The following is a 55,406-nucleotide window of genomic DNA, read 5'->3' on the forward strand; positions in this document are numbered from 1 at the left end:
CCCCCAAAGCCGCTCACGCAGGCGCAAGCACGCCCCGCGAGGTGCCGCGCCTTTTCCTGAGCCGCTCCAGGAGACACTTCACCCCCAGCACGTTGATGACGCGCCTCAGGTTGTAGGAGAGCGCCATCAGACTGAATTCCCCACGCACCTTCCGCAGACCCTTCAGCAGGAAGTAGCCGAAGTCCATGCCCCGCTTCATCGTCCCGAAGGGGTGCTCGACTACGCACTTCCTCTGCTGCTGCAGCTCGGGCCGGGCCTTCACCCGCCCTTCCATCGCCTCGGCCCAGGGCTCGTCCACCCGCCGCGAGAGCCGGCGGCCCTCCTTCTTGCTGCTCGTGCACCGCTCCCGCAGCGGGCACCCGCGGCAGGCCTCCGCGTTGGCGTAGTACCGCACCTCCTGCCCCTTGTCCCGACTCTGGGTGAAGAAGGCCAGCCACTGTCCGGCCGGGCAGCGGTATGCGTCACGCTGCGCGTCGTAGGTGAAGTCCAGCTTGGTGTACAGCCCCTTGTTCGCGTTCTTCGAGCTCTCCATCGCCGGCACGTACGCAGTGATCTTCGCCTCCGCGCACTCCTTCACCTTCGTAGCGTTGTGGTAGCCGCAGTCGGCCACCACCTCCAGCGCCTCGACCCCGAGCGCTTCCTTCGCCGCCCGCGCCATCACCGCCAGCTGCTCGCGGTCGTTCACCTCGTTGGTGACGTCCTGCTCCACGATCAGGTGGTGCTTCGGATCGACCGCGATCTGCCCGTTGTAGCAGACCCCGAAGCCTTCGCGCGTCTTCATCCGCCGGCTCTCGGCGTCCGTCAGCGAGAGCTGGCGCTCCCCGTTCTCCTTCAGCGCCTGCTGGTGCTGCTCGTACATCGTCTTGCGCTCCTTCAGCCGCTCCAGCTTCTGCTTCAGCGACTTCTGCGCGGGCGTCTCCTCGGCCGCCTCTGCGCCGTCCTGCCGCTCCAGCTCCGCCAGGTACTCCCCGATCCGCTCCTCGATCCGCGGCAGCAGCTTCTTCAGCCGCTCCACCGTGAAGTTGCGGTCCTTGCCGTTGACCGCCTGGATCTTCGTCCCGTCGATGAAGCTCAGCTCCCTTCCGAACAGGTCCAGCTCTCCGCACAGCAGCGTGAACTCCCGCCACACCTGCTTCAGCGCGCCCACGTTCTCCCGCCGGAACTCCGCGATCGTCTTGTGGTCCGGCGACAGCCGCCGCAACAGCCACATCACCTCCACGTTGCGGTGGCACTCGCGCTCCAGGCGCCGACTCGACCGGATCCGGTTCAGATAGCCGTACACGTAGAGCTTCAGCAGGTCGCGCGGATGATACCCCGGCGCCCCCAGGCGCGCTGGCATGGCGCGCTTGATCTCCAGCTTCACCGGGTCCAGCCCTTCAACGAACGCGTCGATCACCCGGACCTCGTTTTCTTCCGCGACGTAATCGTCCAGCCGCTCCGGAAGCAGCGCCATCTGCCCGCGGTCCGCTCCAATCCTGTATCCGCTCACCATCCCTCCAGCAACGAAGGCCTGACGTCAGCGAGGATACATATAGTATACAGAGTAAACAAGCCGCCCGCCAGAGTTCTGACACACTCTGGGCCTCAGGATGACGTCGGCGTGGGATTGGTCCGGGTGCATCAACCGAATTCCAACGGGAGCCGCCCCCGCGGCCACGACCGCGGGGGCGGCTTCGCGCGTCCGACCCGAAACGCTCGGCTCAGACGCGCGCGGCGCCGATCACGGCGGGCAGCAGCGCCCGGCCGTCACGGTGATGCACACGTCGCAGCTGTGGCAGGTCTGCACCTCGGTGAAGAATCCCTGCACCGTGCCCTCGTGCATCTCCTTCGCGTCGGTGGTGAACGAGTCCACCGCCAGCTTGTCCACGTCCAGGGTCAGCTTCTTCATGGTCACTTCTCCTGTTCCGGGTCGGCCCGCCGCGGGTGGCGTTTCCACCCTGTCCGTCCGGGCTCGCAGGCGAATCGTGGCCATAAACGCGTGGGGAGGCGACGATCGTGGGACAAACTGTAGGAACATCGGTATGAACCGCGGCCCGGCGCGCCCGCGCAGATCCTCGTCTCCGCCGCCGTTCGGGGGGACGGAAGAGCGGCGGCACGCACTTCGTCGTGCGGGTGTCACGATCGGCCGGTGCGGGCCGTTGATGGAGGCGGAACCCGCATCGGCCCACTCCAGCGAACCTCCTCCCGATGAAGACGACGCGCATTTGGATCACCGCCGCACTCGCCGCCCTCGCCCTGGCCGGCGCGGGCGGATGCAGGCTGCCCACCACCGCGTGCACGATGGAGCTGCGCGTGGACATCTCCCCCGCGCAGAAGAGCATCCACGTGGGCGACAGCTTCCAGGCGAAGGCCGAGGGCGTGTCGTGCGGCGGCCGCGACCGCTTCCCGTACGAAGGCGTCACCTGGAGCACGTCCGACACCGGCGTCATCCAGCTCGACGCCGCGACCGGGCGCATCACCGGCCTCGCCGCCGGCTCGGCGACGGTGACGGCGCACGACCCCGCCAATCCCCAGTTCCCGCTCGGGACGGTGAGCGTCACCGTGCAGCCCTGAGGATTGCCGCCGGGCGCCATCCGCGATTACGATGCGCGGCAGGTGAGGCCTGCCGCGCATCGCTTATTCATCTCCCTTTTGACGAGATCGCCGCCCGATGACCGATGGTGAGCGCCCAAAAGCCATGGAGATCCGCATCGAGCCCGTCACGGAGGCGCACGTCGAGTCGTTCCATCGCTGCTTCGAAGCGGTGGCGCGCGAGCGCCGCTGGCTGGCGCTCTTCCCCGCCCCGCCAACTGCGGACAGCTGATCTCCAGGGAGATGGGGTGACTGCGCCGACGCGTCCCGCCGCGCTCTTCGCCACCCTGCTGCCGGCCTGAGTCTCGCCCGTCCCACCGAGACACCGCCGCCGCAGACGACCGCGCGGTGGATGCGCCCGCGGCCGGACGCCCACTCCAATCCGTAAATCCCCACCACAGCAGCATTTCCCGCGACGGAGGCCGGCTCTCGCTCAACGGGCCTACGCGCGACATCGATCGTGTCCGCTCCCGGCGCGGTTGATGCAATTGAGTGATCGTGGCCGATCTCCTCCGGCCAGTCATTCGCGGCCGCGACAACCTCATCCCGCTTCTCTCGCAGCCTGATCCTCTTCAAAGCACTTCCGATCATACGCCCGTCGATACTCCCTCAAGCTCTCATCGCGCCATTATTTTACCATCACGCAAACCTCATCTGTCCACGAATGACTATTCCGCACGGCCGCAGCAGTCGGGACGGCCCCGGCGTCCAGACGCTGCGGCGTGCGTGCCGGATAAATCGAGGTCATCGAAAAATGACGATCCCCCTGATAGGAGCAGACCCATGACCCAGCCCAACCAGGAGCACGCCACCGAGCTCGACGCCATGCGCCTGGAAGCGGGCGTCACCCCCCTGGCCGCCGGGACCGTGACGCCGTGCGACGAATTCGGCGAGCGGGTGGACGAAGTGATCCGGAGAGACTGCCGCAGGAAGGTCAATCACCTCCGGCACTGTTCGGGCGAGCAGGAACGCTGTCCGTGGCAGATCCGCCCGCGCGGCCCCATCTGCTTCGGCGACATCGAGCCGTGCCGCGACAACCGGGGCTCGTGCGTCTCGCGCGAGGTGGTGCTGATCACGCGCGGCGCCAAGGGCGGCGACTACCGCGTGATCGTGGGCCCGGTGTGCTTCAGCGTGTGCTGGGGCTACGCCACGCGCGACTGCTTCGTCCTGCCGCTCTGCCCCGACTGACTGGACGCGAAGGCCGCGCCCGGGTGCGCCGCCTCGCTGGTCTGCAGGAGTGAAACCGGATGGCGACATGGGCGTAGTAATCCCCCGTTACCATCTGTTTCTCTCCGCAGGAGCCTTCCGATGTTCATCCCCCACGTGCGCACGCGCGGCCCGGTCACCCGCGAGCGCTGGCTGATGCTGACGGTTCTCGCCGTGGCCGCCGCGATCGTGGCCGGCCTGCAGTTCACCTCCGCCGCGCTGCTGCCGCCGGAGAAGACCGCCGCCATCTCCGGCGTGGCCGTCGGGCTGGTGATCGGCAGCATCGCGCTCGGCATCCAGCGCCTGCGCGGCGAGTAGAATTCGAAAACAGAAGGTCTCACGCAGAGAAGCAGAGGCAGCAGAGAACTTCATTCCGTTCTCTGCTGCCTCTGCTTCTCTGCGTGAGACCCAATCTTTTACGGATCTCTTGCAGGATCGTCAGCTCGACGCGACGGGGTTGCCGTTCTCGTCGACGACGACGATGGGGAGGTTGAGCGCGCGCAGCCCCGGCTCGATCACCCTGCGGTCGCCGACGACCACGATGGCCGACTTCTGCGGGTCGAGATACTTCGACGCCGCGGCGGCCAGCTCCGCGCCCGACAGCCCGCCGATGCGCTGCGCGTAGCTGTTGTAGAAGTCCACCGGGATCCCGTTCGCCAGCAGGTCGCCAACGGCGAACGCCACCTGCGTGACCGTCTCGAAGCGCAGCGGCAGACCGGCCGTGCGGTTGGTCTTGGCGAACACCAGCTCCTGGTCGGTGATCGGCCGCTCGCCCCGGATGCCGCGCAGCTCGCCCAGCCACTCGGTGATGGCGCTGTCGGTCTTGGCCGCCACGATGTCGCTGGAGCCGCGCACCGTGCTGACCTGCGGCACCCGGCGCCACTGCAGCCCGCTGTTGGCGCCGTAGGTGAAGGCGTGCCGCTCGCGCAGGTTGCTGTTCAGCCGCGCCGCGCTGACCCCGCCGAACACGGTGTTCATGGCCTCGAGCGCGTAGTAGTCGGGCGTGTCGCGCGACGGGCCCACCTGCCCCACCCACACCGTGCTCTGCGGCGAGTTGGGCCGGTCGAGCAGGTAGATGGTGGTGGCGCCGGCGGGGCGCGCGGCGGGGACCTCGTAGCGCGCCGTCTTCCCCCCCGCGGGCCAGGCGCCGAACACCCGCTCCAGGCTGCGCACCGCGGCGTCGGGCGTCACGTCGCCCACCACCACCAGCTTCACGTTCTGCGGCCGCACCCAGTCCGAGTGGAAGGCCATCAGGTCCGCGCGCGTCACCGAGCTTACCGTCTGCTCGGTGGCCAGGCGCGCGTACGGGTGGTCGGCGCCGTAGAGCACCGCGTTCAGCACGTGGTCGGCCAGGAACGACGGCTGCTCGCGCAGGCGCCGGAGCTGCGCCACCGTGTTGGCCTTGTTGCGCGCCAGCGCCGCCTCGGGAAAGGCGGGGTGCATGAGCATGTCGCCCATCAGCTCCAGCGCGCGGTCCAGGTTCCCCTTCACCGTGGTGAAGCCCTGCGCCGTCACGTTGGTGCCCAGGTCGGCGAACTCGGTGGCCAGCTGGTCGGCGCTGCGCGTGGCCGTTCCCTCGGCCAGCATCTGGTTGACGAGGTTGGAGAGCCCGGCCTTGTCCGCCGGCTCCAGCAGCGGCCCCGCGTCGATCACCGCGCGCACGGCCACGATGGGAAGCTGGTGGTTCTGGATCACCGCCACGGGGATGCCGTTGCTCAGCGCGCGCATCTCCACCGTGGGAAGGCGGAAGGGCGCGGCGGCGGGCGCCACCGGGCGCTGCGCGCGGTCGAGCGTCTGCGCGAGGGCGTCCGTGGCCGCGGCGGTGGAGACGAGCGCCGCGGCGGCGATGACGCGCCACGCCGCCTGGTTCGTGCGGATGGACATCAGTTCGCTCCCGGGGCGGGGGTGGCGGTGGCGGCCTGGGACGTGGTCCCGGCGGGGGTCACGTTGGTGAACGGCAGCGAGGGCTTGCTGACCTGGTCGAGCTTGCCCGCGGGCACCATCGACAGCACCACGCGGCCGGCGCCCAGGTACCGCCGGGCCACGCGCTGCACGTCGGCCGGGGCCACCGCGGCCGACTTCGCCAGGTTGGTGCGGTACGCCATCGGGTCGCCGTCGAACACCTGCCCCGTGGCCAGCTGCTCCACCCGGCTCAGGCGCGACTCCAGCCCGACGACCGTGTTCACCGCCTGGTAGTTCTTCACCCGCTGCACCTCGGCGGCCGAGAGCGGCTCCGTCTTCACCGCGGCCACGATGCTGTCCACCAGCCCCTCGATCTCGGTCAGCGACGCGTTCGGGCGCGGGGTGACGCCGATCTGGAAGTAGCCCGCATCCTCGTTGGTGCTGTTGAAGGCGAACACCCCCGTGGCCAGCTGCCGGTCGTAGACCAGCAGCTTGCGCAGCCGGCTGGTGCGGTCCAGCGTCAGCAGCGAGCCCAGCGCGGCGAGCGCGGGGCGGTCGGCCGACTGGCGGCCGACGGTGGGCCAGGTGAAGGTGATCTGCGGCAGCCGCGCACGCGTATCCTCCAGCACCAGCCGCTTCTCCGCCGCCAGCGGGTTCGTCACCACGCGCGGGCGCTCGATGGCGGGGCCGCGGGGGATGGAGCCGAACCAGCGGTCCAGCATCCCCTTCGTCCGGGCGACGTCGATGTCGCCGCTGATGACGATGGTGGCGTTGTTGGGCGAGTAGTACGTGCGGAAGAAGTCGCGCACGTCCTCGAGCGACGCGGCCGACAGGTCGGCCATCGACCCGATCACCGGCCACGAGTACGGGTGCGTCGAGGGATAGAGGGCGGCCAGCGTCACCTCGTCGCCCACGCCGAAGGGCTGGTTGTCGACGCGCAGCCGGCGCTCGTTCTTCACGATCTCGCGCTCGGCGTCGAGCCGCTCCTGGTTCACCCGCGTCAGCAGCGTGGCCATGCGGTCCGACTCCAGCCAGAGCGCCGTCTCCAGCTGGTTGCTGGGGAGCACCTCGTAGTAGTTGGTGCGGTCTTCGGTGGTGCTGCCGTTGAACACGCCGCCCAGCGACTGGATCAGGCGGCGGTGCTCGCCCTGCCCCACGTTCTGCGACCCCTCGAACATCATGTGCTCGAACAGGTGGGCGAAGCCGGTGCGGCCGGGCTTCTCGTTCTTCGAGCCCACGTGGTACCACACCGTCAGCGCCACCACGGGAGCGGAGTGGTCTTCGCTGAGCAGCGCCGTCATCCCGTTGGCCAGCGTGTGCCGGACCAGCGGAAGGGTGGGCACGTCCACCGGGGCGGACCTTGCGCCTTGCGCCTGCGCCGCGCCGCCGTACAGCAGGCATGCGGCGAGCAGCGCGCGCCGCGCGGACCGGGCCGTTCGCGTCATGGGCTCTCTCTGGGTCTGGGGGGATGGGGGATGGGGTTGGGGATGATGATGCGGGTGTCCACCGCACGCCTTCGACCCCGCCGCCGCGGAAACCGTTGCGTGGAAGACTCGCCGGGGATCGGGTCGTGGAGCAATGTAAGAACGCGCGCACGCGGACGATACATGTTTTTCCGCCAGAACGTCCCACTATGTCGCAGGGTGTTCCATTCCGGGTGCGGATCGCGCTTCTCCGGGCACGGATGGCCGGGGGGAAGGCAGCGCCCGGCGCGCTTGTCGCCGGTATCCCGTGCGACGACATTGGGCACCGAGGTGGGCAGAGGACAGGGAACAGGGGAGATGACGAGCGTGGAGCCCCGCCGGACTGCGCCCGTGAGCGTGACCGTCGCAAAGCCCGCCGAGTACGCGGAGATCGCGGCGGTGAACGTGGCCGCGTACGAGGAGTTCCGCGCGCGCATCGACGACGCGGGATGGACGCGGATGCGCGCGAACATCTCGGGAATCGCGAGGGAGGCGGAGACGTCGACGGTGCTCGTCGCGCGCGGCGGGGACGGCGTGCTCGGCGCGGTGCTCTACTACGCGCCGGGAACGACGATCCCGCCGCTCGCGCCGGAGTGGGCGTCGATCCGCACGCTCGCCGTGTCCCCCGCGGCGCGCGGGCGCGGCGTGGGCGAGGCGCTGGTGCGCGAATGCATCGCGCGGGCGCGGGCGGACGGCGCCGCGGCGCTCGGCCTCTACACCACGGCCATGATGGGCACCGCCATCGCCCTCTACGAACGGCTCGGCTTCGTCCGCGACGGCGACCTGCCGCCGCGCCACGGCCATCCGTGCTGGCGCTACCGCCTGGATCTCTGAACGGGGATGAAAATGGTGCGACGTACCTCGATCTTCGCCCTGACCGCCATCTCCCTCGCGGCCCCGATCTCCCTCGCCGCGCAGGATGACCTTGCCGCCCGCAACGAAGCCTTCCTGCGCGCGGTGCGCGACGGGGATCGCGAGCGCATCGCCGCCTTCTTCCCCACCCGCGGCGACTGGACGTGGGTGCAGGCGTGGGAGAATGCGCCCGCGAGGAAACCGTCGATCCACCGCTTCGCCGCCGCGGAGACGATGCGGGCGATCGCCAACGACGGCCCCGCCTGCATGTCGTTCGAGCAGATGTCCGGCGAGGTGGGGCCCGTCGAGACCGTGCTGTCGATGGTGGCGCAATTCAACGAAGGCCCGTGGCGCCGGACGCGCGGCACCCGCTTCGTGCCGCCCGCAAGCGCATCCCGGCGGCCGGGCGCCTCGTCCGCGTTCGTCGAGTGGCGGCGCGAGGACGGGCGCTGGGTCGTCTCCACCTTCGGCGACGCGATGTACTACCGGGGACCGCGCCTGATCGGCCGCGAGCGCTTTTACGGTGGCGTGCGCGACAGCATCCTGCCGCTGCCGCCCACGCCGGTCTACGCGGCCGCGGAGCGCTGGTACGTGAACAACGAGCCATTCTACTTCGAGGGCCGCCGCTACGTGAAGTACGGCCTGCCGCGCACCATCGACCCGGCCCTGCTCAGGCGCATCGGACGGTTCGGGCTGATGGGTATCTACGCCGAGAAACCCAGGCCCGGCGAGGACGACGCCGAGACCGTGTACATCCCCGTGGGCCCCGGCGAATACCAGCCGTACCAGGCATTCGGGTACTTCTACCACTGCGGCGTCTTCCGGCGTGGCAACGCCGCCCTTCCATCTCCCCGGGGATGAGCCGCAGGGTCTACCGCCGGCCGTATCACCTCGACGACTCCGGCGTGCCGCGGCTGCCGCCGGACGAGATCGCCGTCATCCTGCGCGGCGCCGACGACCTGATCATGCGCGGCGGCCGCACCCTGCTGGCCAAGGTGCTCAAGGGATCGCGGGAGAAGCGCGTGCTGGAGCTCGAGCTGGACCGGAGCCCCGTCTACGGCCGCTACCGGGAGATGAAGCCGGACGAGATCCTGCACCGCATCGACTGGGTGATCCGGCATGGCTACCTGCGCATCGAGTACGACTACAAGCTGCCGCTGCTGGTCTACACGCCCGCCGGGTGGGAGATCGAGAAGGAGACCTTCGCCCGCGAGAAGATCGCGCGGCTGGACGAGATGCTCGCTGTCGGGCCGCCGTATCCCACCGAGGAGTTGAAGAGCACGAACAACCAGGTGAAGCGGCGCATGCTGGAGATGCTGCTGGAGCGTGGAGATGCGGCGTATCTCCCCGTCCTCCAGGCGTGGAAGCGGACCGACTCCCAGAAGATGCGCCCGGAGATCGACCGCGCCGTCCGCCTCCTGCGTCGCGACGATGCCGATCCCCACGGTGGGGACGAATCGCCCTGAGCGCCGTCTCCACGACAACGTGTCATCCTGAGGAGGCGCCGCACCGAATCCGCGTCCGCACGCGATCCCGGCGCCGACGAAGGATCTTGCATGGCCCGCGGAGATCTTCGTGTGTCGCCTGGATCTCGCTGCGGGTACGGTAGATCCTTCGGGCGCGCAGGGTTCGGTGCACACCCCGGTTCCTCGCCCGCGCCCTCAGGATGACACCGCGTCGCGATGTCGCGGGCTCGTCGTCCTGTCCCCCGTCCCCACCCTGACGTCGCGGCCTATCCGGGGCTGAACGCGTGAACGCTGTTGCTCCGCGCGCAATCCGTTCCTATCGTGCGAAGGTTGTGCTCCGCTGGAAACCCACCACGACGGAGGGACGGCGTGCGAATCGGGATCATCGACCTGCTGGGGAAGGAACCGCCGCGCAACGGCTACTCGCGGCTGATGCGGGCGAACAACACCAGCATCATGCCCCAGGTGATCGGGGTGTGGTGCGAGGAGGAGGGGCACGAGGCCCACATCGCCTACCTCTCCGGGCCCGACCTGCTTGCCGGCGGCGTGCCCGAGGAGCTGGACCTCGTCTTCATCAACGCCTTCTCGCAGGCCGCGCTCCTGGCGTACGCGCTCTCCGCCTTCTACCGCGCCCGCGGCGTGCCGACGGTCCTCGGCGGACCGCACGCGCGCTCGTATCCCGAAGACGCGCGCAAGTACTTCGACTACGTGGTGGGCTTCTGCGACCGCGAGCTGCTGCGCGAGATCCTGGCCGACGCGCAGCGCCACGAGGGGCTGGGGACGTACGCCTCCGCGAAGGCACAGCCGTCGCACCTGCCGGGTCTGCGCCAGCGCTGGAAGTTCCTCAAGCCGTCGATGGACCGGGCGAAGGTGCTCAAGCTCGTGCCCCTGCTGGGGAGCCTGGGGTGCCCGTACAAGTGCAGCTTCTGCATCGACGCGGTGGTGCCCTACCAGCCGCTGGAGTTCGACGGGCTGAAGGACGACCTGCGCTTCTTCCAGGAACTGAAGATGCCGCGCTCGGTGGCGGTGTGGCACGACCCCAACTTCGGCATCCGCTTCGACGAGTACCTCGACGCCATCGAGGAGGTGGTGCCGCCGGGCGCGGTGACCTTCGTGGCCGAGACGTCGCTGTCGCTGCTCAAGGAGGACAACCTCAAGCGGCTGAAGAAGAACGGCTTCAAGGCCATCGCCCCCGGCATCGAGTCGTGGTTCGACATCGGCGACAAGTCGCGGATGAAGCGCACCACGGGGATGGAGAAGGTGCGGCAGGTGGCCGAGCAGGCCAACCTGGTGAACGCGTACGTCCCCTACACGCAGTGCAACCTGATCTTCGGGCTGGACGCGGACGAGGGGGCGGAGCCGTTCGAGCTGACCAAGCGCTTCATCGACCTGGCCCCCGGCGTGTATCCGCACTTCGCGCTGCTGTCGGCGTTCGGCCGCAACGCGGTGCTGAACATGGACTACCAGCGCGACGGCCGCGTCATCCCCGTGCCCTTCCACTTCCTGGACCTGGTCCAGTGCATGAACGTGCGCCCGAAGAACTACAGCTGGACGCAGTTCTACGACCTGGTGATCGACACCTTCGAGTACTCGTTCTCGGCCAGGGCGATGGCGCGCCGTCTCTGGGTGAACAAGCGCTCGTACATCTGCTGGGAGCAGCTATTCCGCGGCATCTCGTCGGAGCGCAGCAACCGGCTGGGGTACCACAAGAAGATGCGGCGGTGGATGGAGGAGCCGCGCGTGCGCCGTTTCTTCGAAGGCGAGACGCGCGAGGTGCCGCCGGAGCTGACCGACCAGATCCGCGCGCACCTGGGCCCGCTGTGGGAGTGGCTGCCGAAGGAGGCGCTGCAGCACGACCCCAACGCCTATCTCAACTCCGGCGCCCCGCACCCCCTCCCCGTGCTGGTGTGACGGGGTGAGGGGGAGATAGCTTTCCGCTCTGACATTCGCGGGCGAGGCTCGCCTCGCCCGCGGCGCTTGAAGGTGATCCCGGAGTGTTCAGTGAACGGGCACAGATCCGAGACGTTCGATTCGCGCCGCGTCACCTACACGATCGAGGTGGACGGCGAGCTGGTGGTGATCGCGCACGTTTCCGCCCGGGTGAACGTAAAGACGGGCGAGCGCTTCTTCGCGCCGGAGACACTCGAGCGGCTCCAGGAGATCGTGTGGGAGCGCCACGCGCCGTCCCGAACGATCGAGGCGCCGGTGTTCGAGTTCGCCGCGTGATGCTCTGCTTTCCGGCCTACAACACACGTCCGGCGTTCACCCTCGCCCTCGGCGCCGCGCTGGCGCTGGGGGCGTGCGGCTCGCGCCCCGGCACCGTGGTGGGCGACGCGTACATCGTCACCGAGTCGGGGCAGGAGGTGAGCCTGGGGGAGATGCCGGTGCGGCTCATCCCCGAGTCGCCGGCCATCGACACGCTTCTGGAGAAGGCCTGCCCCCGCCCGCGCTACCGCCGCGCCGAGCCGGAGACGCTCGACTCGGCCGCGTACGCACGTGCCTGGCAGCAGCGCGCGCAGATCCTCTCGCCGCAGGTAGCTCGCACCACGCGCGCGGACCGGGCCGCGCACTTCGCGTTCGACACCGTCGCACCAGGGAGGTATCGCCTCTGGGCCGACACCTCGTATGGCGGCACGCGCTGGACCTGGCTGGCCCCTGTGAAGGTCGAGTCCGGCGACAGCGTCCGCATCGCCCTCAGCAACGCCAACCCCGACGAGAACCCGTTCCGCTGCAGGAGTTGATGCGCGGGACGGGCGATCTTTGTCCTCACGCGGAGGGCGCGGAGGACGCAGAGAAATGCATTCGAATCCTCTGCGTTCTCCGCGCCCTCCGCGTGAGACTTCCTTCCGTGAATCTCCGCGCGCGGCGCTCGCGTAGAAGCGCCATCACCATCACCGCACACCACCCGCACCAGACCCGCAGATGAGCCCGGAACAGCTCGAGATGCTGGCGCCGCTGATCGGCTTCGCCATCGCCGCGTTCGTCGTCTCCATCCCCGTGATCGCGTTCAGCGCGCGCTTCGCCATCAAGCCCGTGGTGGACGCGCTCATCCGGCTGCGCGAGGCGCAGACGAAGACGGGCGCGTCCAGCGAGATGCTGGCCATGCAGGACCGCCGGCTGGCTTTGCTGGAGAGCGAGATGCAGCACATCGGCGCGTCGCTCGACCGGCTGATCGAGGCGCAGGAGTTCCACGCCCGCCTGGGCGCGCCGCAGACCGGCTCGCTCGCCGCGCCGCGCGCCGCGAAGGAGGAGACCCCGGCGCACTGACCGGCATCGCCCGGCCGCCTAACGACCGCGCGGCGGCGGGTGTCTGGTGGAGCGAAGGCGGACGGCCCGCGACGGCGCGGGCCGTCCGCACGTCCGCAAGCGGCCGCGGCGGCAGCAGAACGTCGCATCGGGGAACATCTCCCGCCGTTCGTGGTATCCGCGTGGCCCGTTCGCACCCATCCTGGAGGGACCCCAGTGCACGATCGCAGGCTTTCCTTCCGCGCCGCGCTCGCGGCCGCGGCGCTGCTCGTTCCGCTCGCGGCCGCGCCGGCGCGCGCGCAGGTGGCGCTCATCCCCGACAACAACATGAGCGCCGAGCAGATGCGCTTCCGCGCCGAGGCCATGGCGCTGGCCACGGAGACGCTGAACGCCTGGCGCACCGCCTGGGAGGCGGACGACGTGCGCGGGCTGATGCGTCTCTACCAGAAGGACGCGCTGCTGGTGCTTCCCGGCGTCGGCACGCCGTCGCAGGGCACGCGGGCCATCGAGCAGGCGCTGCAGTCCGGCCTGCCGCGGCTGGGCAAGGTGGATCTGGCGACCGTGGACGCGGCGGTGGACGACCACCTGCTCTACATCTACCAGAAGTTCGTGGTGGAGCCCGGCACCGACGCGGGCGCCGCCGGCACCGCCACGCTGGTGATGCAGCGCGAGGGAAGCCGCTGGAAGATCCGCGCGCAGATCTTCTCGCCCGAGCCGGCGCTGGCCGTGTCCGGGAACGCCGCCACCCCCGCGCAGGCCGCCGACACGCAGTAGCGCGGCCGCGATCCGCATCCCCACGACCGCCGCCCGGCACCGCGCCGGGCGGCGGTTCTGGTTTCTCGTTTCACCCATCCGCCGTATACTCCGTTCAACCTGCGAATCCATCCACCGCCTCGAACGGGGTCCCCATGCTTACGCGATACGATCCCGACCGCGCACCCGAGCCGACCCGCTGGCTGGCCACCCCGGAGGACCAGAGACTCGAGATCATCCGCCGGTTCCACAGGAAGGCGGGGATCCGGATCCCGAACATGACCGTGCACGTGGTGCTGCACTCCATCGTCGAGAACCAGGTGGCGCTGGGCGACGAAACGCCGGTGGCGGCAACGCTCGCGCGGCTGATGCGCGAGGGACTGACGCGCCACGATGCGATCCACGCCGTGGCCACCGTGCTCCTCCGGCACATGACGGCGCTCATGGAGGACGAGGTTCCCGAAGGAGAGGATCCGAACGTCCGCTACTTCGCCGAGCTGGAGGAGCTCACGGCCGATGCATGGCTCGCGAGCGCGGAATAGCCCGACCGACAAAGTGCCCCGGCCACGTCTCGCGCGTGCCGAGCCTCCGGTTATCTTCCCCCCGTCGCTGATCCGGAACCGATCACCCTCGGAGCACTCATGCCGGTCGGCTTCGACCAGGTGCGGGAGATGGCGATGGCGCTGCCGGGCGTCACCGAGGGGGTGGCGATGGGCACGCCGGCCTTCTACGTGCGCAAGCTGTTCTTCATGCGGCTGAAGGAAGACGGCGAGACGCTGGTGCTGCGCATCAACCTGTTCGAGCGCGAATACCTGCTCCAAGCCGAGCCCGACGCGTACTTCGTGACCGACCACTACCGCGAGTACCCGGTGGTGCTGGCCCGTCTCCCCGCGCTGAGCGTGGAGCGGCTGCGCCCGCGCATCGAGGACGCGTGGCGGATGCGGGCGCCCAAGCGGCTGGCCGACGAATACGACCGGCGCGCGTCCGCCTGACCGCATCGGATCTCATCCTCCCGAATCCCCCGACGGATGCCCGACGAGTCGCTCGCCCTGCTGACCGCCACGGAGATGGCCCGCCGCGTCCGCGCGCGCGAGGTGTCGCCGGTCGACGTCCTCGACGCCTGCCTGGCGCGCGTGGAGCGCCTGGACCCCGCCATCAACGCCATCGTCACGCACAACCCGCGCGCCCGCGACGAGGCGCGCGAGCTGGAGCGCCGCATCGCCGCGGGCGAGGACGCGGGCCCGCTGGCCGGCGTGCCGGTGGGGATCAAGGACGTGACGCAGGTGGGAGGCGTGCGCTGCACCTTCGGCTCGCCGCTGTTCAGCGAGCACGTGCCCGGGGAGGACGCGCTGGTGGTGCGGCGGCTGCGCGCGGCGGGCGCGGTGATCCTGGGGAAGACGAACTGCCCCGAGTTCGCCGCGGGGGGCAACACCTTCAACGAGGTGTTCGGCCGCACGCGCAACCCGTGGAACCCGGAGCGCAGCGCGGGGGGATCGACCGGCGGCGGCGCGGCCGGGCTGGCCACGGGGATGATCGCGCTGGCGGAGGGGACGGACCTGGGCGGCTCGCTGCGCATCCCCGCGTCGTTCTGCGGGGTCGTCGGCCTGCGCCCGTCCGTCGGCCTCGTCCCCACCGTGCCGAGCGACTACGCGTGGGACACGCTGCAGGTGACCGGGCCGATGGCGCGCACCGCCGAGGACGTCGCGCTGATGCTGCAGGCCGTCGCCGGCCCCTCGCCGGAAGCGCCGCTCTCGCAGCCCGTCACCGGACGCGACTTCGTCGGCGCGGTGCGCGCGGCGGACGCGAAGGGGCTGCGCATCGCCTACTGCCGCGACATCGCGGGGATCGGGATCGACGCCGAGGTGGAGCGCGTCTGCCGCGAGGCCGCGTTCGCGCTGGAGCAAGCGGGGGCGACGGTGGAGGAGATCGACCTCGACCTCTCCTACGGGCGGAAGGCGTTCCTGGCGCTGCGGGGGCTGTGGTTCGTCTCCATGCTCCATCCCCATCTCGACAAGCTGGACCGCTTCGGCGTGAACGTCGCCAACAACATCCGCTCGGGGCTGGGCACCTCGGTCGAGGAGATCGGCGCGGCGGAGCAGGCGCGCAAGCGGATGCGCGAGCAGTTCGCCGGGCTCTTCGCCCGCTTCGACCACCTGCTGACGCCCACGATGGCCGTCCCCCCCTTCCCCGTGGTCGAGAACTTCCCGCGCACGGTGGGCGGGCGGGAGATGGAGACGTACGTGGACTGGATCGCGCCGACGTTCGTGCTGAGCCTGACCGGCCTCCCCGTGGGCTCCGTGCCCGCAGGGGTGGATGGGGAAGGGATGCCGTGCGCGCTGCAGGTGGTCGGCGCGCCGTTCGGCGAGGAGCGCGTCCTCGCGCTCCAGGCGGTCATGCAGCAGCTCCGCCCGCTCCCCCTCCCCATCGAGCCGCGCGCCGCGACGCCCGCGTAGATCATCGTCCGCCCACCCGAATCCCGGAGCCGCAACGGATGCGCATCGCCCTCGCCCTCCTGCTCCTCGTCACCCCCGCCTGCGCGGGCCGGCAGCCGGCGCCGGGAACCCCGTCGGCGGCGGTCGTGGGGATCTGGCGCGTGACCCAGGTGAACGGGCGCGACCTTCCCGCCGCCTCGCCGCAGGAGGCGAACGTGACGGTGGAGCGCGCGTCGCTGATGCTGCAGGCGAACCGCAACTACACGCTCAGCATCACCGCGCGCACCGGCCAGGCGCCGGCGTCGGAGCGCTCGCAGTCCGGCACCTGGTCGGCCGGCGAGAGCACGCTGACGCTGAGCCCCGACGGCGCGCGGCCCACGCGCTTCGACTACCGGTTCTCGGCCGGCACGCTGACCCTGCGCGAGGGCAGCACCGTCTACACGCTCGTGCGGAGCTGAGGCGTGCCCGACATCCCCGCGCGCGACGCATCATCGATCCAGACCCGGCGGCACCGTGGAGTCGCGGAGACGCCCCTTGCCTCTCGCGCCGCTGTCCGATCGACGCTCGCGGCGCTGCTGATCGCCATCTCCGCCCGGACAGCTGGGGCCCAGGTCATCGTCGGCCGGGTGCTCGACGCGCAGAGCGGAGCGGCGGTCCAGGGGGCGGGCATCACCATCGCCACGGTCACCCAGCGCGCGGCCGGACGGACGGTCGCGAGAGACGACGGCCGCTTCTCCATCGTGCTGTTCGGCCCCGGCACGTACCGTGTGGCGGCTACGCGGGCGGGATATGGCACCGAGTACAGCGACGCGGTGTTCGTGGGGCCGGGCGACACCGTCCGCGTGGACCTGCGGCTGCAGCCCGGAGCGGTGGAGCTGGCCGGGGTGACGGCCACCGTCCGCCCCCGCCGGCTGGGGACGCGCGGCAAGTTCGTCCCCACGGGGATCGTGACGCCGGTGCGGGCGGAGGGGCTGGGGCGGAGGATCCTGGCGCAGGGGACGTTCGTGGCGCCGAGCGAGTGCTACCAGCTGGCGGGGGTGGCCGACCGCCTGCGCTCGGTGGTGACGCTGTACGTCGACGCGCGTCCGAACGGCCAGTACTGCATGGGCGGCCCGACCGCGTTCCGGTACACGGTCACCGTGCGCGGGCTCGCGGCGGGCAGCTACACCTTCCGCATCATGCACACCTACCGCGACGGCTCGGTGAAGCCGTCGCTGGCGCTGGACACGGCGCTCGTGGTGCCGGAGCGGGACCCGCCGCGGCGCTAGGCGCCGCGCCACCCGTCGTTTAGATTTCGCCTCTCCGCAGAGGTCACGCAGCAGGGAGCAGGACGCGATGAGCTATCGCCGCTTCACCGATTCCTCCGGCACGCCGTGGCGCGTGTGGGAGGTGGTTCCGCAGCCGGTCGACCGGCGCCGCGGGGTGCGCCGCATCAAGGTGGTCCGGATCCATCACCCCGAACGCCGCGTGGTGCCCACGCGGCGCCTGGACATGCGCCGCTCGCGTCTCTTCTTCCCGCCCAGCGAGACGCCGTGGCTGACCTTCGAGTCGGCCGACGAGCGCCGCCGCCTGCGCCCTGTGCCGGAGACGTGGTGGCTGGAGGACGCGCGCGGCCTGGAGCGCCTCTGCGCGCAGGCCGCCCCGCAGCGGGCGATGGCGACGGAGTAGCGCCTGCTCGAATCGCGGCGGGACACCGGGGTAAGCGGCTGATCCTCCTCGAATGCCACCGCGGTTCCCTGCCGTCGGCGAGGCCGTCCTTCGACATCACTTCGAGAATCCGCCCAGCTCGACTGCTCCAGCCCCCCTGCACCATTCCAGGATCGCATCCCGTTCGAGCAAGCCCAGCTCGTGCGGGATCGCGTGCCGAAATTCCTTCTTGGCGTCCCGGGAAACGTAGGACGAGGTAGCCAGCACCACCTGGCTCGCACGATTCAATGCGCGTATGCCGTACAGCGCGCGGACGACTGCCACGCCAACCTTGCGTGAAGGATCGTATCGCTTCGCCTCGATCAGGACCTTGAGTTCGTTGGGCATGCTCTTCCTGAGCGCAATGATATCGTAGCCCCCATCGCGCGTCCGGACCGACAACTCCACTTCCCAGCCGTGATCGCGGTAAACCTCGGCGACCAACTCCTCGAACTTCCGCGGATCGATCCGGTGCAGTTCGTCGGGGTGCGCCGCCAGATGCCGCCTGAGCTCGGTCCACGGTCCTGAAACCACCCGGATCAGCGGCGGCACCCGCTCTATGGTGCCGCTGCTCTCCGCCGGGTGAGCGAACGGTTCGATCAGCCATTTCAGGAGCTGCTCGAACCGTTCGGGACTGGCGTATTTCGACAGCAGGCGAGTGTTTGAATCGCCACGCGCTGTCTCCTCGGCCAGCTCTGGCACAGCGGACCGGATGATGACGCGTGCCTCGGGGGTGATCGGGCGGATGACCGCGTTCAGGAACTCGATCCCTTCCAGCGGCCCCTCGTCGCGCTCGCGATCCCGGAAGAGGTTCTGGATGTAACCCAGTATCCGGTGGTGCTCCCGGGCAACGAAGTTTATGGCTGCTTCATCCGAGGAGAACAGCTCCAGGCGCAGAGGAGCCGGCACCACGCTACGGCAGGCCAGCTCGTAGAAGTTGAGACTCTCGATGTCGTCATCCAGCGCGACGATGATGGTTCGCTCGGTCATGGTCATGCTGATGAGGACGCGAACAGATCCGTCTCGCAGAAGCAGCGACCCTACACGAACAGCTTCGCCACCTCCGGCTTCGTCACCTTGCCCATCGCGTTGCGCGGGAGCGCGTCGACGGCGCGGAGGGCGCGGGGGAGCTTGTAGGGCGCCAGCCGCTCGCGCGCCCACGGCTGCAGCTCGTCCAGCGTGAGCGGCATCCCCCCGCGCAGCTCGACCGCGGCGCACACCCGCTCGCCCCACTCCGCGTCCGCCACGCCGACGACGGCGCACTCCGCCACCGCGGGGTGGGTCCGCAGCACCTCCTCGATCTCCAGCGCGGAGACCTTGAAGCCGCCGGTCTTGATGATGTCGACGCTGCGGCGGCCCAGGATGCGGAAGTAGCCGTCCTCCACCACCGCCACGTCGCCGGTGCGGAACCAGCGGCCGGCGCGAAACGCCTCGGCGGTGGCGTCGGGGCGGCGCCAGTACTCCAGGAATACGCCGGGCCCGCGCACCTCGATCTCCCCCGGCGCGCCGGGCTCCACCTCCCCCCCGTCCTCGTCCACCAGCCGCACCTCCACGCCGGGAAGCGGCATCCCCACCGAGCCGGGGCGGCGATCACCGTGCAGCGGGTTGCTGAGCGCCATCCCGATCTCCGTCATCCCGTAGCGCTCCAGCAGCGTGTGGCCACTGATCTCGCGCCACCGCTCGAGCGTGCTCACCGGCAGCGCGGCCGAACCCGACACCATCAGCCGCATCGCCCCGCACCCCGCCGACATCCGCGCGCGCCGCTCCTCCGGCGCCGCCTCCCACGCGGCGATCAGCCGGTTGTAGACGGTCGGCACGGCCATGAAGACGGTGAGCTCGCGCGCCTCGATGCGCGCCCACACCGCGTCCGCGTCGAACTTCGCGTGCACCTCGCAGACGGCGCCGTTCCAGAGCGCGCACGACAGGATGTTGACGATGCCGTGCACGTGGTGGAGCGGCAGCACCAGCAGCGTGCGGTCGTCGGCGCGCCATCCCCACGCGCCGGTCAGCGTCTCCACCTGCGCGCGGAGGTTGGCGTGCGTCCAGACGACGCCCTTGGGCCGGCCGGTGGTGCCGCTCGTGTACAGCATCATCGCCCGCCGCTCCTCGTCGACCCGCGGGAGCGCGGATGGAGACACGGCGAGCGCCTCGTCCGTCGTCAGGAAGCGCGCGCCGTGCGCCTTCGCCAGCGGCCGCAGCGTCTCCGCGAACTGCGGGTGGGCGACGACGATGGAGGCGTCCGCGTCCCCGATCGCGTACTCCAGCTCCGCGGGGGGATGCGAGACGGCGAGCGGCACTCCGATCCCCCCCGCGCGCCACACGCCCCACTGCACCGCCGCGTACTCGAGCGACGGGGGGACGAGGAAGCACACCCGCGCCTCGCCGAGATCCTCCGCGCCGGCCAGCAGCGCCGCGGCGACACGCGCGGAGGCGTCGACGAGCTCCGCGTACGTGTGCGCCCCCGCCGCGTCGACGATGGCGGTGCGATCAGCGTGTTCGCGGGCACGGGAGACGAGGGGAAGGTCGATCGGCGGCATTCGGTCGGGACGGGAGGGGCGGCAGGGGCGGTGGGCGAGCGGCCCAATGTAAAGGCCACAGCGGCAGCGCGCACCGTCTGGGCACCCGCCCGCGCCGCGCCTCGCGGGGGCCGGATCGAGCGTGCCGGGCGACACTCCGCAGTGCTTGACACGCCGTGACCTGCTCTTCATTACTTGTCTCAAACCAACAGATCGCGTTCGTACCGCGCCCACGCACTGCCCGCGCATCGTCAGCGCAGGCGTGGGGCCTCGTGCTTTTCCAAGATCCGCCGACGCCCTCTCGTTACGGCGCCAACCGGAGCCGATCCCCCCAGCTCCCGTGCGCCCGGACCGCTTTGCAAGGAGGGGCCATGAGCGCTTCGAACCCACCCTTCCAGCCTAGTCTGCGACGGTGCCGGCGATCGCCTCGGACCGCCCGCCGGTAAATCCGCGCGCTCCGTCGCAGACTCCAGCGAAGACCCGTCCGTCTCTTTCCTGGAGGGGTTATGAGTCTCTACGGTCCCCACGTGCGCAGGCCGCTGGTCCTGCGCGTGCCCACCGCGGCGAAACTGGCCGCAGCGGGACTCGTCGCGCTTCTCATGGCCGGGTGCGCTGACGCACCCCGCCGGCTCACCGGACCCGAATCGGCGGAGCTTCCCGGGGCGCGCGGAGCCCCATCCACCAACACGGCCATCGTCGCCTGCAAGCTGGCCGTCCGCATGCCTTCGGGAAGCTACCGCACGAAGGAGCTCACGGTCCGGGCACCTCGCCACATCGCCGATCCAGCCGGGAAAACGGTGACGCACGGCTATCGCGAATGGGTCACGGGATTGCCCGATCCGGTGCGCCTGGTGATGTGCGAGGTCCCGGCCACGCCCGCCGCCGAGGAATGGTTCCGCACCGTTTTCCCCGGCGTTCAGGCGTCCGTGGCGGGGTCGGCCCCCGGTGCCCGGTCGCCGCTGGCCACGCTGGTCACGGCGGCCGACGCGTTCACGACGTCGCCGGCGGTCGTGTATGACGGGCTCGGACGGCGGGCGATGGTCGAATGCGAGCCGTACGAGCAACTGGCCGTCGACTGCAGCGGCGGCGACACCGGTGGAGGCGAATGGGAGGGTCCACCGCCGCCCGACGAAGAGCCGGGAGACGCCGCCATCGACGCGTCGGGTGATCCCGTCGCCGCGATGGCGGAGGGCGCGGAGGGAGGGGGCGCCGCCGCGGCGATCCCTATCACCTGCGCCGGACAGACCGACAACCCGCACCGGTCCACGCACGTTCCGGGGATGGTCAACGTCATCGGCAGGACGACCTGCAGCGCTCCTATCCCGATCTCCGTCTCCGTCGCGCTGCAAAGGCAGAGCTGCGTCTGGATCTTCTGCTGGTGGTCGTCGCGCGCCAGCGGCTACAATGCCACCACCGGAACGTTCGTCCAGGCGAACGCGGCGTCCTTCTGCCAGACCGGATACTGGCGCGGCCGCAGCACGCACTCCGCCACGCCCGGCTTCGGCTACTGGCCGCCGTCGGCCACGTGGAGCACCGCCCGCACCAGCTACATCTCCTACTGCTAGCGCAGGTGGTGGAGAGGGTGCGTGAAGGAGCCCCGCCGTCCGGTCGGCGATGATCGAGCCCGGTCGGCGGGGATGTAGAGGAGAGGGCCAACCCGGGACGTTTCAGCCGGGCGGGCCCTCTCGGATCATGGTACGGTCATGCGGCCCCGGCATTCGCGCCGGCGTTGGTCACTCCGGCCGGCGCGGCCCCCCGGCACACTCACAGTGCGGCAATGCGGCGCGACCTCCGCGAGCTTTTCTCGTACGCGCGGGAGAGCTTCGCCAGCGTCCAACTGGAATGGACTGCGGACTGCGACGCGGCGGTGCTGCAGCGCGCGTTCGAGCGTTCCGTGCCGGACTTCGAGGCGCTCGACGCGTCGGGCGCCGTCGTCCGGTTCGAGGCCCCACCGGGCGCGGCGCGGCCCCGCTCGCGCGATGGGCGATTCCGGTACGAAGGGCGCGCTTGGTGGCGCAGGCCCTCCTGCTGGCGCGACGACGTGATCCGGGAGAATGGCGCCACCACGGTCAACGTCGTCTGCGGCGCGGACGTCAGTGCCTTTCATTCCGCCCCACCCACGCTCCTCACCAACCGGCGCTCCGGGCAACAGATCCCGAGGCTGAGGTCCCTGCTGGGTCCGCGGCCCGGTGTCGCGCTGCCGACGATCGAAGGCCGGCTGAGGACGGTCACCCTGGTCGACCCCGCCTTCCTCGCCTCGGGATGGGAGCTCTCGGTCCTGGGCGAGCGTACGCACGCAGGGCGGGAGACGATCCACGTGCAGGCCACGCGCCTCGACCTGGAGTCCGGAGCGGTTCCCTGGGAAGGGGTGAACCGATACGAGCTGCTCGTCGACCGGCAGCGGGGCGTGCTCTTGCGCTGCGCGGGAATCGTGGACGGCGTAGAAGCGGGCATCCTGTCTGTACGCTCCGTCGTGTTCGACGAGCCGATCCCGGACGAGGTATTCTCCTGCCCGGCGCCGAAGGGTACCCGCGTCGTGTGGGTCTGAAGCCGACGAACCCGGGACGCCGCATCCGGGCACTGCGCGGGAACGCGCACGGAGGGGAGATGCGCTACTTCGATGCGGCGGCGGGAACGTTGTAAACGATGTGGCGATCCAGCTCGGCGCGGCGCAGGTACGGCTGGATGTAACTGAACGCCTCGGCGGGGATGGCGGAGTCGCTGACGTACTCGCGCCCGCCGATGGTCACGCGCCACGGCCGCCGGTCGTTGCCCTGCGACGCGGAGTAGAACTCCGCCACCGCGGTGTCCGCGCGAAGGCGGATGGTGAGCTCGGGATAATCGTCGGTGTGCTCGATCCGCGGCTCGTAGCGGCCGGGCGCGCGCGGCGCCACCTCCAGCCCGCGCAGGAACGCCCGCATCGCCGTACCGGGGATGGCGATGCGGAGCGGACCGGCGTGCCGGCGGCGCGCCTGCGTCAGCTCGCCCGTCCCCGCGAACGCGAACGTAATTCCCTGCCGCTCCAGGTGATAGACGGCTTCGATCGGGCCCTGCGGCTCCAATCCCATCCAGTAATCCCTGATCTCCACCACCCGCGGCTCGAACGGCGATGCGTCGCGCGCGCCGTCGGCGTCCGCTTGCCTCGGCGCGGACCTTCCGCAGGCGGCAACGATCACCATCATGGCGAGGAGATTGGTGCGGCGCGGGAACGTCATCGACGGACCGGGATCTCTGGTGAACGATGGCCGGGTGCCCTGAAACGAACACCCGGCCTCGATTCTTTCAACCGGCTACGTCAAAAGTTTGCTGTCGGAGTCGGACGCTGCACAGCATCTTCGCATCCGCGGGCCGCCGGCCACCCACACGCCCTTCCTTCGCGTCCGCATTCCCGCATCCGGAGAACACCCATGTCCAGCCGCTCCCTCCGCCGCATCCCCCTCCTTCTGCTCGTGCTCGCCATCGGCGTCGTGCTCGGGCTGGCGGTTTCGTCGGGCACCGCGCAGCGCCGCCGCAACGTGGAACAGCAGCCGCACATGCGGCTTTCGCTCGACGCGCTGCGCTCGGCCGAGCACCACCTGAACGAGGCCACCGGCGACAAGGGCGGCCACCGCGTCCGCGCCATCAACCTCGTGCGCCAGGCCGAGGCCGAGGTCCAGCGCGGCATCGCGTGGGACAACGCGCACTGAGCCGGATCGCCTGATCAGCATCAAATGCAGAAGAGGCCGGGCGCACAGGGCGTCCGGCCTCCATTGTCGTACCTCGACTATCCGGATCCTGCTCACCGTGGCGGGAACACGTCCCGAAGCTGCACCCGCCATCCCGGAACCACATCCCCGCCGTCCAGAAAATCATTCTCTGTGAGGAGAACAATGTCACCGCGGGACCGATATACGGTCGCGGTGCGCCGCTTGGGGTTTACGACTACAACCATCCGACATCCCGCCGCCAGATATTCGGAAACCTTTTCATCAACATCGCTGAACGAGTCTGTCGGCGAAATCACCTCGACCACGAGATCGGGCGCACCGGGCCAGAATCCTTCAATGTCCCCGACTTCATCGACCCGCGGGCGCGTGACAAACGAAACATCGGGCATCCGGATGGTGTCAGGGGTCGAGAAAAGCCTGAAACCCGTATCGGAATTATAAACTTCGCCCAGGTCGTTGGCCGCCGAGTATACCTCGAGCCGGGACAGGATCTTTGCTCCGATCCGACCGTGGCGACTTCCAGCGGGGCTCATCTCGCGGAGCTCTCCGCGGACGAGCTCGCGTCGAACGCCATCATCGGGCATGCGGAACAGCTCGTCGGCTGTGACGAGTGCGGGCTCCGCGGCGGTTGCAGCTCGTGGCATGGCAGCATACCTCAGAAGAACACGGGCTCTTGGTAGGCGCCGAAGACCTCCTCCATGGCCGCGCGGATCTCGTAGAGCGTGGCGTAGGCGCGCACCGCGTCGAGCAGCGGCTCCACCACGTTCTCGCCCGTGCGGCAGGCGTCCTTCAGCCGCGCCAGCGTGGCGTCCACCTGCGCCTGGCTGCGGCGCGCGCGCATGGCCGCCATCCGCTCGCGCTGCCGGTTCTCGCTCTCCTGCGTCACCTTCAGCAGCGGGATCTCCAGCGCCTCGCCCTCGACGGTGAACTCGTTGACGCCTACGATGGTGCGCTCGCCGCCCTCGATCTCCAGCTGCTGGCGCATGGCGCTGCGGGCGATCTCGCGCTGGAAGTAGCCCATCTCGATCCCCGGCACCACGCCGCCCATGCGGTCGACATCGGCGAATATCCGCTCGGCCTCGGCCTCCATCCGGTCGGTCAGCGCCTCCACGTAGTACGAGCCGGCCAGCGGGTCGATCGTGTTCGGCACCCCGGTCTCGTACGCCAGGATCTGCTGCGTGCGCAGCGCGATCTGCACCGCCTTCTCCGTCGGCAGCGCCAGCGTCTCGTCCATCGAGTTGGTGTGCAGCGACTGCGTTCCCCCCAGCACCGCCGCGAGCGCCTGGTAGGCCACGCGCACGATGTTGTTCTCCGGCTGCTGCGCGGTGAGCGTGACGCCGGCGGTCTGCGCGTGCGTGCGCAGGCGCCACGACTCGGGGTTCTTCGCCCCGTAGCGGTCGCGGAGATGGCGCGCCCAGATGCGGCGGCCGGCGCGGAACTTGGCGACCTCCTCGAAGAAGTCGTTGTGCACGTCCCAGAAGAACGACAGCCGCGGCGCGAAGTCGTCCACGTCGAGCCCGCGCGCGATCCCCCGCTCCACGTACTCGAAGCCGTTGCGCAGCGTGTACGCCAGCTCCTGCACGGCCGTGGCGCCCGCCTCGCGGATGTGGTAGCCGGAGATGGAGATGGGGTTGTACTTGGGCGCGTTGGCCGAGCACCACTGGAAGAGGTCGATGATCAGCCGGAGCGCCGGCTCGGGCGGATACACCCACGCGTGCTGCGCCTGGTATTCCTTCAGGATGTCGTTCTGCACCGTCCCGCGCAGCTTCTCCGGCGTCACCCCCTGCTTCTCGGCCGCCACCACGTAGAAGGCGAAGAGGATGAGGGCGGGGCCGTTGATGGTCATCGACACGCTGACCTGGTCCAGCGGGATGCCGTCGAACAGCGTTTCCATGTCGTCGAGCGACGAGATGGCCACGCCGCACTTCCCCACTTCCCCGAGCGAGCGGGGGTGGTCGCTGTCGTAGCCCATCAGCGTGGGGAAGTCGAAGGCCACGGAGAGCCCCGTCTGCCCCCGCTCCAGCAGGAAGTGGTAGCGCGCGTTCGTCTCTTCCGACGTGCCGAAGCCGGCGAACTGGCGCATGGTCCACAGCCGCGTGCGGTACATGGTGCCGTACGGGCCGCGGGTGAAGGGGAACTCGCCGGGGAGGCCGACGGCCGCGTTGTAGTACGCCGCCTCGTCCGCGGAAGGCGCGGGCCGGTCGAGCGGCGTGTACAGCGGCTCCACCGCCGCGCCCGAGACGGAGGTGAAGGGGACGTCGCGCGCGGGCGTGCGCCCGGCCGCGCCCTCCCACGCCGCCAGCGACGCCCGCAGCGTCTCCAGCTCCTTCTCGCGCTCGCGGATGCGCTCCAGCAGCTCCGCCGGCGCCGCGCCGCTCTCGACCACGCTCATGATGGGATTCTTTCGTTGGATCTATCGTGATGTGACGCCAAGCTCGGCCACGATCCGCTCGGCCACCGCGTAGGGCGATTCGTCGCCCGCCTCGAGCGCGGGGAGCGAATCGGCCAGGATCTCCTCGCCCCGCCCCGAGCGCCAGGCCAGCCGCTGCAACCGCCGCTCCACCACGGCGCGCACCCGCTCTTCCAGCCGCGCGCGGCGCCGCCGCGAAAGCTCGCCCGAGTCCCGCAGATACACCCGGTGGCGCTCCAGCGTTCGCGCCAGCTCCTCGATTCCCTCGCCGCTCTGCCCCACCGTCTTCAGCACGGGGATGGCCCACGCGCCGCTCTCGGCGGCCGCCTGCCGCGCCGACTCGCGCGCGTGCCGCCCAACGGTCTTGAGGGACACGCCGTGGTGCCCCGGCGCCGTGGGCGCGTCGCCGAGCCGCATGTGCAGCATCAGCTCGATCTCGTTCGCCAGCTTGTCGGCGCCGGGGCGGTCGGCCTTGTTGACCACGAAGACGTCGGCGATCTCCATCAATCCCGCCTTCATGGCCTGGATCGAGTCGCCGCTCTCGGGGACGAGCACCACCACGCAGGTGTCCGACGTTCCCGCGATCTCCAGCTCGCTCTGGCCGACGCCCACCGTCTCCATCACCACCCGCTCGAAGCCGTACGCGTCGAGCAGGTCGGCCACTTCCTTGGTGGTCGTCGCCAATCCCCCCAGCGCGCCCCTGGTCGCCATCGAGCGGATGAAGACGCCGGGGTCGGTGGAGATGTTGTTCATGCGGATGCGGTCGCCCAGCAGCGCGCCGCCGGTGAAGGGGGAGGAGGGATCGACCGCGACGATCCCCACCTTCTCCTCCGCCTTGCGGTACTCCATCGCCAGCTTCGACGTCAGCGTGCTCTTTCCCGCGCCCGGCGGGCCGGTGATGCCGATGCGGTGGGCGCGCAGCATGTCGCCGTGCAGGTCGTGCAGCAGGCGCTCGAAGCCGGGGCGCCCGTCTTCCACCATGCTGATGGCGCGGGCCAGCGCCGTGCGCTGGCCCGCGCGGAAGCGGTCGAGCAGCTCCTGCTCCCGCGATGTTTCCGTGCTCGCAGTCATCCGCGAAAAGTGCCGCGCGCGCGTGAGGTTCGTCAAGCGCGCGAACGCTCGTACGAACGGCGGGCGGGCGCGGAGAGGAGGGGAGATCTCCGTCCGGCGGGAGCACCGCGCCGCCCGCGCGGAGGGGAATCGCCCATCCCACACGCCGGCGAAATCGGCCGACTCCGCGGCCGCCGCGACACGTCCAGCTTGCAGGGTGCGCCCGATTGGGGGAACGCGACCGGTGCCGCGTTCCCCGCCCCTCGTCGCACGTCCGGCAGGGGCGGCGCGGTGAAATCGTGTGACGTCGCGGGCTGCATCGCCGTCAACCCGCGCCGGGGATCGCACCGGAGGCAACGAACCGCCAAGCCATGCAGCGTCGGGAATTGCACGATCGTCTGGAGAACGCGACCGTTTGCTCCGGCGGCGGTCTTCCATCTCCCGATAGCCCCGCCGGAGCGGCGAGCGCGCTTCGCCGCACCGTCGCCGAATTGACGTAGGTAGTTGCGGCATTACGGGATGTCCGATTCGCGACGGGCGATTGTGGGGATGCATCTGTTTGGGGATATTTCCTTGGGACAGCATACGTTCTACCCGCCGGATCCCACCCCGCGCGGGTGCTGTTCATGCCACGCAGCCCTCTTCCCGCGGGACCTCTCGATCCAGGATCGCCGACCCGTGAAGCCTGTCCTCGTCCGCGTTGCCCTCGCCGCCGTGGCCATGGCCGCCGCGGCGTGTGATTCGCCGTCCAGCGTCGTAGGGACGGACGCCATGGCCGGGCCGGCGGAAACCGCTTCTACATGAAGCTCCCCTGAATCCATCGAAACGGGCATGAACCCCATTCGCACCACGACCCGCATCGCCCTTGCCGCAGTGCTGGGGGCCGCGCTGGCCCCGCTGCCGGCGTGCGACTCGCCGACGCACCGCAGCACGCCGGCGCAGGTGGCGGCGGCCGGCGGCAACGCACAGTCGGCGCCGGCGGGCACCGAGCTGGCGCCGCTCGTCGTCACGGTGACCGACGGTTCGGGGCGACCGGTGGGCGGCGTGCCCGTGACCTGGGCCGTGGTCACCGGCGGGGGCACCATCACCCCGCTGGATTCGATCACCAACGCGCAGGGGCAGGTCTCGGCGCGCTGGCGGCTGGGGACGGTGGCGGGGCAGCAGTCGGTCACCGCGACGGTGGCGGGGCTCACCCCCGTCACCTTCACCGCCACGGCGAACGCGGGATCGCCGACGGCGCTCGTGCGCGTCTCCGGGAACGACCAGCAGGAGCGGCCGGGCTTCGTCGTCCCCGACTCGCTCGTCGCGAAGCTGACGGACGCCGCGGGGAACCCGATCGCCGGCGCGCTCGTCCGCTGGACGGTGTCGCCCGACGGCTCCATCTCCCCCGACACCACGCGGACGCGGGCGGACGGGACGGTGAAGGCGCAGTGGACGCTGGGGAGCTACGGCGCGCCGGTGGCCACCGCGGCCCTCGTCTCCGACACCACGGTGCGGGTGACCTTCACCGCGCGGATGCTGACGGGGATCCAGCTCGGCGCGCTCCCCGTGCCCAACACGCTGGTGGTCGACACGGCCACGCTCGAGGTGGAGGCGACGGGCCCGTACACCGTCACCAGCGTGCGCGCGATCTTCGGCACGCAGACGGTACCGCTGACGCTGTCGTTCACCCGCTGGAAGGCGCTGCTGAACTTCACCGCGCTGCCGCTGGGCCCCTTCAACGTGCGCATCGAGGCCACCGACAGCCGTGGCGTGGTGACGGTGCTGGACCGGCCGCTGCGGAAGACCACGCTCCCGACGCTCACGCTTCAGTCCCCCTCGGACTGGCAGGTGTCGATCGGCGGGCAGATCCGCTTCGCCGCCACCTGCACGACGCCGGATCCCAGCGGGTGCTACGTGGTCGTGTCCGATGCGAACAAGCCCGACGTGGCGCTGGCGCAGGGAACGGGGACGCTCGACGTGACGCTCAACTACTCGGCGCTCACGGGGACCAGCTCGCTGGTGTTCAACATCTGCGCGTACAACAACGCGGGCGGCGGGCGCTGCGTTCTGCGCCAGCACGTCTATCTCGTGCTGCGCGGCAACCTGACGGAGGTGGTGCGCGCGCCGGGCACCATCGTCGACTACGACGACACCCGCATCCTGTACGTCGACGGGCTGAACGAGAGGAACGCGCTGAAGGTGCGCAGCCGCGCCACCGGCCAGGACCAGCTGGTGGCCGACTCCAGCGCGCACATCGTGGATCCGCACCTGTCGCCCGCGGGTGTGGTATACGCCGCGATCCAGAACCTCTCCTCGCCCGAAGGCAAGACGGTGTACGAGTGGGTGAACGGCACGCGCAACGTCCTGGTCCCGACCGCGTCCGCATACATCGTCCGGGGCACCTGGCTGGTGACCACGCAGATCGCGGGAGCCGTCATGCGGCGCGACCTGGTCACCGGCGCGGAGGTGGTGGTGGCGCCGTCGGCCTCGTCGCTGGCGCTGGGGCCGAACGGCGACGTGGTGTACGTGCGCGAGGGCTCGGTGTGGCGGTACCGCGACGGGACCACGGAGATGCTGCGGACCGGCGCGCCGTACTCGTACGGGTTCGTGATGACCGACGGCGTGCAGGTGGTCTACCAGCCGTTCACCCTGGGCAACCTGAGCGCGAACAGCTGGGCCATCTACCGCCCCGCGGGCGACGTCGTCATTCCCGGCGTCACCCCGTGGCCCGTGGTGGGCGGGGGATACGTCGCCTACCGCCGCTCGAACGCGCTGTTCGTGCTCGATGCGTCGTACGTCGAGACGCAGGCCACGTTCACCAACGATCCTTTCGTCACGCCGGTGGCGGTGGGCGACAACGGCGGCGTGCTCTTCACCACGGCGCTCGACGAGTACTACCACGTGACCTATCCGCCCTATCCGCTGCAGCCCACCATCCTGGAGCGCCTGCAGACCTTCGCCACGTGGGAATGGCGCAACGGGCACTTCGTGGTGTTCATGGGCGGCTCGGTGCTCCAGGCGCCCTGACCGTCGGCGACAGCGATGAACGACGGAGGCCGGTGACGAGCTATGCCACCGGGCTCCTCCGCATGATCAGAAAAGAGATTGGGCTCACGCAGAGGTCGCAGAGGGCGCAGAGGATCGGCATCGGTTCCTCTGCGCCCTCTGCGGCCTCTGCGTGAGATCAAAGATCCTCCGTCACCGCGCCTTCTCCTGCGCGATCCAGAGGCGGACGTTGTCCTCCAGCACGCCCAGGGGGATCGAGCCGCTGCCGAGGACCACGTCATGGAAGCGGCGCACGTCGAACTTCGGTCCCAGCTCGCGCTCGGCGAGGATCCTGAGCTCGCGGATCTTCATCTGCCCCGTCTTGTACGCCAGCGCCTGCCCGGGCCACGCGATGTAGCGGTCTACCTCATTGGTGATGTTGGTCAGCGTCAGCGCGCTGTTGGCCGCCATGTAGTCGATGGCCTGCTGCCGCGTCCATCCCTTCGAGTGCAGCCCCGTGTCAACGACGAGGCGGCAGGCGCGCCACATCTCGTAGCTGAGCCGCCCGAACTCGCTGTAGGGATCGCGATAGAAGCCGACCTCCTTCCCCAGCGACTCCGCGTAGAGCGCCCATCCCTCCACGAACGCCGTCACCCCGCCGAAGCGGCGGAAGTTGGGGATGTTCTCCAGCTCCTGCTGCAGCGCGATCTGCAGGTGGTGCCCGGGAACGGCCTCGTGGCTGGCCAGCGCCTCGATCTCGTACAGCGGGCGCGACGGGAGATCGTAGACGTTCACCCAGTAGTTGCCGGCGCGCGTCCCGTCGCCGGCGGGCGGGCCGTAGTACGCCGTGGTGGTGCGCGGGGCGATGAAGTCGGGGATGGTCTTGATCCCGTAGCTCATCCGCGGCAGCCGGCCGAACAGCCGCGGCAGCTCGCCGTCCATCCGCTTGAGGAAGACGCTGTTCTTCTCCAGCAGCTCCTCGGGGGTGGCTACGTAGAAGCGCGGATCGGTTCGCAGCATCCGCACGAAGCCGGCGAAGTCGCCCGTCCACCCGGTCGACCGCATCACCGAGTCCATGGCGGCGCGGATGCGGGCCACCTCGCGCAGGCCGATGGCGTGCACCGAGTCGGGCGTGGCCGAGTCGAGCGTGGTGTACTGGCGGACGAGGAAGCCGTAGTACGCACGCCCGTTCGGCAGCTCGCCGGCCGCGAAGCCGGGGCGCGCGGCGGGGCGGTACTCGCGCTGGATGAACTGCAGGAAGTCGCGGTAGCCGGCGACGACGCCGTCCATGATCGCCGTCCGCCCTGCCGCCATCAGCGCCGCGCGCTCGCCCTCGGGCACCGTCGCCGGGAACTCGGTGAACGGCTTCCAGAGCAGGCTCCTGGTGGGATCGTCGACGATCTGCGGCGTGAGGATCCCCTCCATCCCCTCCAGCGACACGCGAGGCAGCACCATCCCCCGCCGGATCCCCTCGCGCATCAGCTCCACGTATCCCCCCTCGTACTGCCGGAAGGCGCGGAGGCGGGCGATATAGGTGCGGTAGTCCTCCGCGGTGCGCAGGGGGACGTTGTCGGGAAGCTCGGGGAAGCCGGTGTGGAACCCCTCGCGGTTGGTGATGGGGATGAGATAGTCGAGCAGCTCGTCGGACTCGATGTTCTCGCGCAGGTTGCGCTCGAAGATGTCGCGGTTGATCTGGTCCTCGCGCGGCAGCGAGTCGCGCGGGATGGCGCGCACGCGGGCCAGGAAGGCGCGCGCAGCCGCGTTGCGCCGCGCCGACGCCGCCAGGCCGACCTCGGGGAGGCGGTCGTTGAAGCGCCGGTCGCCCATCGAGGTGGCCAGCAGCGGGTTCTCGCGCAGGCGCAGCTCCCACTCCTCGTCGAACAGCCGGTGCAGCCGCTCGGACGGCGTCCCCTGCGCGGCCGCGGGCAGGGCGGTGGCGGCGGCCAGCAGCGCGGCGGCCGCGGTACGGCGGAGGGCTGGTTTCATGGGTCGGCGCGGGAGGTGGGGACGGGAACGAGGGAATGGGGACAGGACTCCAGCGTACCACCCCGCGGCCGGAGCCGCAACGCGGGCATCGCCGAAGATCGCGGGCGTCACCCCGCGGCGCGGGCGGAACGTGGGGGGAAGAAACGTCGCCGCCGCCACCCCTCCCCCGGCCCGGAACGTGCGGCAGGCGCGGGCAAAGAACGTCCTTTGACGCTCCGCGCGAGGCGCACTATCGTGGCCTCCGTGCCGCTCGGCCTGCCGTGCGGCATTCGCCCGCCCGCGGCCGGCGATCCTCCGCGGGCGGCGCCGGGCGGTTCCACCCTCAACCTACCGGCGGCGACCCCGATGAAACGGTTCCACCCGTTCTTCCTCGGCCTCTGCGGGCTTCTGGCCGCGTGCGCCGACCGCACCCCGCTGGCGGCGCCCGGCGACGACGCCCGGCGCTTCGACTGCACCGCCCTGGTGCGCGAGCAGCGGATCACCTGCGCGCCCGCCACGCCCGCGGGGATCCGCGGCGCCATCCTCGGCGGGCAGGGGCAGTACGTCCGCATCACCTCCACCAACGTGGCGTTCGACGCGGGCACCGGCACCTTCTCGGCCGACGTCACGGTGCAGAACCTTCTCCCGACCGCGATGGGAACGCTCGACGGGGTGAACGCCGACCCCGCCGGGTTACGCGTGTTCTTCCACGCCGGGCCCGCGGTAACCTCGGGGTGGGGGACGGTGACGGTGCAGAACGCCGACGGCACCGGCGTGTTCACCGCCGCGGGGCAGCCGTACTTCCAGTACCCGGGAATCCTGGCCCCCGGCGCCACCTCGGCCCCGCGGACCTGGCAGTTCCACGCCGACCCCGACGTGGCCTGGTTCGCCTTCACTGTGTACGTGTCCACGCACACCGCGCCCACGCTGGTGATCAGCGAGATCATGGCGCATCCCACCACCGCCTCGGAGCCGGCGGGCGAGTGGTTCGAGGTGCACAACCGCAGCCGCGACTCGATCAACCTGCAGGGGTGGACCATCGCCTCGGGCGGCGACGCGCCGCACGTGATCGCCTCGCCGGTGGTGGTGCCCAGCCAGGGATACGTGGTGCTGGGCGGCAGCACCAGCACGTCGGCCAACGGTGGGGCGCCGGTGGCGTACGCGTACTCCGGGATCGACCTGGCCAACGGCACCGGCGACTGGCTGGCGCTGCGCTCGCCCGCCGGGTTCACCACCGACTCGGTGGACTGGGGCGCCGCGCCGGCCGAAACCGCGTCGCCGCCGCCCACCGGGATCTCGATGGAGCTGGACTCGGTGGGATCCGACAACCTGTACCTGAGCGGGGCCGGCAGCCACTGGGTGCCCTCGCCGGTCACCTTCGGCACGGGGCAGAACGGCACGCCCGGCGCGCGCCGGCGGATCCCGCTGCGGGCCACCTCCATCGCCGCGGGGCTGCTCCACACCTGCGCGCTCGACACCGGCGGGCAGATCTGGTGCTGGGGGAGCAGCCAGGCCGGCCGGCTCGGCATCGGCTCCGCCACCGTCCCGGTGTTCGGCATCGACGCGCTGGTCCTGTCGCCGGTGCGCGTGGCGCAGCCGGCGGGGGTCACCTTCACGCAGGTGGTGGCGGGCTCGACCGACAACACCTGCGCGCTGACCTCCACGGGCCAGGCGTACTGCTGGGGATCGTCCGTGCCCACCGGCGCCACGCTGGCCCTGCGCACCACCCCGTCGCCCATCCCGCAGCCGGGCGGGCTGGCCTTCGCCTCGCTGGGGCTCATGGGCCGGAGCTTCGGCTGCGGCCTGGACGGCTCGGGCCAGGCGTGGTGCTGGGGGGTCGACGACGTCAACGGGTCGAGCGGGCAGGTGTTCGCCCTCACCACGCCCACGCTGCGCGCCATGCCCGGGCCGCTCGCCCAGATCTCGCGCGTGGACCAGGCGGAGTGCGCGCTCACCACCGCCGGACAGGCGTACTGCCGCCACAAGCTCACCGTGGGCGGCGACACGCTCTCGCTGGTGTCGCGGCCGGGCGTCACCTGGCAGTGGATCGACACCAGCGACCGCCGCTCGTGCGGGATCTCCACCCTCGGCCAGATGTTCTGCTGGGCGCCGGATGTGCGCGCGGTGGAGGTGATGGACCACCCGGTCACGGTGCGCTTCGCGTCGCTGGCGGTGAGCGGGCGGAACGTGTGCGGCGTGACCACCGCGGGCGAGGTGTGGTGCCAGGGCCCCGAATCTTCCACCGGCCAGCTCGGCGACGGCAGCACCGCCGAGAACCCCGTGCTGGCGCCGGTGGCCGCGCCGCCGGGGGTGACGTTCTCGGCCGTGGCGCTGTCGCGCAAAGGCCTGTCCGACTCCGTCGGCCAGGGATGCGCGCTGCAGGCCGTCACCGGGCAGGTGTACTGCTGGGGAAGGGGCGGCTACGTGGGCGACGGCACGCAGAGCCAGCGCAACGCGCCGGTGCCCATCTACCGCTGACGCTCGAGCGGTGGCGCAGGGCGCGGGGGGAGCTTCGGCTCTCCGCCCTGCGCGCTTCTCCCGCTCCAGGGCGGGCGATCCCATCCGGCCTCGAGCCGGCCGGCGGGAGGGGCGGAAGACGGAGATCGCGCGCTCCCCCTTGACGGCGGGCGGGGACGTAGATAGTCTTTGGCGCACGAAACGGGAGTCGCGTCCCCAGCCGTCAGCGCAGCACCGAGTCCGCAAGGGCTGGTCTGCGAGACGGGGTTGCCCCAGGAAACGGGGCGATCGGACGCGCCTCCCGTTTTCGTTTTGCCTCGAAACCGGTCCTCGTGATCGGCCGTATCGGAGGCGGCAGGATGCACGACGAACGACTGAACCGACGCACGAACGAAGAACCCGCGATGACCACCACCGTACTCGCCGCCGCCATCCGGATGCCGCACGCGGCATCCGTGGCCGCCCCCGCGCCGCATGCGCCCGGGGCCTCGGCGGAGCCGTGCGCCGCGGCGATGAGCCCCGCCGCGCGGGGACTGGACATGGGCGGGATTATCGCGCCGGCCGTCCGTGGCCGGCGGAATGGGACGGAGATCGGCGATCGATTCGGCGGCAAGGCGCGCTCGAGCGTCGGCAGTGCGTGGTACGGGCAGGATTCGGCACAACTCGCGGGAGGTGGTCCGTTGCGGGCGTAGGCATCCGCACCCGGACCTGGCGCTGTGATGGTTCGAGCGCCCCGCCTCCCGACGTGGAGGCGGGGCGCTTCGTCGTTCCGGCCCTCTCCCCGCGGCTCCGGTGACACGGACCCGCGCGGCATTGCAGCACCGGCGGGCCCACGCGGCCCGGCATGTTTGACAATCCGGGTCATGGGTTCTCGTGAGCTGGTTTCGCGAGGGGGAGGGCGGGCCGGACGGCCGGCGCCCGCACCATCACGTGGCACGCGACTCCCGGGACGGGGCGCGGCACGGCAGGAAGGTCCGCACCTCTCCCTCGCGACTCCAGCGCTTCCGTAGCTCAGCAGGCAGAGCGCGTCCATGGTAAGGACGAGGCCCGGGGTTCGACTCCCCGCGGAAGCTTGAAGCACACACACGGCGGTAGCTCAACTGGCAGAGCGCCGGTCTCCAAAACCGGGGGTTGGGGGTTCGATTCCCTCCCGCCGTGCTTCCAGGAAAGTGCGTGAGTGCGGAAGTGCGTCGGTGCGCTTCCGTCATGGTGCCATCGTCCAGCGGCCGAGGATACCGGACTGTCTATCCGGAGACCGGGGTTCGAATCCCCGTGGCATCGCTGTGGAAGTGCCCAGTGCCCAGTGCCCAGTGCCCAGTGCGCAGTGCCCAGTGCCCGGGGAACTGCTTTGCGGACATAGCTCAGATGGCAGAGCGCGACCCCGCCATGGTCGAGGCCGCGGGTTCGAATCCCGCTGTCCGCTTTTCAATCAATCGACAGGGACACGTAGCTCAGGGGTGAGAGCACTCGGCTGATATCCGAGCGGTCGGAGGTTCGATTCCTCCCGTGTCCATCTCAATGCGGTCCGGTAGCCCAGCGGCCGAAGGCGCCTGTCTCACACACAGGAGAGCGGAGGTTCGAATCCTCCCCGGACTACTTCCACGCCAGCGTAGCTCAGCCGGTAGAGCACTCCACCCATACTGGAGCGGCCGGCGGTTCGAATCCGCCCGCTGGTACTGCAAGTCACCACGAGACGCCGGGTTGGCAGAGAGGCCGATCGCGCCTGACTGTAGATCAGGAGCCCTGCGGGGCCACGGAGGTTCGAATCCTTCACCCGGCACTTCGGCGATTCATCAACCCCCGGGCGGGTAGCTCAGCCGGTAGAGCGCCTGACTGTTAATCAGGTGCGCGTGGGTTTGAGTCCCACCCCGCCCTCTTTTCGATCGCCATTGCTCGGTAGCTCAGGGGTAGAGCGGCGGAGTGAAGATCCGCGCGTCGGGGGTTCGATTCCCTCCCGGGCAACTCATCCTCCCGTAGCCAAGTGGGAAGGCATCGGTCTGCAAAACCGACAGCGACCGGGTTCGATTCCCGGCGGGAGGTCTGAACTGAAAGCGCCCAGTGCCAAGTGCCCAGTGCCCAGTTCGGTTTGTCGCCGTCGTAGCTCAGAATGGAAGAGCGCTCGCCTCGTAAGCGAGAGGTCCCCGGTTCGATCCCGGGCTTCGGCTCTGCGGGTGCTTGCGATGGATACATGGGGCCGTAGCTCAGCGGGTAGAGCGCTCCGTCGGCTGCGGAGAGGTCGAGGGTTCGACTCCCTCCGGCTCCACTGGGCACTGGGCACTGGGCACTGGGCACTGGGCACTGGGCACTGGGCACTGGGCACTGGGCACTGGGCACTGGGCACTGGGCACTTCCCTGGGACCGTAGCTCAACGGGAGAGCATCCGCCCTGCAAGCGGAAGGATGGGGGTTCGAATCCGCCCGGTTCCACTATCCACGACGACGAGATGTGCCCGCGCTCGGCGGGCCGACGCCCTTCCGGTTTCGGGAGCCGGGCGGGCGCCTCCTGATTCCCGGAGAGGTGAGCGAGAGATGCGACAATGAGCATGACGCTGGTCATCAGCCCGGGCTACCTGCCGATCTGCACCGTGACCGTGCAGCGCGCCGTGCAGCTGTACGTGGACGGCAAGGCCGAGATCGAGCGAGCCCACCCCACGCGCCGCTTCCGCTCGATGCGCCTGGTGGTGCCCGCGCCGCGCGTGCTGCGCCTGCGCGCGGACGTGAAGCTGCCCGCCCGGCTGTTCGGGGCGGCGCCGCTCGGCGGAAGCAACCAGAACCTGTTCGACCGCGACGGCCGGCGCTGCCAGTACTGCGGCCGCACCGAGGCGCAGGTTCGGCGCGAGGGGCACCGGCTGACGCGTGACCACGTCGTGCCCCTGTCGCGAGGCGGGCGGGACGAGTGGCGGAACGTGGCCACCGCCTGCGAGCCGTGCAACAACCGGAAGGCCGACCGCACCCCCGACGAGGCCGGGATGGCGCTGCTCGCAGAGCCGCGCACCCCCACGGCGTGGGAGCTGGTCCGCGCGCGCCACGACGACGTGGCCGAGCTCCTGGCCTTCTAGGGAGCAGGGAACAGGGAACAGCGGGATGGAGATGGTGCCGTCTTCGCTTGCTGTACCCCGTTCCCTGTTCCCTCTCCCCTGATGCCCTTGCCCTGGTGGAGGAATGGCAGACTCGCCCGGCCCAGACCCGGGAGGCCGCACCGGCATTGAGGGTTCGAATCCCTCCCAGGGAACTCGGATGCGTGGCAGGTACAGCGGAGAGCCGGCATGAAACACGATTCGACCGGCCGATCAGCTGTCCCCTGTACCTGTCGCCTGTCCACCGCAGTTCGCCCCCGTAGCTCAGCGGACCAGAGCGCCGGATTACGAATCCGGAGGTCCCGGGTTCGAATCCTGGCGGGGGCATTTCCGAGACGTAGCTCAGCTGGAAGAGCGCCCGCCCTGGGAGCGGGAGGTCCGCGGTTCGAGCCCGCGCGTCTCGACTGGTAAGAAAAATCCGGGAGTTTGGCTGATGCACCCCAGGCCGATCCCAGGCTGACGTCATCCTGAGGCCGGTCAGACCGTAATCAGCGTCTGTTCAAGAGCTTGCAGGCCGAAGGATCTATGATCGCGTCAGCACGTGATCGGGTCGGGCGCACCAATACTCCACCCAGGAGGGTGTGTGGATGACGGGACGTAGCTCAGCCAGGCCAGAGCGCTGGTTTCGGGTACCAGAGGCCCGCGGTTCGAATCCGCGCGTCCCGACTGGATGATGGATCGATGGAGGGTTGGCAGAGTGGACAATTGCGCGCGGGTGCTAACCGCGAGGGCCAACGCCCACGGGGGTTCGAATCCCCCACCCTCCTCTGGTTTTGCCCCCGTAGCTCAGAATCGGACAGAGCGCCGTAAAACTACGGAAACGGGTCACAGGCAGCGGGTTGCAGAGGCACAGAACACGGGTAGAGCCCCCAGTAGGGAAGCGGGTTTTCCCGGTCTGCCTGACTCTCCTCCGGGGGAGTGCGCGGGTTCGAATCCCGCCGGGGGCACTGCGGCACGATCCCGGGGAGGTTGGCAGAGCGGCCGATTGCGCCCGTTTCGAAAACGGGAGCCCCACGCGGGGCCGGGGGTTCGAATCCCTCACCTCCCTCCATCCCCATGCGCCCGTAGCTCAGCGGAGCAGAGCGTCGGTTTCCGGCACCGAAGGCCGCAGGTTCGAGTCCTGCCGGGCGCATCCAATCCCCATCCCCGAACGTAATCTCCATCGCCGGCGCAGCGAGAACCCGGACCCGGGACCGATTTCCCTCCCCACGCCCTTCCTCGATCCCCCCTGCTGTCTCTTGCAGTCTCTCGAGATCGCCGCGCGGTCCGCCCCGTTCCGCGGGGTGGACCGTGCGGCAGCCCGCCTCGCGCACGGACGGGTTGCCATGGCGCAAAAGGGCGCGTAAGTTTCTGCCACCCATCCGCTTCAAGCTGATTCCGCGGCCGTGGCCCGCGTCCGGCGCATCCCCCGCGCCAGGCAAAGGGCCGGGGACTTCCGGCATTGCTCGACCGCTCCTGCATCATACCCCGATGACCGATACGCTCATCCCGGCGCCTCCGGCGGCGCCCCGGACGACGCGGCGCATGCGCGTGCGCTCGCCGCGCGACTGGCCGTTCGCGTGGAAGCTGCGCGCGGGCGTGGCCGTGCTCCTGCTCGTCGCCGCCGTGGGCGCGGTGGCCATGCTGGCCGCCGTGCAGCGCGCCCGCTCGCTCACCGGCACCCTCACCGCGCGCGACATGGCGGGGCTGGGGCTGATCCTGAACATCGACCGCGACGGCTACCAGGCCCGGCTGGCGCTGGACCAGGCCGCCCACGCGGCCACGCCGGAGGAAACGAAGAAGGCGCTCGACTTCTACGCCGAGAACATCGGGCAGACGCAGGAGCGGCTGAACCGCTACCGCGCGCTCCCCGACCTCCCGGCCGACCGCCGCGCGGTGGCCGAGCAGGCCACGGCGGAGCGCGCGCGCTTCGCGGAGATCGGCGCCCGGATGGCCGCGCGCCTGGCCGCCGCGCCCGTGGGCGCCGGCCGTGAGAATCACGCCGAGGAGGCCGCGCTGCAGGCCAGCCTCGACTCTTTCCGCGTGTTCCTGGGCCAGCTCGAGGACGCGCAGCAGGCCTCGGGCGACGCGCTCGGCGCCTCGGTGGCCGCATCGGGGACGGCGGCGATGGCGATCGGGCTGGCCTCGCTGCTGGTGCTGGCGCTGACGGGGTACCTGCTCAGCCGCGTGCTGCACCGGGGCGTGGCGGGCCCGGTCACGCGCGTGGCCGAGGCGGCGGGGCGGATCGCGGCGGGCGACCTGACCGGCGCCACCCTTCCCGTTTCCAGCCGCGACGAGGTGGGGGTGATGGCGCGCTCGTTCAACCGCATGACGGGCGACCTGCGCGCGGTGATCGCCGAGATCCAGCGCACCGGGGCGACGCTGGCCTCGCACAGCGCGGAGATCGCCAGCCTGACGGGCGAGACGCGCACCGGGGTGGAGCACCTGAACGGCGCGGTGGCGCAGATCACCGCCGGCGCCGAGGAGCAGTCGGCGGCGGCGCAGCACGTGTACGGGCAGACGGGCGAGATCTCCGGCGCGCTGGGCAACATCGCCGCGGGAACGGAGCGGATGGCGGCGTCGATCCGCGACAGCGTGGCGGCCGCGCGCGGCGGCGGCGAGACGGTGCGCGCCATCGCCCGCGCCACGGGCGACCTGGGGCGCGTGGCGGTCGAGAACACCGAGCAGGTGCGGCGGCTGCAGCGCCACTCGGCGCGCATCGAGGAGTTCGTGCGCGCCATCACCGAGGTGGCCGAGCAGACCAACCTGCTGGCGCTGAACGCCGCCATCGAGGCCGCGCGCGCGGGCGAGGCGGGGCGCGGCTTCGCGGTGGTGGCCGACGAGGTGCGCAAGCTGTCGGAGAGCGCGTCGGGCGCGGCGTCGCACACCGTTTCCGTCGTGGCCGAGATGCAGCGCGACATCGACGAGACCGTGGTCTCCATCGAGCGCAGCGCGGCGGGGGTGCAGGAGACGGCCGGCCGCGCGGCCGAGGTGGGTGGCGCGCTCGACGCCATCTTCCACGCGCTGGAAGAGAGCGAGCGCGTGGTGCAGGGGCTGGCCGACGAGACGCGCACCATCTCCGGCCGCGTGAACGAGACGGCGGGGATGATCGGCGACGTGGCGGCCGTGGCCGAGGAGAACGCCGCGTCGGCGGAGGAGATGGCCGCGCTCTCCGAGCAGCTGGAGGGCACGATGGCCTCCATCTCCCTGCTGGCCGGCGGCTCGCGCGCGGGCGACGGCGCGGACTCGCTCAACGTACTGGCGGAGCGGCTGTCGTCGCTGGTCTCGCGCTTCCGCGTGGCCGAAGGCTGATCTAAACAGATTGGGCTCACGCAGAGTCAGCAGGGTAAGCAGTGAACTGCGGTTCAACTGCTAACCCTGCTGACTCTGCGTGAGCCCAATTCTTTTCCTGGTCTGACGCTACGCGCGGCAGTAGGCGCGGACGTGGTTGATCCGCACGTCGGTGGCGACGGTGCCCATGCGCACCAGGTACTCGGAGGCGCCGTAGCGCGGCGAGCCCGGGTGCCAGTTGTAGGTGTATCCCAGCCGCGTCCAGGGATATCCGTTCGGTACGCGCCAGCGGGTGAGGAACTGGCTGGAGATGAAGCTCACGTGCCGCGGATCGACGCCGTCCGGGAAGTGCTGCCCGCACTCGGCCTGGATGGTGTCGCCGCACGGATAGCGCGTGGTGACGGCGGGGTCGGCGACGGGACGGAAGAGGGCGGCCACCGGCACCGTCATCTCCACCATCAGCGTGTCACCGCCGGAGGGCGGCAGGCCGAGCAGCTGGTTCAGCCGCAGCCGCAGCTCGTCGGGCGCGAAGCCGCGGCACGAGTCGCGGACCTCCGGCACCAGCGTCACCCACAGGTTGATGGGGATGCTGTCACGCCCCGGCATGTAGCCCGGATAGCTGGTGAAGGTGACCACGCGCACGTTCCCGTTCGCGTCCGGCTGCGCGGCGTTCAGCGGCAGCACGTGGTCCGCCCGCCACACCGCCGCGTCGTCGATCGAGCGCTGGTACAGGCTGTCGAGCGGCATCCCCACCGGCGACGGGCCGGAGGCGAGCGGCGGCGTGCACGCGGCGCTCGGCATCACGGAAACGAGCGCGAGCGCCATCATGTGGATCTTCATGGAGTTCGTCAGGTGGGGGATAAAGAAGATGGTATTTCGGCGAGAATCACGTCACAGCAATCGAACCAGCCGCGAGCGAAGCGAGCCCGGGTCCCTCCCCCAGTCGGTTTTGGGGGAGGGACAGCCGCGAAGCGGCAGGGAGAGGGCCCCCCGCAGGCGTCGCGTCGCGGGACTGATCCCGTCAGATCGAGACCGCTACTCCCACTCGATGGTCGCCGGCGGCTTGGAGCTGACGTCGTAGACCACGCGGTTGATCCCCTTCACCTCGTTGATGATGCGCGTGCTGATGCGCGCCAGCACCTCGTGCGGGAAGGGATACCAGTCCGCCGTCATCCCGTCGCGGCTGGTGACGGCGCGCAGCGCGCACACGTTCTCGTACGTCCTGAAATCCCCCATCACCCCCACGCTGCGCACGGGAAGGAGCACGGCGAACGCCTGCCAGATGTCGTCGTACAGCCCCGCCGCGCGGATCTCCTCTAGGTAGATGGCGTCGGCCTGGCGCAACACGTCGAGCTCGCCGCAGTCGATGGCGCCGAGGACGCGGATCGCCAGCCCCGGCCCGGGGAAGGGGTGCCGCCCCACCATCTCCTCCGGCAGCCCCAGCTCGCGGCCCACCTGCCGCACCTCGTCCTTGAACAGCTCCCGCAGCGGCTCGATCAGCTCGAACTTCATGTCCTCCTTCAAGCCGCCGACGTTGTGGTGCGTCTTGATGGTCGCCGACGGGCCCTTCACCGACAGGCTCTCGATCACGTCGGGATAGAGCGTCCCCTGCACCAGGAACCGCGCGTCGTGGCCGATGCGCGCGGCCGCCTCCTCGAACACGTCGATGAAGGTGTGGCCGATGATCTTCCGCTTCTCCTCCGGCTCCTCCACGTCCTTCAATCGCCCGAGGAAGAGCTCCGACGCGTCGATCACCTCGAGCTTGATTCCCATGTGCTGGCGGAAGGTGCGCTCCACGCTCTCGCGCTCGCCCAGCCGCAGCAGACCGGTGTCGACGAAGATGCAGGTCAGCCGGTCGCCGATGGCACGGTGCACCAGCGTCGCCGCGACGGAGGAATCGACGCCGCCGCTGAGGCCGCACACCGCCTGCGCCTCGCCCACCTGCCCGCGGATGCGCCGCAGCTCGTTCTCGATGAAGCTTCCCGCCGTCCAGGTGGGCTGGCACCCGCATACGCCGAACACGAAGTTCGACATGATCTCGGCGCCGCGCGTGGTGTGCGCCACCTCGAGGTGAAACTGCACGCCGTAGATGGGCCGGTCGTCGGCCGCGAACGCCGTCCAGGGAATGCCTTCGCTGCTGGCCAGGAGATGGAAGCCGGGCGGCGGCTGCACGATGTGGTCGCCGTGGCTCATCCAGGCCTGCGTGCGCTCGCCCACCTCGAAGCCGTCGAAGATGCCGCTAGCCTCACGCACCTCCACCTGCTGGCGGCCGTACTCGCGCTTGCCGTGCTCCACCACGCCGCCCTCGAGGTGGGCGATCAGCTGCATCCCGTAGCACACGCCGAGGACCGGGATGCCCATCCGCAGCAGCCCGGGGTCCGCCGTGGGTCCGTCGCTGTCGTAGACGGAGGAGGGGCCGCCGGAGAGCACGATCCCCTTCGGCGCCCACTCGCGGATCCAGTCGAGCGGGCGGGTGGGGGGATGGATCTCGCAGTACACGCGCTCCTCGCGGATCCGCCGCGCGATGAGCTGCGTGAACTGCGAGCCGTAGTCGATGATGAGGATGCGGTTGGGATCCACGGAGATGCCGTCGGCGTGCGCGTCAGGGAGATGAGGTCGCGAGGCGGGAAGATACGGCGTGGCAGGCGGGACGAAAACCCGGCGGTGGGGAGATCTACATCACCGCTGCGATGGATTGATCGGTGCGAGCCGCGGGGCCCTCTCCCTGGCTGCCCGGCGCGACTCCCGTCGCGCCCGGACAGCCTGTCCCTCCCCCAAAACCGACTGGGGGAGGGACCTGGGCGCGCTGCGCGCGCGGCTACTTTGATGGTCGAACGTGGTGATCGGGTGCTCGACTGCGTCCGTCAGGTTCGCGCGCCAAAGCACGCGTGCTCGTCGATCACGTAGCGATCCACGTAAGCACTGGCTTTCTCGCCGCGCACGGCCTGCTGCACGATGTAGAGGGTGTCTCCGCGGAATGCGGTGTACGGCTGCGCGTCACGTGAAACGGGAAGCTCGCGGTCCACGCACGCACGCGAGAAGTCGGCGGAGAGGAGGGTGAGGAAGACGCGCGCGGTGATCAGGCTGCCGTCGATCGTCTGGTCGTAGTACACGAGGGCGAAATTCCCGCCCGGCAGCCGCGCGATGCGGAACAGCACCGAGTTGGCGCTGAACTGTTCGGGAAAGTCGAGGTGCTCGATGGAGTGGACGAGATCGGGCATCTCGCCCTTTCGCGCGCGCACGGGCACGCGCAGGGTGCGGATCTCCGATCCGTCGGGACGGAAGAACGTAAGGCGGTTCAGCCCCTCGTAGCCGACCAGGACCGTGTCATTCCAGGCGGCGACCTCCGCGCCCGAGTAAATCCCCGCCAGCGGCGCCGACTGCGTGAACTGCGCGGGGATGGAGCCCAGGCCACGCACCTCGCCGTCGCCGGGCTCCCAGACGCCCACGCTGGTCTTCCGCTCCACGTCCAGCCCGCCCAGCCACAGCCGTCCGCGGTCGGGCACGATGGAGGTCGGCACGCCACGGAAGCGCACGCTGGCGCGGAAGGCGCCGTCGTCGCGGCCGAAGCGCGTCAGCCGGTGCGCGCCCACGTCGGCCACCACGATCTCGTCTCCGGCGACCTCCACCGCGCCAGGATCTCGCAGCTCGCCGGGACCGTCGCCGCGCCTGCCGTAGCCGCGGAGCAGCCGGCCGTCCGCGGAGAAGCGCAGGACGCGTCCCAGGAACGCATCCGTCACGTACAGGCTGCCGTCCCCAGGATCCACCGCCAGCGCGGCCGGGCGCCCGAGATAGGCGGTATCGTTCTCCGTCAGCGTGAGCCTCGCGAGCGATCGCACCGTCGGCTGCGGAAGCGCGGTGCCGCGCCTCGCCTCGTGCTCGCCATCACCGCGCGCGCAGGAACCGGCCGCACCGAGCAGAACAACGGCGATCAGCTTGCGCATCCACATCTCCAGCGTTGCCCCGTGAACCAGGAGCGCCGCCCCCGACGGCGTGGAGATCAGCGTCTCACGTCGTGCAGGGACACGAGTACTCGACCGGATTGCAGCAGGCGGGGCAGCGATTGTGGCTGTCTTTCCAGCGCGTCTTGAACTTGCACCCTTCGTCGAGCATGTCCTCCTGAGCGGTCAGCAGCCGGGGCCCCGCCGCGGCCAGCATCAGCAGCGCCGCCGCGGCGAGGCGGAAACACTTCGTCTTCATGCTCATCGGCTCCTCCTCGCGTGAACGTGGTGCCGGGGGGCGGCACTGGGCAAAAGACTGGCGGGAACCTCCAGGAATCCAGGATGCGGGCGTCACGACCGCCCGGGCGATGCCATCCGCCGGTACAGGGCCGAACGCAGGGCTCGCGGCCGCACGCGGTCGAGCGACACGAGGCGGCCGTTCACGAGCAGCAGCTCGGATGGAGCCGGCGGTGCGTCGATCGCATCCAGCAGCTGCCGCCGTAGGATTCCATCCGCGCGGATGTGGTGCGTCGCGAGCTGCGTGCGCTCGGCGCTCGTGGGCTCGCGCGTGAACACCAGCGCGAATGCGCCGACGTGCCGACGTCTCCACTCGAGCCAGGGCTGGAGGGAGCCGCTGCACACGAACGTGTCCGACGGCCGGTAGAGCAGCACGACAGCCGTGTCGGCGCGCGCGACGAGCGAAGCAAGGGTGCCGCCGCCCACGATCGGGCGTTCAGGGAGACGGGATGAAGCGCGGGCGCACCCGGAAATGGCGGAAACGGCGACCATGGCCATCGCGGCCATGCGCCGCACCACGCATGGGAAGGAGCGGAGACGAGTCGAAGAGAGGCGGATCTTCATTACGAGCCCGCGCCGGACGAGGCCACTTTCGCTCAAGAATATGCGGATTGGGTGCGGTTGACGCAATCGCCTCGTTACGATCCGATGCGCTGATGCTCCCCTCCTCCCCACAGCGTCACGGCAGGATCAGCGACCCGTCCTCCGCGAAGGGGAAGGCGGGGTTCCAGGCCACCTCCCACGGGTGGCCGTCGGGGTCGGCGAAGTAGCCGGAGCGGCCGCCCCATTCCGCGTCCGCGGCGGGGGTGAGGAGACGCCCGCCCGCGCGGACGGCCAGCTCCAGCGTGGCGTCGACCTCGTCGCGCGCGCGCACGTTGTGGGCGATCGCGATGCCGCCGAACTCCTTCCACGCCCCGCGCCGGTCCGGGAGGCTCGCGTCGCGCGCGAGGCTGGCGTGCGAATACAGGGCGAGCACCACGCCGCCCGCGCGGAAGAACGCCACCTCCCCCTCCACGCTCGCGCTCGACGGCGTCCACCCCAGCCCGTCGCGGTAGAAGGCCAGCGAGCGCGCCAGGTCGTCGACGCCGAGCGTGATCAGGCTGATGCGCGGCTCCATCCCCAAATCTCCGGAAGGTGGGTGAACAGATGACCACTCGGCGGGCGGTGCGGACGGGCGCGGAGCCGCCATAACACCCGCCAGGAATTCCGAAAAACTGGAACTCGCGATCCGCGGCCGGCGAGCCTGTCCACGGCGCGCGGTTCGATCTCCGTCAGAACGGCGCCGCGCGGGCCGTTCTTCCAGCGGTGGCAGGGAATTCATGTCCCTGCCGCTGGGGCGGAAATGGGCCACTCGCGAACCCGCCGGGAGGGCATTGCGCGGCCGCTTCCGCGGCACCATTTTCGCGTCCTTTCGCACGCACCCTTCGGACCCCCGGCCGGCCACCCGCTCGCCCCCGGTCCGCCACCCGTAAGCGCCGTACCCGCAGGACCGCCGTGACCACCCGCACGCTCGTCCGGGCGCCGCTCTGCGTCGCGCTCGCCGCCTCCCTCACCGCCTGTTTCCGCACCCCTTCGCCCGAGACCGACGCGGGCGCCGCCCTGGTCAAGCAGCTCGCCGGCGCCGGCGAGGCGCACGCGCAGGCCGCCGCGCCGCCGGCGCTCCCGGCGCGCGCCCGATCGCGTCCCGACGACCCCGCGCCGCCGGTGATCCGCGGGATCTACGTGAACGCCTACGCGGCGGGCAACCCCGTGCGGCGCAAGGAGCTGCTGGCGCTGACCGACAGCACCGAGCTCAACACCTGGGTGGTCGACGTCAAGGACGAGGACGGCGTCCGCTATCCCAGCGCGCTGCCGCTGGCGGTGGAGGCCACGCACGTGCGCAGCATCCCCATCCGCAACCTGCGCGGGCTGGCCGACACGCTGCGGGCGCACGGGATCCACCCCATCGCGCGGATCGTCGTCTTCAAGGACCCGCGCCTTTCCCGCGCGCGGCCGGACTGGTCCATCCGCCAGCCCAGCGGCGGGCTCTGGCACGACAAGGTGGGCAACACCTGGGTGAACCCGTGGGACCGGCGCGTGTGGGACTACAACCTGGCCATCGCCGAGGAGGCGGTGCGCGCGGGGTTCCGCGAGGTTCAGTTCGACTACGTGCGCTTCCCCGAGGCCTACCGCTCGCTTCCCACGCAGGTGTTCCCCACGGCGGTGGGGAAGAAGGCGGACGCCATCACCGGCTTCCTGGCCGAGGCCGGCGCGCGGCTCCATCCGCTCGGCGCGTCGATCACCGCCGACGTGTTCGGGCTGACGATGAACGACCCGCTCGACGTGGGGATCGGGCAGCAGTGGGAGCGCGTCTCGTCGACGGTGGACCACGTACTGCCGATGGTATATCCGTCGCACTACTTCCCCACCCACCTGCCGGGGATCCGCCGCCCGAACCGGATGCCGTACGAGACGGTGTTCGCCTCCGTGGGCCAGGGGGTGATCCGCAGCCGGCGGCTGGAGTCGGCGGGGGTGAAGTCGGCGCGCATCGTTCCCTGGCTGCAGGCGTTCACCGCGACGTGGAACGACCGCGCGTTCCGCTACGGCCCCGCGCAGGCGCGCGCGCAGACGCAGGCGGTGTACGACCTGGGGCTGGAGGACTGGATCTTCTGGAACCCCAACTCCAACTACGACGCCGTCGCCGCGGGCTTCGAGCGCTCCGCCGTGGGCCGCGCGAAGCCTTTCGTCCCGCCCGTGCACATGGCCAGGCAGGTCGACGTCCTGGACCGCGAGGGCGCCGCCGCCGCACGCCAGTTGGTGGCATCGCAGCCTTCCGGCGCGCTGGGGCAGTAGAGGATCTCACGCGGAGACGCGGAGACGCGGAGGAGTCGGGCGCATTCCTCCGCGGCTCCGCGGCTCCGCGTCTCCGCGTGAGAATTCTAGTGCTGGGGGGCGACGTGATTGTTGGTCGGGAGATGGACGGCTACCATGAAGGGTGATCCCATCCCCCCCAACCCGTGAGATGACGATGAGCCGCCTGACCCTCGATCCGTCGACGCTGCGCGTGGAGTCGTTCGAAGGCGTCGTCCCCATCATCATCGGGGCGGGCGGAGAGACTTATCCCGACTGCCCGACGGCGACGGGGTGCACCTGCGTCGACGCCTGCATCTCCATCGTCCGCCCGCCCTGCCAGGAGACGGTCGCCGTCGCCACGGCGTAGCGACTCGTCGCGCCGGCGAAAACCGTCGCGTGGGCGAACGGGGGCTGGGGGAAGATGCAACGTCGGCGTCTTCCCCCTTCTCCATCCCTGCAATCCTCCGGATCGGATCACACCACAGCGGCGGGGGCGAGCTGCTGCATCATCCCGAAGACGTCGTTCTCGACCCAGTCCTCCGCAACCTTCCCGTCGGCAAAGCGCAGCCAGCTGATCCCCGTCCAGCGGGCGCGGGCGCCGCTCGGCTCCACGCCCAGCAGCGGGCCGCGGTGCGTGCCCTCGGCGGTCCAGCGCACGCACACCACGTCGCCCGCGGCCACCGTCTCGTGCACGGTGAAATGGAGATCGGGGAACGCGGCGAGATAGCCTTCGATCACGCCGCGGATGACGGCGGGGCCGCGGGCGTCCTCGGGCCCGCCGGTCAGGTGGAGGCGGTAGTCGGGGGCGAACAGCTCGTCCACCACGCCCAGGTCGCCCGCGTTCATGGCGGCGAACCAGCGCAGGGCGAGCTGGCGGTTGCGTTCGGTCTGGTCGATCGGCATCGGAGGCTCCGAGGGCTGCGGGGATGTGCGCTCGTCGAGGAGCTTACGCCGCCCGGCATCCCGCGGATCTCATGGAAGAGGGGAGGACGCCGCGTGCGTCCTCCCCCTCTTCGTCTGCATCTCCCGCGAAGTCAGCCGGCGACCGGGTCGGCGGGCTCCTTCGGGCACCAGGGCGTGGTGCACTCGCGGCCCTCGGTCATGCATAGCGGCGAGACGCAGTTGTCGGACTGCACGGTCATCGGCACGGACAGCGGCGCCGTGTCGAACGTGGTGACCGACAGCGCGTCGGGATCGAGCCTGGTCATCTGTGCTCCCGCGTACGAGGAATCAGGCAGTTCCCACCATCGCCTACGGACACTGGTCCGGCAGCCACGTGGGAGCGCAGTACGGCGAGTAGCAGCGGGGCTGCGGCGCGGTGTACGCCGCGCTCTCGATCGGTGTGGCCTCGGCGGTCGCGAACGAGGTCACCTCGATCTGGTCGATGGAAAGCGGCATGGCGCGCCTATCCGCACCTGGTGACGCAGGTCCGCTGCTCGGTGTCCATGCACAGCGGCGACCAGCACTCGATCTGCTGCGTGTCGATGACCGTGGTGCCGGTCGACGGCGCGGCGACGGTGTCGAACGACGAGACCTGGAGCTCCTCGAGCTTGAGCCTGGGCATGCGGTCCTCCGGGTGCGGTGATGGGGGGACGGCGGAGCAGAAGTGTTCCGCCGGTGGCGCAATCAGCGCGTGATGGGCGGGCACCCCGCCATGAATGAGAAGCAGTCCTCGCCATGGGTGGTGGTGGGCAGCGCCACCGTGAGCACCGCGGGGGCGCCGGTCTCGAACGAGGTGACCCGCAACTGGTCGAGCGACAGCGACATGGGCGTGCCTCCGCGTGCAGGATGGAGAGAGGAGGACGGAGATGCAAACAGGTTGCGTCCGGAAATGTCATCACCCCGCACGCGCAGCGCAAGCATCGCATTCTCCCGCGCGCCGCGGCTCCAATCTCCATCTACTGAAAAGAGAAGGGCTCACGCAGAGCAGCAGAGGCAGCGGAGAACATACCTCTGCTACCTCTGCTGCTCTGCGTGAGCCAGGTCTTTCAGCTCGAGATCAGCCGCCGGTCCACACGTTGTTGGTGCGGTTGTCGTCCACGAGGCGCTTCGTGGGGTCCAACTCGATGCGCGTGACGCGCTTTCCGGCGAACTGGTACTCACGCACGTAGCGCCGCTGGTTGGTGGCCCACACCTCGGCCGGGTACTCGAATTCCTGCGCGCTGCCGTCGCTGAAGGTGAAGCGCGCGCGGATCGGCAGCACCCCGCGCTCGCGGTTGCCGTACGCCACGACCACGTGCTCTCCCCCGCCCTGCGCGTCGGCGATGACGGTGTCGACCGCCTGGTCGTAGCGCGCGTTCTCGAGGAACCAGCCGCGCCAGAACCAGTCCAGCCGCCGGCCGCCCACGTCTTCCATGGTGCGGAAGAAGTCCGCGGGGGTGGGATGGCGGAAGGCCCAGCGGCGGACGTAGGTGCGGAAGGCGTCGTCGAACGCCTCGGGACCCATGATCTCCTGTCGCAGCAGCTGCAGCCCCACCGACGGCTTGTAGTACGCCGCCACCCCCAGCTGCGCGGGCTGGATGCGGTCCGGCGGCGTCTCGATGGTCAGGTCCACGCCCTGCTGCATCAGCCGCTCCACCAGCTGCCGCTCGGCCAGCGCGCGCGCCGCCTGGTTCCCCTTCTCCGGGTAGCGCCGCGCCTCGCTGAAGGTGTTGACGAAGGTGTTGAAGCCCTCGTCCTGCCACATGTGCACGCGCTCGTTGGAGCCCACGATCATCGGGAACCACATGTGCCCGATCTCGTGCGTGACCACGTTGTACAGGTCGTAGACGTCCTCGCTGTGCGCCTCCATGGCCACCATCGGGTACTCCATCCCGCTGATGGGCCCCTCCACCGCGCTGATCTGCGGCCAGGGATACGGGAACCAGCGCTCGGAGTACTCCATGATCGACATCCGCGACTGGTCGGCCGCGTCCTTCCACGGGTCGATCGCCGTCGGCCGGTAATAAGCCATCGCCAGCTTGCCGTTCCAGCCGCTGGCGTCCCACAGGTAGTCGGGGCTGGCGGCCCACACCGCGTCGCGCACGCTGTCGGCGTGGAAGTGCCAGGTCATGGTCCCCGTGCGCCGGGGCCGCGCGGCGCCGCTCCTCAGCTCGTCGAGGGTGACGATGTTGACGGGCGTGGCGCTGGTCCGCGCGCGCGCCAGCCGCGAGATCTCGGCGGGCGTCAGCACCTCCTGCGCGTTCTGCAGCATCCCCGTGGCGGCGACGATGTAGCCGGCGGGGACGGTGACGTAGACGTCGTAGTCGCCGTAGTCCAGGTAGAACTCGCCCTGGCCCAGGTACGGCTCGGTGTTCCAGCCGCGCACGTCGTCGTACACGGCCACGCGCGGATACCACTGCGCGATCTCGTACAGCGCCCCGTCGCGCCCCATGCGGTCGGCGCCGTGCTCGGGGACGGCAAAGTGCCAGGCGACGCTGAAGGTGGCCGTCTCTCCCGGCGCCAGCGGCTCGGCCAGGTCGACCTTCGTCACCGTCTCCTGCCCGCGCGTGCGCAGGGGGACGGCGCGCGCGCCCAGCACCTGCTCGAAGCGCTCGATCACGTCGCCGCCCTCGAAGCCGCGCGCGCCGAAGCGCGAGCCGGCGGGAAAGTAGTACGAGTTTAGCGAGTTGCTCCTGAACGCGTTCTGCTCCGTCTGCATCCACACGAAGCGCAGCGTGTCGGGCGAGCGGTTGGTGTAGCGCAGCCGCATCTCGCCGCGCACGTTCTTGGTGGCGGTGTCGAGCGTGGCGCGGAGGGTGTAGTCGGCGCGGTTCTGCCAGTAGCGCGCGCCGGGCGCCCCCGAGCCGGTGCGCATCTCGTTGGGACTCGGCCAGAGCCCCAGCGGCGCGAAGATCGAAGTGTCGCGCACGCTGCCATGCGACTGCGCCGCCGCCTGCATCGCCCCGCCCGCCACCATCGCGGCGGCGAGCGCGAGCAGCGGCGCGCCAGAGAACATCTTCCTCATCCCCATCCCGAAGTAGAAACGTGAAAGCGCGCCCGCCGTCCGGCGAGCGCGTGCAAGGTGGGTTGCAGTCGGATCAACCGTAAATCTATCCGCTACTTACACACTCGTTGGGCACCCATGGTTCCGCGCGTCGTTCCCAGCATCCATGGGCCTCACGCGGAGGCGCGGAGACGCGGAGGCGGTGCCAGACTCCTCCGCGTCTCCGCGGCTCCGCGTGAGATCAAAGATCCACTTCCGCCGCGACCAGGTCCTCGAACGTCTCGCGGCGGCGGACGAGCTGGGCGGTGTTGCCGTCGACGAGGACCTCGGCGGGGCGCGGGCGCTGGTTGTACTGGCTGGACATCGAGAAGCCGTACGCGCCCACGGTGTGGATCGCCAGCAGCTCGCCGGGCTTGGGGATCTCCATGTCGCGGTCGAGCGCCAGGAAGTCGCCGGTCTCGCAGATGGGGCCCACGATGTCGACGGTGCCGCGCGCGCGCTCGTGGCTTTCCACCGGCTCCACCGCGTGCCAGCCGCTGTAGTGGCTGGGGCGGATCAGGTCGTTCATCCCCGCGTCGGTGATCACGAAGCGCTTCCCTCCGCCCTCCTTCACGTAGATCACCCGCGTCAGCAGCACGCCGGCCTCGCCCACGATGAAGCGGCCGGGCTCCACCACCAGCCGCAGCCCCGTCTCCTCCACCTGCGGGACCACGGCCTCGGCGAACGCCTGCGCCGTGGTCGCCGGCTCGCCCTGGTAGGCGATCCCCAATCCCCCGCCGAGATCCAGGAATTCCAGGGGGATGTCGTCCTGCTTGAGGCGATGGGCGAGCTCGAGGACGGACTCCAGCGCCAGGCCGAACGGCGCCACGTCGAGGATCTGCGAGCCGATGTGCACGTCGATGCCGCGCACGCGGATCCCCTGCAGCCGCGCGGCGATGCCGTACAGGTCGCGCGCTCGCTCGGCGGCGATACCGAACTTGGTGGCCGCGTGGCCGGTGCGCGTGTAGTGGTGCGGCGTGGGGCTCTCGATGTCGGGGTTGATTCGGATTGCGACCGGCGCCTTCTTCCCCATCGTGCAGGCGAGGTCGGAGAGCGCGCACAGCTCGCCCTCGCTCTCCACGTTGAAGGCGTAGATCTCCTCGTTCAGCCCCAGCGCCAGCTCGTTGATGGTCTTCCCCACCCCGCTGAACACGATGCGCTCGCCGGGGATGCCGGCCATGCGCGCGCGCCGCAGCTCGCCGCCGGAGACCACGTCGGCGCCGGCGCCCATCTCGGCCAGCGTGCGCAGGATGGCCAGGTTGGGGTTGGCCTTGACGCTGTAGGCGATGAGGTGGGGGACGGGCGAGAGCGCCTCGTCGAGCTCGCGGTAGCGGCGGCGGATGGCGCCGCGCGAGTAGACGTACAGCGGCGTGGCCCAGCGCGCGACCAGCTCGGGGAGCGGCACGCCTTCGCAGTGCAGGACGCCGTCGTGGCGGGGGAACGACTCGGCCGCGGCGTCCGTGGGGACGGTGGAGATTTCGGCGGTGCTGGTGGCCACGGGCTGCCCGGGTCTGCGGATCTCTGGGTGTTCGGGGGTCGAAAGATACGGGCCCCGCGCGAATCGTACCAGACGAATCGTGACGGGGCGGCTGATGCCCATTGCGGATCTAAGCCGGTAAGAGGGCGGTGTAGCGAAGAAGTGCCGGGTTAGAGCCGCAGAGCTTCGCCAAGTAGCTGTCCCTCGACGGGAGCCAGCCGCGAGCACCGATGCTTCGTCCGAACGAGATTCTGTAGTCCGCGAAGGCGGACTTCGTGTAGTTGTAGCCGCGAATTCATTCGCCCTGGACCACGGCGCCGGAAACCTCGCTCCCGGCTCCTGGACGATCCTCAAATCCCCGTCGCGATCCGGAGCGTGAGGCTGCGGCCGGGGTCGAGGGCGAACTCCTTGTAGCGGTTCAGGAAGCTGCGGTACTCCGTGTTCAGCGCGTTCCGCACCTGCAGGTCCACGCGGAAGCCGCGCGCGCCCACGCGGCGCTCCACCCCGCCGCCCACGTCCAGCAGCGTGTGGCCGTCCGGCGCGAGCTCGTCCTCCGTGGCGTGCGTCTGCTTCGCGACCATCTCCACGCCGGCGGAGAGGTAGCCGCGGCCGAGGCCGAACATACGCTCGCGGCGGTACTCGGCCTCGGCGCGGCCGCGCGCGGGCGGGATCAGCGCCAGGTCGTCGCCGCTGCCGCGCTCGGTGCCGCGCACGTAGTCGAACACGCCGCGCAGCGTCAGCGGCGCCAGCACGCGCACCTCGCCCTGCGCCTCCACGCCGCGCAGCAGCGCGTCCGTCTGCATGGTCTGGAACACGCGCAGCCCACCCAGGAAGATCCCCGTCGGCTCGGTGACGATGAAGTGGTCGACGGCGTTGCGGTACACGTTCACCTCCAGCCGCGCCGCGCGCCCCGTCCACCGCACCCCGCCGTCGATCTCCATCCCCCGCTCCTCCGCCAGCGTCGAGTCGCCGCGGTCGTAGCGCGCCTCGCCGATGCGCGGGCCGTTGGCGTACAGCTCGAACAGCGTCGGCGCGCGCCACGAGCGCCCCACCCCCGCGGTCAGCGCCAGCCCCGCGCCCACGTCGAGCACCGCGCCCGCGTTCCACGACGGCGCCGTCCAGCTGCGCTCGTCGTCCGCCGGCAGGCCGAGCGCGGGGACGTCCCTCGCGGTCTGCGTGCGATGGTCCACGCGCGCGCCGGCCAGCAGCCGCAGCGGCCCGAAGTCGTTCTGCCACAACGCGAACGCGCCGCCCGAGCGGACCGACGCGTCGGGCACCAGCAGCTGCGGCCCGCGCGAGTCGTTCTCCTGCGCCAGGCCAGAGACGCCGAGCGTGGCCTCGCCCAGGGCCGCGGGGGCGAGGTGCGCCAGCACGTCGGCGGTGAAGGTGTTCAGCCGCAGGTCGAACTGGATGCTTTCCCCTCCCTCCGCGGCGGGGATGGGGAGGATCTCCTCGTCGGCCAGCTCCTGCAGCACGTGGCGCTGGAACTGCGCGCGCGTCTCGATTCGCACGCCGGGGAGCGGGAACGCGCCGGAGAGCTGGACGCGATCGTCGGACAGCTTGCGCTCGGGCCCGCCCTCTTCCTCCTCGCCCTCCGCCGCGAGGATGGCGCCGCGGGGAGCCAGCCGGTCGTCGATCACGGCCGGCTCCTCGGCCTCGAGCAGCTTGAACTCGCCGCCGTAGCGCTGGTAGCGCAGCGCCAGCGTCCCCCACGGGCGGCTGAGGCCCAGCGCCGCCTCGCCGTTCACCGCACCGAAGCCGGTGTTGGGGATCTCGCCGCCGGGGGTGTGGATGTCCTGCCCCATCCGTCCGATCACCGTGGCGCGCCACCCCAGGCCGCGGCCCGCGCCCTCCGCGCGGGCGACCAGTCCCCCCTCCAGGTTGCCGCTGGCGAAGTACG

At 70.4% G+C, this 55,406-nt stretch carries 53 protein-coding genes and 21 tRNA genes (1 of these 74 running past the window's edge); 49 read left to right on the top strand and 25 right to left on the bottom strand.

Annotated elements, in window-relative coordinates; genetic code table 11:
- Positions 1–13 precede the first annotated feature (13 nt).
- A complete protein-coding gene (locus VF092_04075) occupies positions 14–1,453 on the bottom strand; it encodes an IS1182 family transposase (GenBank protein HEX6746469.1) in 1,440 nt (479 codons plus the stop codon).
- Between the two features lie 267 nt (positions 1,454–1,720).
- Positions 1,721–1,888, bottom strand: a complete 168-nt coding sequence (locus VF092_04080; protein HEX6746470.1) for a hypothetical protein — start codon at positions 1,886–1,888, stop codon at positions 1,721–1,723.
- A 299-nt stretch (positions 1,889–2,187) separates the two neighbouring features.
- Between VF092_04080 and VF092_04085 the strand changes: the two genes are divergently transcribed.
- From VF092_04085 to VF092_04100, 4 genes are all read left to right on the top strand, one after another.
- Positions 2,188–2,553, top strand: coding sequence for an Ig-like domain-containing protein (locus tag VF092_04085; GenBank protein ID HEX6746471.1), 366 nt, complete (start codon positions 2,188–2,190; stop codon positions 2,551–2,553).
- Between the two features lie 97 nt (positions 2,554–2,650).
- The gene (locus VF092_04090; protein HEX6746472.1) at positions 2,651–2,803 is read left to right on the top strand and encodes a hypothetical protein; all 153 of its coding nucleotides are present in this window, start codon (positions 2,651–2,653) and stop codon (positions 2,801–2,803) included.
- 551 nt (positions 2,804–3,354) lie between these two features.
- Positions 3,355–3,759 (top strand): hypothetical protein, encoded by a 405-nt coding sequence (locus VF092_04095; GenBank protein ID HEX6746473.1) that lies wholly within the window; start codon positions 3,355–3,357, stop codon positions 3,757–3,759.
- 120 nt (positions 3,760–3,879) lie between these two features.
- Positions 3,880–4,095 (top strand): hypothetical protein, encoded by a 216-nt coding sequence (locus tag VF092_04100; protein ID HEX6746474.1) that lies wholly within the window; start codon positions 3,880–3,882, stop codon positions 4,093–4,095.
- A 120-nt stretch (positions 4,096–4,215) separates the two neighbouring features.
- On the opposite strand, the gene VF092_04105 is transcribed toward VF092_04100, so the two are convergent.
- Both VF092_04105 and VF092_04110 read right to left on the bottom strand, forming a co-directional pair.
- On the bottom strand, positions 4,216–5,661 hold the full coding sequence (locus VF092_04105; protein HEX6746475.1) for a pitrilysin family protein: 1,446 nt from the start codon (positions 5,659–5,661) through the stop codon (positions 4,216–4,218).
- Positions 5,661–7,124: a pitrilysin family protein gene (locus VF092_04110; protein ID HEX6746476.1), complete on the bottom strand. Its 1,464-nt coding sequence runs from the start codon at positions 7,122–7,124 to the stop codon at positions 5,661–5,663. Before VF092_04110 ends, VF092_04105 begins: the two co-directional genes overlap by 1 nt.
- A gap of 369 nt (positions 7,125–7,493) precedes the next feature.
- Between VF092_04110 and VF092_04115 the strand changes: the two genes are divergently transcribed.
- From VF092_04115 to VF092_04180, 14 genes are all read left to right on the top strand, one after another.
- Positions 7,494–7,976, top strand: a complete 483-nt coding sequence (locus tag VF092_04115) for a GNAT family N-acetyltransferase (protein ID HEX6746477.1) — start codon at positions 7,494–7,496, stop codon at positions 7,974–7,976.
- Between the two features lie 15 nt (positions 7,977–7,991).
- Positions 7,992–8,855 carry a hypothetical protein gene (locus tag VF092_04120; protein ID HEX6746478.1) on the top strand — a complete coding sequence of 288 codons (864 nt, stop codon included), beginning with the start codon at positions 7,992–7,994 and terminating at the stop codon, positions 8,853–8,855.
- Positions 8,852–9,460, top strand: coding sequence for an RQC-minor-1 family DNA-binding protein (locus tag VF092_04125; GenBank protein HEX6746479.1), 609 nt, complete (start codon positions 8,852–8,854; stop codon positions 9,458–9,460). Before VF092_04120 ends, VF092_04125 begins: the two co-directional genes overlap by 4 nt.
- A 369-nt stretch (positions 9,461–9,829) precedes the next feature.
- Positions 9,830–11,371 (top strand): radical SAM protein, encoded by a 1,542-nt coding sequence (locus VF092_04130; protein HEX6746480.1) that lies wholly within the window; start codon positions 9,830–9,832, stop codon positions 11,369–11,371.
- A gap of 90 nt (positions 11,372–11,461) precedes the next feature.
- Positions 11,462–11,686: a hypothetical protein gene (locus tag VF092_04135; GenBank protein HEX6746481.1), complete on the top strand. Its 225-nt coding sequence runs from the start codon at positions 11,462–11,464 to the stop codon at positions 11,684–11,686.
- Positions 11,686–12,201, top strand: a complete 516-nt coding sequence (locus tag VF092_04140; protein HEX6746482.1) for a hypothetical protein — start codon at positions 11,686–11,688, stop codon at positions 12,199–12,201. The genes VF092_04135 and VF092_04140 overlap by 1 nt, the downstream gene beginning before the upstream one ends.
- Positions 12,202–12,382: 181 nt before the next feature.
- Positions 12,383–12,727: a hypothetical protein gene (locus VF092_04145; GenBank protein ID HEX6746483.1), complete on the top strand. Its 345-nt coding sequence runs from the start codon at positions 12,383–12,385 to the stop codon at positions 12,725–12,727.
- Positions 12,728–12,922: 195 nt separating this feature from the next.
- Entirely contained in the window at positions 12,923–13,480 is a 558-nt protein-coding gene (locus VF092_04150; protein ID HEX6746484.1) for a nuclear transport factor 2 family protein, read from the top strand.
- Between the two features lie 134 nt (positions 13,481–13,614).
- Positions 13,615–14,001: a hypothetical protein gene (locus VF092_04155; GenBank protein HEX6746485.1), complete on the top strand. Its 387-nt coding sequence runs from the start codon at positions 13,615–13,617 to the stop codon at positions 13,999–14,001.
- A 99-nt stretch (positions 14,002–14,100) separates the two neighbouring features.
- Complete coding sequence (locus VF092_04160; protein HEX6746486.1) at positions 14,101–14,451, top strand: MmcQ/YjbR family DNA-binding protein; 351 nt, start codon at positions 14,101–14,103, stop codon at positions 14,449–14,451.
- Between the two features lie 36 nt (positions 14,452–14,487).
- Positions 14,488–15,912 (top strand): amidase, encoded by a 1,425-nt coding sequence (locus VF092_04165; protein ID HEX6746487.1) that lies wholly within the window; start codon positions 14,488–14,490, stop codon positions 15,910–15,912.
- A gap of 38 nt (positions 15,913–15,950) precedes the next feature.
- Entirely contained in the window at positions 15,951–16,349 is a 399-nt protein-coding gene (locus VF092_04170) for a lipocalin family protein (protein HEX6746488.1), read from the top strand.
- Between the two features lie 3 nt (positions 16,350–16,352).
- Positions 16,353–17,159: a carboxypeptidase-like regulatory domain-containing protein gene (locus VF092_04175; GenBank protein HEX6746489.1), complete on the top strand. Its 807-nt coding sequence runs from the start codon at positions 16,353–16,355 to the stop codon at positions 17,157–17,159.
- A 67-nt stretch (positions 17,160–17,226) separates the two neighbouring features.
- The gene (locus VF092_04180; GenBank protein ID HEX6746490.1) at positions 17,227–17,559 is read left to right on the top strand and encodes a hypothetical protein; all 333 of its coding nucleotides are present in this window, start codon (positions 17,227–17,229) and stop codon (positions 17,557–17,559) included.
- A gap of 96 nt (positions 17,560–17,655) precedes the next feature.
- Here VF092_04180 and VF092_04185 read toward each other — a convergent pair whose 3' ends face one another.
- Positions 17,656–18,567, bottom strand: a complete 912-nt coding sequence (locus tag VF092_04185) for a restriction endonuclease (GenBank protein ID HEX6746491.1) — start codon at positions 18,565–18,567, stop codon at positions 17,656–17,658.
- Between the two features lie 50 nt (positions 18,568–18,617).
- Complete coding sequence (locus VF092_04190; GenBank protein ID HEX6746492.1) at positions 18,618–20,114, bottom strand: acyl-CoA synthetase; 1,497 nt, start codon at positions 20,112–20,114, stop codon at positions 18,618–18,620.
- Between the two features lie 485 nt (positions 20,115–20,599).
- On the opposite strand from VF092_04190, the gene VF092_04195 reads away from it, so the two are divergent.
- Both VF092_04195 and VF092_04200 read left to right on the top strand, forming a co-directional pair.
- On the top strand, positions 20,600–21,658 hold the full coding sequence (locus tag VF092_04195; GenBank protein HEX6746493.1) for a hypothetical protein: 1,059 nt from the start codon (positions 20,600–20,602) through the stop codon (positions 21,656–21,658).
- Between the two features lie 212 nt (positions 21,659–21,870).
- Positions 21,871–22,641 (top strand): hypothetical protein, encoded by a 771-nt coding sequence (locus tag VF092_04200; GenBank protein HEX6746494.1) that lies wholly within the window; start codon positions 21,871–21,873, stop codon positions 22,639–22,641.
- Positions 22,642–22,705: 64 nt separating this feature from the next.
- Here VF092_04200 and VF092_04205 read toward each other — a convergent pair whose 3' ends face one another.
- Complete coding sequence (locus VF092_04205; GenBank protein HEX6746495.1) at positions 22,706–23,308, bottom strand: hypothetical protein; 603 nt, start codon at positions 23,306–23,308, stop codon at positions 22,706–22,708.
- 192 nt (positions 23,309–23,500) lie between these two features.
- On the opposite strand from VF092_04205, the gene VF092_04210 reads away from it, so the two are divergent.
- Positions 23,501–23,779 (top strand): hypothetical protein, encoded by a 279-nt coding sequence (locus tag VF092_04210; protein ID HEX6746496.1) that lies wholly within the window; start codon positions 23,501–23,503, stop codon positions 23,777–23,779.
- A gap of 92 nt (positions 23,780–23,871) precedes the next feature.
- Here VF092_04210 and VF092_04215 read toward each other — a convergent pair whose 3' ends face one another.
- Genes VF092_04215 through meaB form a run of 3 tightly spaced genes read right to left on the bottom strand, consistent with a single transcriptional unit; the run spans position 23,872 to position 27,281 of the window.
- Positions 23,872–24,444, bottom strand: coding sequence for a Uma2 family endonuclease (locus VF092_04215; protein ID HEX6746497.1), 573 nt, complete (start codon positions 24,442–24,444; stop codon positions 23,872–23,874).
- 11 nt (positions 24,445–24,455) lie between these two features.
- Positions 24,456–26,192, bottom strand: a complete 1,737-nt coding sequence (locus VF092_04220; GenBank protein HEX6746498.1) for a methylmalonyl-CoA mutase family protein — start codon at positions 26,190–26,192, stop codon at positions 24,456–24,458.
- Between the two features lie 21 nt (positions 26,193–26,213).
- Positions 26,214–27,281 (bottom strand): methylmalonyl Co-A mutase-associated GTPase MeaB, encoded by a 1,068-nt coding sequence (gene meaB / locus VF092_04225; GenBank protein ID HEX6746499.1) that lies wholly within the window; start codon positions 27,279–27,281, stop codon positions 26,214–26,216.
- A gap of 810 nt (positions 27,282–28,091) precedes the next feature.
- Here meaB and VF092_04230 point away from each other — a divergent pair.
- On the top strand, positions 28,092–30,269 hold the full coding sequence (locus VF092_04230) for an Ig-like domain-containing protein (GenBank protein ID HEX6746500.1): 2,178 nt from the start codon (positions 28,092–28,094) through the stop codon (positions 30,267–30,269).
- A gap of 171 nt (positions 30,270–30,440) precedes the next feature.
- Here VF092_04230 and VF092_04235 read toward each other — a convergent pair whose 3' ends face one another.
- Positions 30,441–32,213 carry a DUF885 domain-containing protein gene (locus tag VF092_04235; protein ID HEX6746501.1) on the bottom strand — a complete coding sequence of 591 codons (1,773 nt, stop codon included), beginning with the start codon at positions 32,211–32,213 and terminating at the stop codon, positions 30,441–30,443.
- A gap of 345 nt (positions 32,214–32,558) precedes the next feature.
- On the opposite strand from VF092_04235, the gene VF092_04240 reads away from it, so the two are divergent.
- The 25 genes from VF092_04240 to VF092_04360 all read left to right on the top strand — a co-directional run bounded on the left by VF092_04240 (position 32,559) and on the right by VF092_04360 (position 41,016).
- Positions 32,559–34,670, top strand: a complete 2,112-nt coding sequence (locus tag VF092_04240; GenBank protein ID HEX6746502.1) for a lamin tail domain-containing protein — start codon at positions 32,559–32,561, stop codon at positions 34,668–34,670.
- A 338-nt stretch (positions 34,671–35,008) separates the two neighbouring features.
- Positions 35,009–35,341, top strand: a complete 333-nt coding sequence (locus VF092_04245) for a hypothetical protein (GenBank protein ID HEX6746503.1) — start codon at positions 35,009–35,011, stop codon at positions 35,339–35,341.
- 308 nt (positions 35,342–35,649) lie between these two features.
- Positions 35,650–35,722, top strand: a tRNA-Thr gene (locus tag VF092_04250).
- A 12-nt stretch (positions 35,723–35,734) separates the two neighbouring features.
- Positions 35,735–35,807, top strand: a tRNA-Trp gene (locus VF092_04255).
- A 50-nt stretch (positions 35,808–35,857) separates the two neighbouring features.
- Positions 35,858–35,930, top strand: a tRNA-Asp gene (locus VF092_04260).
- A gap of 69 nt (positions 35,931–35,999) precedes the next feature.
- A tRNA-Gly gene (locus VF092_04265) sits at positions 36,000–36,072 on the top strand.
- 17 nt (positions 36,073–36,089) lie between these two features.
- Positions 36,090–36,162 (top strand) — tRNA-Ile (locus VF092_04270).
- Positions 36,163–36,171: 9 nt separating this feature from the next.
- A tRNA-Val gene (locus tag VF092_04275) sits at positions 36,172–36,245 on the top strand.
- Between the two features lie 7 nt (positions 36,246–36,252).
- Positions 36,253–36,325 (top strand) — tRNA-Met (locus VF092_04280).
- 19 nt (positions 36,326–36,344) lie between these two features.
- Positions 36,345–36,429, top strand: a tRNA-Tyr gene (locus VF092_04285).
- Positions 36,430–36,451: 22 nt separating this feature from the next.
- A tRNA-Asn gene (locus tag VF092_04290) sits at positions 36,452–36,524 on the top strand.
- Positions 36,525–36,539: 15 nt separating this feature from the next.
- Positions 36,540–36,611 (top strand) — tRNA-Phe (locus VF092_04295).
- Between the two features lie 5 nt (positions 36,612–36,616).
- Positions 36,617–36,689: transfer RNA gene (locus VF092_04300), tRNA-Cys, on the top strand.
- Positions 36,690–36,740: 51 nt separating this feature from the next.
- Positions 36,741–36,814 (top strand) — tRNA-Thr (locus VF092_04305).
- 25 nt (positions 36,815–36,839) lie between these two features.
- Positions 36,840–36,912 (top strand) — tRNA-Ala (locus tag VF092_04310).
- Between the two features lie 91 nt (positions 36,913–37,003).
- Positions 37,004–37,075: transfer RNA gene (locus VF092_04315), tRNA-Ala, on the top strand.
- Between the two features lie 110 nt (positions 37,076–37,185).
- A complete protein-coding gene (locus VF092_04320) occupies positions 37,186–37,707 on the top strand; it encodes an HNH endonuclease (GenBank protein HEX6746504.1) in 522 nt (173 codons plus the stop codon).
- 90 nt (positions 37,708–37,797) lie between these two features.
- Positions 37,798–37,880 (top strand) — tRNA-Leu (locus VF092_04325).
- 98 nt (positions 37,881–37,978) lie between these two features.
- A tRNA-Arg gene (locus tag VF092_04330) sits at positions 37,979–38,052 on the top strand.
- Between the two features lie 4 nt (positions 38,053–38,056).
- Positions 38,057–38,129: transfer RNA gene (locus VF092_04335), tRNA-Pro, on the top strand.
- A 187-nt stretch (positions 38,130–38,316) separates the two neighbouring features.
- Positions 38,317–38,391, top strand: a tRNA-Pro gene (locus VF092_04340).
- 17 nt (positions 38,392–38,408) lie between these two features.
- Positions 38,409–38,492 (top strand) — tRNA-Ser (locus VF092_04345).
- Between the two features lie 196 nt (positions 38,493–38,688).
- Positions 38,689–38,776, top strand: a tRNA-Ser gene (locus VF092_04350).
- Positions 38,777–38,783: 7 nt separating this feature from the next.
- A tRNA-Arg gene (locus VF092_04355) sits at positions 38,784–38,857 on the top strand.
- Positions 38,858–39,195: 338 nt separating this feature from the next.
- Entirely contained in the window at positions 39,196–41,016 is a 1,821-nt protein-coding gene (locus VF092_04360; protein ID HEX6746505.1) for a methyl-accepting chemotaxis protein, read from the top strand.
- 108 nt (positions 41,017–41,124) lie between these two features.
- Here VF092_04360 and VF092_04365 read toward each other — a convergent pair whose 3' ends face one another.
- The 6 genes from VF092_04365 to VF092_04390 form a co-directional block, all read right to left on the bottom strand.
- Positions 41,125–41,835, bottom strand: a complete 711-nt coding sequence (locus VF092_04365) for a hypothetical protein (GenBank protein HEX6746506.1) — start codon at positions 41,833–41,835, stop codon at positions 41,125–41,127.
- A gap of 195 nt (positions 41,836–42,030) precedes the next feature.
- Complete coding sequence (gene guaA, locus VF092_04370; GenBank protein ID HEX6746507.1) at positions 42,031–43,575, bottom strand: glutamine-hydrolyzing GMP synthase; 1,545 nt, start codon at positions 43,573–43,575, stop codon at positions 42,031–42,033.
- A 284-nt stretch (positions 43,576–43,859) separates the two neighbouring features.
- Complete coding sequence (locus tag VF092_04375; protein ID HEX6746508.1) at positions 43,860–44,939, bottom strand: hypothetical protein; 1,080 nt, start codon at positions 44,937–44,939, stop codon at positions 43,860–43,862.
- A 64-nt stretch (positions 44,940–45,003) separates the two neighbouring features.
- Positions 45,004–45,201, bottom strand: a complete 198-nt coding sequence (locus VF092_04380) for a hypothetical protein (GenBank protein ID HEX6746509.1) — start codon at positions 45,199–45,201, stop codon at positions 45,004–45,006.
- A gap of 86 nt (positions 45,202–45,287) precedes the next feature.
- Positions 45,288–45,740 (bottom strand): hypothetical protein, encoded by a 453-nt coding sequence (locus VF092_04385; protein HEX6746510.1) that lies wholly within the window; start codon positions 45,738–45,740, stop codon positions 45,288–45,290.
- 172 nt (positions 45,741–45,912) lie between these two features.
- Positions 45,913–46,350: a VOC family protein gene (locus tag VF092_04390; protein HEX6746511.1), complete on the bottom strand. Its 438-nt coding sequence runs from the start codon at positions 46,348–46,350 to the stop codon at positions 45,913–45,915.
- Between the two features lie 377 nt (positions 46,351–46,727).
- Here VF092_04390 and VF092_04395 point away from each other — a divergent pair, with 377 nt between their 5' ends.
- Positions 46,728–48,065, top strand: a complete 1,338-nt coding sequence (locus VF092_04395; protein HEX6746512.1) for a putative glycoside hydrolase — start codon at positions 46,728–46,730, stop codon at positions 48,063–48,065.
- Positions 48,066–48,240: 175 nt separating this feature from the next.
- On the top strand, positions 48,241–48,432 hold the full coding sequence (locus VF092_04400) for a hypothetical protein (GenBank protein ID HEX6746513.1): 192 nt from the start codon (positions 48,241–48,243) through the stop codon (positions 48,430–48,432).
- A 107-nt stretch (positions 48,433–48,539) separates the two neighbouring features.
- Here VF092_04400 and VF092_04405 read toward each other — a convergent pair whose 3' ends face one another.
- The 8 genes from VF092_04405 to VF092_04440 form a co-directional block, all read right to left on the bottom strand.
- Complete coding sequence (locus tag VF092_04405; protein HEX6746514.1) at positions 48,540–48,968, bottom strand: ester cyclase; 429 nt, start codon at positions 48,966–48,968, stop codon at positions 48,540–48,542.
- A gap of 131 nt (positions 48,969–49,099) precedes the next feature.
- Positions 49,100–49,273, bottom strand: a complete 174-nt coding sequence (locus VF092_04410; protein ID HEX6746515.1) for a hypothetical protein — start codon at positions 49,271–49,273, stop codon at positions 49,100–49,102.
- A 43-nt stretch (positions 49,274–49,316) separates the two neighbouring features.
- On the bottom strand, positions 49,317–49,463 hold the full coding sequence (locus VF092_04415; GenBank protein HEX6746516.1) for a hypothetical protein: 147 nt from the start codon (positions 49,461–49,463) through the stop codon (positions 49,317–49,319).
- A gap of 7 nt (positions 49,464–49,470) precedes the next feature.
- Complete coding sequence (locus VF092_04420; GenBank protein ID HEX6746517.1) at positions 49,471–49,629, bottom strand: hypothetical protein; 159 nt, start codon at positions 49,627–49,629, stop codon at positions 49,471–49,473.
- A 62-nt stretch (positions 49,630–49,691) separates the two neighbouring features.
- Positions 49,692–49,832 carry a hypothetical protein gene (locus VF092_04425; GenBank protein HEX6746518.1) on the bottom strand — a complete coding sequence of 47 codons (141 nt, stop codon included), beginning with the start codon at positions 49,830–49,832 and terminating at the stop codon, positions 49,692–49,694.
- Positions 49,833–50,064: 232 nt separating this feature from the next.
- Positions 50,065–52,011, bottom strand: a complete 1,947-nt coding sequence (locus VF092_04430) for a M1 family metallopeptidase (GenBank protein ID HEX6746519.1) — start codon at positions 52,009–52,011, stop codon at positions 50,065–50,067.
- 220 nt (positions 52,012–52,231) lie between these two features.
- Positions 52,232–53,527 carry a diaminopimelate decarboxylase gene (lysA, locus tag VF092_04435; GenBank protein ID HEX6746520.1) on the bottom strand — a complete coding sequence of 432 codons (1,296 nt, stop codon included), beginning with the start codon at positions 53,525–53,527 and terminating at the stop codon, positions 52,232–52,234.
- Between the two features lie 329 nt (positions 53,528–53,856).
- Positions 53,857–55,406, bottom strand: the 3' portion of a protein-coding gene (locus tag VF092_04440) for a TonB-dependent receptor (GenBank protein HEX6746521.1). It continues 766 nt past the right edge of the window; the window shows 1,550 of its 2,316 coding nt (coding positions 767–2,316); its start codon lies beyond the right edge, outside the window; it ends in the stop codon at positions 53,857–53,859.

The organism is Longimicrobium sp., from assembly GCA_036377595.1.
Taxonomy (GTDB): domain Bacteria; phylum Gemmatimonadota; class Gemmatimonadetes; order Longimicrobiales; family Longimicrobiaceae; genus Longimicrobium.

What these genes read in the sequence shown, in the direction of transcription:
- VF092_04075 (HEX6746469.1), bottom strand. Translation starts at nt 1,453, where the DNA reads ATGGCGCTGCTTCCGGAGCGGCTGGACGATTACGTCGCGGAAGAAAAC.
- VF092_04080 (HEX6746470.1), bottom strand. Translation starts at nt 1,888, where the DNA reads ATGAAGAAGCTGACCCTGGACGTGGACAAGCTGGCGGTGGACTCGTTC.
- VF092_04085 (HEX6746471.1), top strand. Translation starts at nt 2,188, where the DNA reads ATGAAGACGACGCGCATTTGGATCACCGCCGCACTCGCCGCCCTCGCC.
- VF092_04090 (HEX6746472.1), top strand. Translation starts at nt 2,651, where the DNA reads ATGACCGATGGTGAGCGCCCAAAAGCCATGGAGATCCGCATCGAGCCC.
- VF092_04095 (HEX6746473.1), top strand. Translation starts at nt 3,355, where the DNA reads ATGACCCAGCCCAACCAGGAGCACGCCACCGAGCTCGACGCCATGCGC.
- VF092_04100 (HEX6746474.1), top strand. Translation starts at nt 3,880, where the DNA reads ATGTTCATCCCCCACGTGCGCACGCGCGGCCCGGTCACCCGCGAGCGC.
- VF092_04105 (HEX6746475.1), bottom strand. Translation starts at nt 5,661, where the DNA reads ATGTCCATCCGCACGAACCAGGCGGCGTGGCGCGTCATCGCCGCCGCG.
- VF092_04110 (HEX6746476.1), bottom strand. Translation starts at nt 7,124, where the DNA reads ATGACGCGAACGGCCCGGTCCGCGCGGCGCGCGCTGCTCGCCGCATGC.
- VF092_04125 (HEX6746479.1), top strand. Translation starts at nt 8,852, where the DNA reads ATGAGCCGCAGGGTCTACCGCCGGCCGTATCACCTCGACGACTCCGGC.
- VF092_04140 (HEX6746482.1), top strand. Translation starts at nt 11,686, where the DNA reads ATGCTCTGCTTTCCGGCCTACAACACACGTCCGGCGTTCACCCTCGCC.
- VF092_04145 (HEX6746483.1), top strand. Translation starts at nt 12,383, where the DNA reads ATGAGCCCGGAACAGCTCGAGATGCTGGCGCCGCTGATCGGCTTCGCC.
- VF092_04155 (HEX6746485.1), top strand. Translation starts at nt 13,615, where the DNA reads ATGCTTACGCGATACGATCCCGACCGCGCACCCGAGCCGACCCGCTGG.
- VF092_04160 (HEX6746486.1), top strand. Translation starts at nt 14,101, where the DNA reads ATGCCGGTCGGCTTCGACCAGGTGCGGGAGATGGCGATGGCGCTGCCG.
- VF092_04165 (HEX6746487.1), top strand. Translation starts at nt 14,488, where the DNA reads ATGCCCGACGAGTCGCTCGCCCTGCTGACCGCCACGGAGATGGCCCGC.
- VF092_04170 (HEX6746488.1), top strand. Translation starts at nt 15,951, where the DNA reads ATGCGCATCGCCCTCGCCCTCCTGCTCCTCGTCACCCCCGCCTGCGCG.
- VF092_04180 (HEX6746490.1), top strand. Translation starts at nt 17,227, where the DNA reads ATGAGCTATCGCCGCTTCACCGATTCCTCCGGCACGCCGTGGCGCGTG.
- VF092_04185 (HEX6746491.1), bottom strand. Translation starts at nt 18,567, where the DNA reads ATGACCGAGCGAACCATCATCGTCGCGCTGGATGACGACATCGAGAGT.
- VF092_04190 (HEX6746492.1), bottom strand. Translation starts at nt 20,114, where the DNA reads ATGCCGCCGATCGACCTTCCCCTCGTCTCCCGTGCCCGCGAACACGCT.
- VF092_04195 (HEX6746493.1), top strand. Translation starts at nt 20,600, where the DNA reads ATGAGTCTCTACGGTCCCCACGTGCGCAGGCCGCTGGTCCTGCGCGTG.
- VF092_04200 (HEX6746494.1), top strand. Translation starts at nt 21,871, where the DNA reads ATGCGGCGCGACCTCCGCGAGCTTTTCTCGTACGCGCGGGAGAGCTTC.
- VF092_04205 (HEX6746495.1), bottom strand. Translation starts at nt 23,308, where the DNA reads ATGACGTTCCCGCGCCGCACCAATCTCCTCGCCATGATGGTGATCGTT.
- VF092_04210 (HEX6746496.1), top strand. Translation starts at nt 23,501, where the DNA reads ATGTCCAGCCGCTCCCTCCGCCGCATCCCCCTCCTTCTGCTCGTGCTC.
- VF092_04215 (HEX6746497.1), bottom strand. Translation starts at nt 24,444, where the DNA reads ATGCCACGAGCTGCAACCGCCGCGGAGCCCGCACTCGTCACAGCCGAC.
- VF092_04220 (HEX6746498.1), bottom strand. Translation starts at nt 26,192, where the DNA reads ATGAGCGTGGTCGAGAGCGGCGCGGCGCCGGCGGAGCTGCTGGAGCGC.
- meaB (HEX6746499.1), bottom strand. Translation starts at nt 27,281, where the DNA reads ATGACTGCGAGCACGGAAACATCGCGGGAGCAGGAGCTGCTCGACCGC.
- VF092_04230 (HEX6746500.1), top strand. Translation starts at nt 28,092, where the DNA reads ATGAACCCCATTCGCACCACGACCCGCATCGCCCTTGCCGCAGTGCTG.
- VF092_04235 (HEX6746501.1), bottom strand. Translation starts at nt 32,213, where the DNA reads ATGAAACCAGCCCTCCGCCGTACCGCGGCCGCCGCGCTGCTGGCCGCC.
- VF092_04240 (HEX6746502.1), top strand. Translation starts at nt 32,559, where the DNA reads ATGAAACGGTTCCACCCGTTCTTCCTCGGCCTCTGCGGGCTTCTGGCC.
- VF092_04245 (HEX6746503.1), top strand. Translation starts at nt 35,009, where the DNA reads ATGCACGACGAACGACTGAACCGACGCACGAACGAAGAACCCGCGATG.
- VF092_04320 (HEX6746504.1), top strand. Translation starts at nt 37,186, where the DNA reads ATGAGCATGACGCTGGTCATCAGCCCGGGCTACCTGCCGATCTGCACC.
- VF092_04360 (HEX6746505.1), top strand. Translation starts at nt 39,196, where the DNA reads ATGACCGATACGCTCATCCCGGCGCCTCCGGCGGCGCCCCGGACGACG.
- VF092_04365 (HEX6746506.1), bottom strand. Translation starts at nt 41,835, where the DNA reads ATGAAGATCCACATGATGGCGCTCGCGCTCGTTTCCGTGATGCCGAGC.
- VF092_04375 (HEX6746508.1), bottom strand. Translation starts at nt 44,939, where the DNA reads ATGCGCAAGCTGATCGCCGTTGTTCTGCTCGGTGCGGCCGGTTCCTGC.
- VF092_04380 (HEX6746509.1), bottom strand. Translation starts at nt 45,201, where the DNA reads ATGAGCATGAAGACGAAGTGTTTCCGCCTCGCCGCGGCGGCGCTGCTG.
- VF092_04385 (HEX6746510.1), bottom strand. Translation starts at nt 45,740, where the DNA reads ATGGCCGCGATGGCCATGGTCGCCGTTTCCGCCATTTCCGGGTGCGCC.
- VF092_04390 (HEX6746511.1), bottom strand. Translation starts at nt 46,350, where the DNA reads ATGGAGCCGCGCATCAGCCTGATCACGCTCGGCGTCGACGACCTGGCG.
- VF092_04400 (HEX6746513.1), top strand. Translation starts at nt 48,241, where the DNA reads ATGAGCCGCCTGACCCTCGATCCGTCGACGCTGCGCGTGGAGTCGTTC.
- VF092_04405 (HEX6746514.1), bottom strand. Translation starts at nt 48,968, where the DNA reads ATGCCGATCGACCAGACCGAACGCAACCGCCAGCTCGCCCTGCGCTGG.
- VF092_04410 (HEX6746515.1), bottom strand. Translation starts at nt 49,273, where the DNA reads ATGACCAGGCTCGATCCCGACGCGCTGTCGGTCACCACGTTCGACACG.
- VF092_04415 (HEX6746516.1), bottom strand. Translation starts at nt 49,463, where the DNA reads ATGCCGCTTTCCATCGACCAGATCGAGGTGACCTCGTTCGCGACCGCC.
- VF092_04420 (HEX6746517.1), bottom strand. Translation starts at nt 49,629, where the DNA reads ATGCCCAGGCTCAAGCTCGAGGAGCTCCAGGTCTCGTCGTTCGACACC.
- VF092_04425 (HEX6746518.1), bottom strand. Translation starts at nt 49,832, where the DNA reads ATGTCGCTGTCGCTCGACCAGTTGCGGGTCACCTCGTTCGAGACCGGC.
- VF092_04430 (HEX6746519.1), bottom strand. Translation starts at nt 52,011, where the DNA reads ATGAGGAAGATGTTCTCTGGCGCGCCGCTGCTCGCGCTCGCCGCCGCG.